The organism is Sphingobacterium sp. UBA7038, from assembly GCF_002494055.1.
Taxonomy (GTDB): Bacteria; Bacteroidota; Bacteroidia; order Sphingobacteriales; family Sphingobacteriaceae; genus Sphingobacterium; species Sphingobacterium multivorum.
This window is the reverse complement of sequence record NZ_DLAV01000014.1, coordinates 1-57,671: the sequence shown is the minus strand read 5'-3', so window position 1 is coordinate 57,671 and position 57,671 is coordinate 1. Positions and strand designations below refer to the sequence as shown.

Genomic DNA, 57,671 nt, shown 5'->3' with positions numbered 1-57,671 from the left:
CCTGTTACAGAAGTAATTTGTAAGTGAATACTCACTTTCTTTTGCGTTTTTATGTTGCTTTAAGTTTTAAAAACGAAAAGTTCTACTTACTTTTATTCTGATTTTCAATTATTCGTGCATAAAACTGCAATTTGTGCATGATCTAAGAGTCTATTTATGATGAAAAATGCCTTATTAAAGCTATCCTTTTTAATTTCTGTTGTTGCTTGGGTTTCCTGTGGGAATTCGTTGAAGTCTACGAAAGCGAGCAAAACCGCAGTAAACAGCATGACCGGCCGGGTAACGAGCCAAGTTGTTATTCCGGGTGCAGATCAACTTACGCTGTATTTACCACAACTAAAAGGTAAGAAAGTGGGAATAATGGGAAATCAAACTTCCATTGTAGGGGCTGATAAAAAACATCTTGTCGATGTCTTGATCGATAATAAGGTTGATTTGAAGTTTGCCTTTGCGCCTGAACATGGTTTCCGCGGGAACGTTGAACGTGGTGAGAAGTTTGGGAATGATGTTGATCAAAAGACTGGTTTGCCGCTGTTTACATTGTATGGAGGTAATAAGAAACAAGATTCTATCGTCAATTCCATTGATGTGATGATCTTCGACCTGCAGGACGTTGGGGCACGCTTTTATACATACATCACTTCTTTGCACCGTGTAATGGAATTATGTGCAAAGCATAATAAAAAATTAATTGTACTGGATCGTCCAAATCCAAATGGCGACCAGGTGGATGGACCTGTAAGGCATGATGATAAGTTTAAATCAGATGTTTCCTGGCATAAAATAGCCATGATCCATGGTTTAACAATCGGCGAGCTGGCGCAGATGATCAATGGAGAGCGGTGGCTTGAGAATGGCCGCCAGGCCGATGTAACGATTGTACAGGTCAAAAATTGGAATCATAACAGTAGGTATGAGCTGCCGGTCATCCCATCGCCAAGTCTGCCAAATTATCTTTCTGTTCGGTTGTACCTTTCATTATGTCTTTTTGAAGGTACGGATATTTCGGTAGGTCGGGGTACGGATTGGCCGTTCCAGGTATTAGGTTATACAAATCCGGTCTATGGCTCCTTTACTTTTACACCGGGCGAACGTCACGGTATGTCCAAACATGTGGAGGGCAAAGGAACAGTCAATTATGGTGTTGATTTGCGCGGTCTGGATGCTGATCATCAAAAATTTACCTTAAAATATCTGTTGGACTTTTATCAAAAGACACCTGATAAATCCACTTTCTTCGCGCGGCCTGAATTTTTTGATAAGCTTGCGGGGACAAATCAATTACGTAAGCAAATCCTTGCCGGACAATCTGAAGCTCAGATTCGTGCTTCTTGGTCCGATGACCTGAAAGCCTATAAGCAAATGCGTAAAAAGTACCTGCTTTATACTGATTTCGAATAGCAATAACTAACAATATTAACTAGAATCATTTATTTTAAAACTCTATAATCAATGCGAAAATTTGTACTATTTTCTGTTGCTCTTGGATTGAGTTTTCCTTCTGAATCCTATTCTTTTGCAAAAAAAGAAGGTGCTTTGAATCGCGACAATTTAACAAGCGCCTTTCTGAGTTCTTCTGCAAAAAATGCGTTTCAAAATACGGTGCAAGGTACTGTAAAGGATGGAAAAGGTCCAGTCTCTGGGGTAAGCGTGTCTGTGATTGGCGGTACTGCGTCAACTAAGACTGATGCTCAGGGGCATTTTAAAATTACAGCTGCCGTGGGGAGCAAGTTGCGTTTTTCGTCTGTAGGATACGTGACGAAGGAGGTTGCCATTACTTCAGCTACGCTTGATGTAACATTAGCGGACGATAATCAAGCGTTGGACGAAGTGGTCGTTGTCGGTTACGGTACCCAGAAAAAAGGTAACCTAACTGGTGCGGTTTCATCGATCAATGTGAAGGAGAATCTACAGAGTCGTCCGATCGCCGATGTCGGCCGGGCAATTCAAGGGACGACGCCAGGATTTAGTGTTACTGTACCGAGTGGTGAGGTTGGATCTGATCCTACCATGCGTATTCGTGGTGCAATATCTTCCATTCAAGGGAATAGTAGTCCATTGATCTTGGTGGATAATGTGGAAATCCCGAGTATCCAATATGTAAATCCGGATGATGTTGAGTCGATCACCGTATTAAAAGATGCTGCCTCTTCGTCCATCTATGGTGCGAAAGCTGCTTTTGGTGTCGTATTGATTAAGACGAAAACAGGTGGAAGTGCGGAAAAGGTTACCGTAAATTATTCTAATAACTTCTCATTCCAAAATCCATATAAAAAGTTGGAAATGGGACGTGTTAATGCCTTGAAATATACCATTGACGCATTAGAAAGAGTTGGCGGAACCGAAACTGGTGCTTTCTATAAAGTAAATAGAGAAAGTTATGAACGCGCAGTGGAGTGGGATAAAAAATATGGATCTTCAATCGGGAAAGATGATCCAACGGTATATGGCAGAGACTGGTATGTAGATCCGGGATCGCCGACGAAAAAGTACGGTGTTAGAACGTATGATCCATATGATTATATGGTGCGCGAGTGGGCTCCCACACAAACACATAACTTGTCTTTAAATGGTACCATTAAGAAGACACAATATACAGCTTCATTTGGTTCGTTAAACCAAAGCGGTATGTTAAAGGCCGGCGATTCGGATAAGTTTAAACGGTATAATGCTGCATTAAGACTAAATACCGAACTGAATAAATATGTGACTATTAGGGGTGGAGCGATGTTTGCACAACGGAACAAGATCTATCCTTATGCGACAAACTCAACAACGGCCGATCCATGGTTGTACATGTATCGCTGGAGTTCCCTTTATCCAATGGGCTATGACGAAAATAACAACCCAATAAGGAGTCCATGGAGTGAAAATGAGGCGGCAAACCAAGCTTCCATGCTTCGCAATTATATTAATTTAAGCGCTGGTGCTACAGTTAATATAATGAAGAATTGGAAAGTAGATGTAGACTATACATTTACCAATGAGGATTATAGCTGGCGTAAAAACGGGACGAGATATACAGCAGCCAATTCTTGGGTAGCAGCTAAACAACGGTTTGATGCACAAGGAAATCCAGTTTATGTCAATAAAGAAGGAGCTGTTGTCAATAAGGGAGATGCTGATGCAACTTTAGCTTATGATCTTTCCAATGATATGTATACAGCGAATGGTTCTGCGCAAGATCATATCTATATGCGTTCACAAAATGAACATAAGCATACTGTCAATGCATTTACAACGTATGAGCTCGACTTGAATGATGATCATAACTTTAAATTTATCCTTGGTTTAAATAGAGTAACAAACGATGGTTCTTACCATTGGACACAGCGTGCTGATTTATTGGATATCACAAATCCTCAGTTTGATTTGGCTGTGGGCCAAATTACGGGTAGCGGTGGTGAGTATTGGGAATCACAATTAGGGTATTTTGGCCGTGTGAACTATGCGTATAAGAATAAGTATCTATTTGAAGGTAATATCCGTTATGATGGTTCCTCCAAGTTTCCAACAGATTTGAAATGGCGATGGTTTCCATCCTTTTCAGCAGGCTGGGTAGTTTCAGAAGAAAAATTCATGGACTGGTCAAGGGCTACATTAAATCAGTTGAAGTTTAGAGGTTCATGGGGTGTTATCGGAAATCAAACGGTACCTTCTGATCTTTATGTTTCAAACATGGATGCGGGTCAGATTAATTACATCGTCAATGGCGCATTGTTGAATTCTGTGGGTACGCCAAAACTGAATTGGCCAAACGTTACGTGGGAAGATCTGGAAACCCTGGATTTCGGTGCGGATGCCAGATTCTTCAAGAATAAATTAGGTTTGACGTTTGACTGGTATCAGAAGAAGACCAAAAATATGTTTGCTCCTTTGGAAGGAACAACACTGACCTTGGGTTCTGCGGCGCCTTGGGGTAACTTCGGTACCTTGACGACCAAAGGCTTCGAATTGGCCATCGATTTTAATCACCGATTTGAGAATGGATTGGGTATTAATTTTAGGGCTAATTTGGATGACTCTAAATCTGTTTTTAGTGGCTATACGTCATTACGCACTACCGGTGTGAATTATAATGGTCGGGTATATGGTGATATTTGGGGGTATGAGACAGACCGTCTGTACCAATACAATGATTTTGTATTGGATGGAAATAACAATCCGCAGTTGGTAAAACCAAATGCAGATATGACCAAATATTATGGAAGTACAGATAACGTCTATCTCTTGAAAGAGGGGCCGAATGGTGAAAAGCCTGTCTATCAGCCACGATTCCAAAATTCAACTAATTTCTATTTTGGTCCTGGGGATGTTAAATTCAAAGATTTGAATGGTGACGGCGAGATCGATAATGGTGACGGTACGATCGATAATCCTGGCGATATGAAGATCATTGGTAATTCGACGCCTCGTTATCAGTATGGCTTTAGATTTGGTGCTGATTGGAAAGGCTTCGATGTTTCAGCATTTTTCCAAGGTGTGGGACAACGTAAAGTTTGGGGAGCAGGATTCTTGGCGATTCCAGGATTTAACACTTCAGATGGAGCGATGCCTGCAAGCTTTGTAAACGATTACTGGACGAAAGATAATCAAGGAGCATTCTATCCGGCTGCATTCAACAACGGCGGTAGTGTGAATGTCAATAATATGCAAGTTCAGTCCCGCTATCTGTTGGATATGTCGTATTTGAGAATTAAGAACCTAACTGTGGGGTATACAATTCCTCAGCATATCGTGCAACGAGCTAAGATAAATAACTTACGTGTTTATGTTTCGTTGGAGAATTTCTTCACTTGGGATAAGCTTCGTGGCTTACCGATTGATCCGGAAGAGGTGCAAGGCTTCTCGATTTTTAATGAAACGAATTACAACGGTGGACGTACAGGTGTTGGAACACCAACATTTAAGAGTGCCTCATTTGGTGTTCAGTTAAACTTTTAAACGAATTTGACAGATGAAATTAAATAGAATAAAAATTGGATCTATCATGCTTTCCGCCATGTTATTGGGGGTGGGCTGTAGTAAGGATGTGCTGGATAGGCCTGATCAAACTAAAGTAATCGATGAAAACTTTTGGAGAAATGAAGCTGATGTTCGTTTGTATGCAAATGATTTTTATTTAAATTATTTTGTTGGCTATAATACTTTTTATGGTACGGCCTATGCTCCCTTAGTGGGATATAACTATGCAGATGACTTTACTTCTGAAGGAACGCAAGGTGGCTTTGAGTCAGTTGTTCCGACGAGTAGAGGTGCGAGTACGGTGACACCTGATATGTTGACGACCTACTCAGGGCCGACCTGGAATTTTTACTGGGTTAGAAAGGCTAATGTGATGTTGACCAGGATTGAAACAAAGGCCAAGTCAAAATTGTCAGAGGCTGAGTATAAGCACTGGACTGCAGTAGCTCGTTTTTTTAGAGGCTACGAATATAGTAGGTTAGTTTCTGTGTTTGGTGATGTGCCTTATTTTGATGTTGAAGTTGATCCGATGGATCAGGCTACAATGTATAAGGAACGTACCAAGCGCGGGGAGGTTATGGATAAAGTCTATACAGATTTTGAGTATGTGCTTGATAATATGCGTGCTGATGACGGAAAAGGTTATGTAAATAAATATGCAGCAGCGGCACTTATTTCTAACCTCATGTTGTTTGAAGGTTCCTGGGAAAAATACCATGGCTTGGATCAAGATCGTGCGAAAAAGTATCTCGCGCTTGCGGTTAAAGCGTCCGAAGTTGTCATGAATAGTGGAAAGTGGTCTTTTGGAAGTGATTTTAAAAGCCTGTTCGCATCTGAAGATCTTTCAAGCAATCCAGAGGTAATTTTCTTCAGAACTTATAATGATGCCTTGAAAGTAACGCACGCCGTAGGTTCTTACAGTAATGGTACTGAAGGGCAGAAGGGCGTTAACTTGGATTTGTTGAAATCTTTTATCTGTAACGATGGAAAGGTTTGGCAAAACTCAGCGCTCACAAATGCTTCGGACTTTTCGATGAAATCTTTGGCGAGAACGAGAGACCCACGGTTTGAAGCTTCGTTGATGGATACCGTTAATACAGCTTCATCAACATTTGCTTACGGTCATAAATTTGCTGCTAGAGAAGCCTTGACGTATATTGGAAAAACTTATCCAGCAAAATGGAGTAGTAATACAAATACAAATGATGCTCCGATTGTGCGTCTTGGTGAGGTTGTGTTGAATTGGATTGAGGCAAGGCAGATTCTTGCGGAGTTTTTTGGTGGAGCAGCTGTTACCCAAGGTGATTTGGATAAATCAATCAATGCGGTACGGAATAGGCCGCTAGACGCAGATGCCATAGCTAAAGGGGTAAAGAAAACGGCACCTTTGACATTAAATTCCCTGCCGAACGATCCAAGCCGCGATGCGGATGTGTCGCCGTTGATGTGGGAAATCAGACGTGAACGAAGAATGGAATTTGTATATGAGTATGCGCGATTGAATGATATCCGTCGCTGGAAAAAATTGGATTATATGAACTTTTCACGCAATGTCGATTATTCATTGGGTCCCTGGGTAAATATCAAAAAGGATCTTCCAAATCGTTTGACAAAAGCTTACGAAGGTGTTTTGAAAGTCCGTGACGCAGCAGGAAATACAATCACGTACAATGGTAAAAACGCCGATGCTATGGTGGGATATTACGTTGTTCCGAAATTTGCAAACAGGGTAAGTTTTACCGATCGGTCGTACTTGGCTCCTGTTGGACTGAATCAGATTCAACAATATGCAAATTTGGGCTATATCTTAACACAGACGCCAGGCTGGCAATAGATAGCATTGTATTAAAAGGCCTTTCTGAATTTCAGAAAGGCTTTTTAATACATAATGAATTTTGATTTACATGAAGATGCATAAAAATGCAATATCATTTCTGTTTTATGCATAAAAACGCTATTTTTAAGAAAACATTACGCATGAAGTTTCCAATTATCACCTTTTTTATTGCATTATCCTGCGTTTTTAACGTTGCGATAGCACAGCAGTCCTTTAAGTTTGCCCACGTAACAGATACACATGTTGGCGGTGCAACAGGAGAGGAAGATCTGCGACGTACTGTAAAGGACCTGAATACATTGAAAGATATTGATTTCGTTATACTTTCTGGAGATATCACTGAGTTTGGTGCTGATCATGAATTAAAGCTTGCGAAGCGGATCTTAGATAGTCTGCAGTTGCCCTGGTATGTTATCCCGGGAAATCACGATGGCAATTGGTCTGAAAATGGAGCCAACACGTTTCGCACCGTTTTTGGTGGCGAAACCTTTTTCTTTAAGCATAAAGGCAACGCATTCATTGGAACCAATTCAGGGCCCAATATGCGCATGAGTCCTGGTCAAATTCCTCGGGAAAACCTGGTTTGGATGGATTCCATTTTTGCAGCGAATCCGGATAAACAGCTACCATTGATCTATATTAATCATTATCCACAGGATTCATCGTTAAATAACTGGTTTGACGCACTGAAAAGAGTTAAAACGCGGAATGTCCAGTTGGCGCTTTGTGGGCATGGTCATGCCAATAAATTATACGATTGGGAAGGAATTCCGGGGGTGATGGGACGGTCTAATCTGCGTGCGAATAAAGCGGTTGGGGGTTATAATATTGTGACCATCGCCGATGGCAAAGCCAGTTATCAAGAGCGTAATCCCGGTGTAGGAATGCAGGAGAAACCTTGGGTTGTTGTTCCAATGTTCGAGCATCATTATGAAAATGAAACGATAAGCTACCTGAGACCAAGTTATGCTGTGAACGCAAAATATGCGGACCAGGTTAAAGTTAATTGGACGTTTGAAGACGCCAGCGATATCGGGGCGGGACTAGCCGTTTACAAAAATAGCGTGATTACATCAAATACCGCGGGCGATATCTTTGCGCTTGACTTAAAAACTGGCAAAAAGCTATGGGCATACCGTACCGGCGGTAAAGTTTATTCTACGCCTGCTGTGTGGAAAGGGATTGTCGTGGCGGGATCATCGGATCATGCAATTTATGCGGTAGATGCCGGTAATGGCAAGTTGTTGTGGAAGGTGGAGACTGAGAAGGCGGTTTTGGGTTCACCCTTGCTACATGATGGCGTGGCTTTTATCGGTGGCTCGGATGGTAAGTTTAGAGCGCTGGACATCAAGACGGGAGCTGTAAAGTGGAGTTTTGACCAGGTCAAAGGATTTGTATCGACGCTGCCAACGTATTATTTGGGGAATGTAATTTTTGGTTCCTGGAGCAATGGATTCTATGCTTTGGATGCCAAAACGGGTAAGCTTTCGTGGGAGTGGAATAATGGACAGGCCAATCGGATGTTTTCTGCTGCGGCATGCAATCCGGTGGGGGTAAACAATCGTGTTTTTGTAGTTGCACCGGATCGTTTTATGACAGCACTGGATGCGAAGAACGGTGCGGTCATCTGGCGGGAAAAGAAAGATACCATTCGGGTGCGCGAGTCTATGGGGTTGGCTGCAGATCATAAATTGGTTTATGTGAAGACGATGGATGGGGATCTTTTAGGTATTTCGGTTGCTGGTGATCGTATGGATGTTGCCTGGAAGTCCAAACTTAAATTGCCCTACGAATTGACACCTTCTGCAATTACATCCAATGGCAAGTTGGTCTTTGTGCCGAGTCATTCGGGTTTGCTATCTGGAGTTGACGCAAAAACAGGCGCGGTAGTATGGCAATATAAAATATCCAATGGAATGGTTAATCCCGTTGCACTAAATGGGAGAAATACCGTGATAGCGAGTACGATGGATGGCAAAATAGTTTCATTACAGTTTTAAGCAATCGATTGAAATGATCTTTTTGAAAATAAATGCCTTGATATGATAAAAAAATGTCTAAACTTCTTAAATTTACGTCAAGCTTTTTTGCTTGTTTTTGCATGTTTTGTTTGTAACTTTGCGAAAGCACAGCAAAATGCTTGGATTAGAATAAACCAATTGGGCTATACTCCAGCGGGCAAGAAGGTCGCGGTATGGGGTGGGAAATCAATCAGGCAGCTTCGTTCTTTTGAAATTAAAAACGCACAAACGGGTAAAACAGTCTATGTACATCCTGTTGGAAAAGATTATGGGGCTTATGGTCCTTTTGTTCAGAGCTTTCGTTTTGATTTCTCTTCCATGCAGGATACAGGACGCTTTTTTGTTCAGGCCGGAGATGTGAAGTCTCCAACATTCCGAATCGCTCGGGACGTTTATAAAGGAGCGGCAGATTTTGTACTGCGTTATATGCGGCAACAACGGACATTGTTCAACCCTTTTCTGAACGATAGCTGCCATACACACGATGGCTTTGCGCTGTATGCAGGAAAGGTTGGTATTCCCGATAGCTCCCGTATCGATGCGGGGGGCGGTTGGCATGATGCTTCTGATTATTTGCAATATGCGACAACGTCAGCAAATGCGACATTTCATCTGTTAGCGGCTTACCGCGATTTTCCAAAGGTGTTTGGTGATCTAAAGCAAGCAAATGGTCTTGATGGAAAAAATGGCCGGGCCGATGTGCTCGATGAAGCAAAATGGGGCTTGGATTGGCTGTTGAAAATGCATCCCAAGGCCAACCAAATGTACAATCAGATTGGTGATGACCGGGATCATGCCAGCATGCGGATGCCAAAGGAAGATCCTTATTATGGTCGTGGATTTGAGAGACCGGTGTATTTTATCGATGGCGAGCCACAGCAGCGTGGCAAGTTTATGAACAATACAACCGGAACAAGCTCTACTGCTGGTAAATTTAGTAGTGCTTTTCGCCTGGGGGCGATGTTGTTTGACAAAGAGGATCGGAAATATGCAACGCTGCTTTCGAAGAAATCGGAAACAGCCTATGCTTATGCCAATATAAAACCAGGCGTGACACAGACAGTTTCTGTGAAATCGCCCTATATTTATGCCGAAGATAATTGGGTAGACGATATGCAGTTGGCCGCTGCAATGTGTTTTTCGATGACAAAAAAAGAAAAGTTTGCACGAGAAGCCTTACGCTACGCCCGGCAAGAAAAGATTACACCTTGGATGGATAGCGATACTGCTGCACATTATCAGTGGTATCCTTTTATCAATCTTGGGCATTATGAGTTGGCAAAAGGATTAAAAGGACAAGATCGCGAGGAGATTGTTTCCTATTATAAACAGGGGATTGAGCAAGTCAATCGGAGAGCTGAGAAAAACGCTTTTTTTCGGGGAGTTCCCTTTATTTGGTGTAGCAACAACTTAACCGTATCCTTTGCGATCCAATGTCTCTGGTATAAAGAATTGACAGGAGATACACATTTTGATGAGCTAGCCCAAGCTAATTTTGACTGGTTATTCGGGGCGAACCCTTGGGGCACGAGTATGGTATATGGTCTTCCGGCTGGAGGCGATACACCTGTCGATCCGCATTCGGCGTTTACCTTTCTTGGAAAGCATCCGATCGACGGCGGATTGGTTGATGGGCCCATTATGGCATCCACGTATCGCAATCTGATTGGTATCAAGTTGAATAATCCGGATAGCTATGCGGAGTTTCAAAGTGATCTGGCGGTCTATCATGACGACTACGGAGATTATAGTACGAATGAGCCGACAATGGATGGTACCGCTTCGTTGATTTATCTGTTGGCTTCAAAGGAGGGTAAGGCCATGGAGGAGCCTGCCGGAAAAAAGTAACACGGGATGTTTTTGGAGCTATTGTCCGGGGCGACTCGACAAAACGGCAGGTGGCCCTGGTGTTTACCGGTCATGATTTATCTGAGGGTACTGCTGAGGTATTAGCAAGTCTAAAGCATAATGGCATTAAAGGCTCTTTTTTCCTGACAGGCGATTATCTCAGAACTCCAGGTTTTAAGCCGTATGTCCGTCAGATGTTAAGCGATGGCCATTGGATTTCGGGGCATTCCGATAAACATATTCTGGTGAGTGACTGGGGGAGTAGGGAGGTGCTTTTGGTCAAACGTGACTCTTTTGTCGCTGATCTAAAAGCAAACCTGAAAGCACTGGAAGGCGCGGGTGTCAAAAGAGAGCAGCTGTCCTATTATATTCCTTCTTATGAATGGTATAATAGTGAAACAGTCGACTGGGCAAAGGCAGTTGGTCTAAATTCGGTTAATTATACACCAGGAATACGGACTGCGGCTGATTATACCTATCCTGAAATGGGGGGGCGTTATTTATCGTCGACAGCGATTCTCGACAATCTCTGGTCTTACGAAGCTCGATATGGGCTCAATGGATTTTTGATATTGATTCATATGGGAACTGATGATCGGCGGAAAGATAAGCTGTATCATCATTTGGATGATATCATTAGCATATTAAAGGGGAAAGGGTATCAACTTGTGGATGTACCCGATTTATTGAAATAAAGAAATACAATATATACTAATAATGGTAAATACAACGGAGAAAGATTCGAATTATCAGGATTTGGACAAGATGTCTGTGCATGAGTTATTGACAAATATCAATAATGAGGATAAATCTGTGCCACTTGCTGTAGAGCAGGCTATCCCTCAGATTGAAGCATTAGTCAAAGTCACTGTGGAGAAAATGAAGGCTGGTGGTCGAACTTTTTATATCGGCGCTGGTACAAGTGGCCGTTTGGGCGTGCTGGATGCGTCTGAATTACCTCCGACATACGGCGTTCCATTTGAATGGATCATTGGGTTGATTGCTGGTGGTGATACTGCAATTAGAAAAGCAGTTGAATTTGCAGAAGATGATCTGGAGCAAGCATGGAAAGATATGGAAGCGTATGATATTGATGAAAACGATGTTGTTATCGGCATTGCGGCTTCTGGAACCACACCTTATGTTATCGGCGGATTGAAAACGGCAAACGAGAAAGGGCTTGTGACGGGCTGTATTGTCTGTAACGGAGGGTCCCCGATTGCGGAAATAGCGCAGTATCCGGTTGAAGTTATTGTTGGGCCAGAATTTGTTACCGGGTCTACGCGAATGAAATCGGGTACAGCACAGAAACTTGTGTTAAATATGTTCAGTACCGCAGTGATGATCCAATTGGGTAGGGTAAAGGGGAACAAGATGGTCGATATGCAATTGTCAAACCATAAGCTGGTCGGTCGTGGTGTACGTATCATTATGGATCAGACCGGGGCGCTTGAAGAAGAAGCTGCGGCTTTACTTGAGCAATTTGGTAATGTAAGACAGGCAATCGAAGCTTATCAGGATACCCATTGAGCATAACCTATTAAAATCACCTATTTAAAAACAAACTATGTCACCAGTAATATTATTATCTTTTATAATAATCTATTTTGCAGTTCTGCTTGCTGTAGCTCACTTCACCTCGAAGGGAGCTTCCGATAACTCTACCTTTTTTGTCGCAAACCGGAACTCTAAATGGTATATGGTCGCCTTTGGGATGATCGGTACCGCGCTCTCCGGCGTAACTTTTATCTCGGTTCCCGGCGCAGTCGGTGCGTCTGAATTTAGCTATTTTCAATTTGTTCTTGGGAACGCCGTTGGTTTTGTCATTATTGCCTATCTATTGCTTCCGCTCTATTATAGAATGAACTTGACTTCCATTTATACGTATTTGGAAGAACGTTTTGGGCACACCACGTACAAGACCGGTGCTGCTATTTTTTTGGTTTCCCGTACGATCGGTTCGGCGTTTCGTCTTTATCTGGTCGCAATCGTATTGCAGCATTTTATTTTTGATGCCTGGAATGTGCCTTTCGCGATTACGGTCGTTATATGTTTGGTGTTAATCTGGATGTATACAAACAAGGGTGGCTTAAAGACGATTATTGTGACAGATACCCTACAGACTACCTTTTTAGTGACCGCAGTAATTCTCTCTATCTATTTTATGGCCAAAGGATTAGATTTTGGTATCGTCGATACTTTCGAGGCTGTAAAAGAAAGTAGTTATTCCAAGATCTTTTTCTGGGATGATTTTGTCGGCAGTAAAGCAAATTTTTGGAAACAATTCTTGGGAGGAATTTTTGTGACCATTGCGATGACTGGGCTTGATCAGGATCTAATGCAAAAGAACTTATCGATGGGGACCATTAAAGAAGCCCAAAAGAACATGATCACTTTTACAAGTGTTTTTGTGGTCATTAATATTTTCTTTTTAGCTGTCGGTGCTTTGCTGTATATCTATGCGGCTAAAAACGGAATTGATGTGACTCAATTAGCAACACGCGATTATTTGTACCCAGAAATTGCATTAAACCACTTGGCTATTGTTCCTGCAATCATCTTTATGATGGGGTTAACGGCTGCTACTTTTGCAACGACAGATAGTGCGCTAACGGCATTGACAACATCTTTCTGTGTGGACTTTCTAAATTTCAATAAAAAAGAAAATCCCAATGATCCAGCGCTGATCAAGCAGCGTAATTATGTGCATTTTGGTTTCTCCATTGTGATGCTGTTGGTTATTCTGGTCTTTAAGCTGATCAATGATGACTCGGTCGTCAATGCAATCTTTACTGCGGCGAGTTATACCTATGGACCTTTATTGGGTTTATTCGTTTTCGGAATATTCACAAAATATGCCGTGCGGGATAACGCTGTACCTTATATCTGTGTACTTTCGCCTACCGTCTTATTTTTGCTTAAAACCTATGTTATTGAAGTGTATACACCTTATGTTATCGGATTGGATTTGATCATTATTAATGGTTTTATCACGTTTGTGATGCTTTTGATCAGTTCTCCAGGTAAAGCAAGTGAAAAAGCATTGTCCCATAATTAATGCACTTCGGCTATAAAAAATTTCTCCATTGGTGAGAAGATGTAAATACAAGTATTGATTTTGATTTGTACGTACAGAAAAATTAAGTTAAGTTTGATATACTTAGTTTTCTGTACGTATGTATCATAGCATAAATGAGACTACGGAATTTATCCGTAGAAAAATTGGAGATTTTACTCCAGAATTCGGTATCATCCTAGGTACTGGTTTAGGTAAGTTGGTTGATGAAATTGAAGTCAAGTATCAGCTGATGTATTCCAATATACCAAATTTCCCCATTTCGACTGTTGAATTTCATTCTGGTAAGCTCATTTTTGGAAAATTGAGTGGCCGCAATGTGGTTGCTATGCAGGGGAGGTTGCATTATTATGAAGGTTACGATATGCAACAAATTACCTTTCCGATCCGTATCATGAAAGTTTTGGGGGTACAAAAATTGTTTGTTTCCAACGCTGCGGGCTCCCTGAATCCTGATGTGAAAAAAGGTGACCTTGGAATTATTGAAGATCATATCAATTTGTTGCCGGATAATCCGCTACGCGGACAGAATTTGGCCGAGTTTGGTCCACGATTTCCGGATATGAGCGAGCCTTATAACCGAAAGATGATTGGACAGGCTCTTGAAATTGCAGCCAAACATGCTATTGCTGCGCGAAAAGTTGTTTATGTTTCTTCCGCAGGTCCAAATTTGGAAACAAAAGCGGAATATCGTTATATGCGCCTGATCGGTGGGGATGTGGTCGGTATGAGTACCGTTCCAGAAGTGATTGTTGCTAATCATATGGCACTGCCGGTATTTGCGATTTCTGTTGTTACGGATGAAGGCTTTCACGAGGAGCTTAAACCCGTATCATTACAGGAAATTGTTAATGTTGCGGAGAAAGCGGAACCTAAAATGACATTAATTTTGAAAGAATTAATAGCTTTGCAATAAATTACCTCTTCATGTATCTCTGTTGAAGGAAAAGGTTGTTGGATTTGTGTGCGGTGAAGGGTAATTGGTTCATTGAGGTGAATTTAGCTTTTTTGGTTTTTATATAATTTTAGATGAAGTTGATCGTACGCATACTTGCCGCATGGTGTGTTTTATTTATTTATTCCGTGGATGTCATTGCGCAGAGCAAAGAGGATTGGAGTAGCGCATTGGATTCGGCCAGAGCCAAAGAGGACGGGAAGAAAGATTCTGTCATCCTTTCTGCGAAGTATATCCGATATGCCACACTGGATATGTTAAAAAAAGGAACTTATACACGGCAGATCGATACATCACATCATAATTATCAATATTATAATCCGCAGAATTTACCTTGGAATCCCAGTGTGAACCTTGGGGCTTATGGCCTTGCCACACGGGATCTATTGTTCCAGCCTAAAAAGACCATTGGCTTTCAGTCTGGTTTTACAGCGTTGGAACGTTATTTATTGAACCCCGATTCGGTCCAATATTTTAGGGCCCGGGCGAGGTACTCCGAATTGTCCACGGTAGGATTCTTTTTTAATGACCAGGTTTTTAGGGCTCGGGTGGCGCAGAATATCAATTCCCAATGGAATATGAATGTCGATTTCCATTCTACTAAAACGGATGGATTTTACCTTGGACAGAATTATTCGGATTTAAAGGCTTCAGTTGCTTCTTGGTATGAATCGAAAAATAACCGGTATAATTTGTTGATCAATGGCGTATTTAATCGTTTGGATGCCATGGAGAATGGCTCTATTACAGAAGATCTTCCATTTGCGCCTGGAAACAGGCAGTCTCCGGACCGGTTTATACCGAAATTCTATGATGCCGGTAACACAAGGGTACCTCGATCTAAGTGGTGGGATAATTCATTCTTCCTGAGACAGTCACTTTATTTGGGACGATTGGATACGATCGATAAAGGCAAGCCGACCATGCAGATCCATCCGACCAATAGTATGGCGCATAATACGCGTATCCGAAGGCAGACATACAGCTTCTTCAAGAACATGGATGACCAAAATGCAGCATTACCATACAATAATAGAGCATTGGCGCTAAACAATGATAAGACGTTGATCACGAATGTTTCCAATGAATTTGAATATAACTTTTTTCTTAGAGGGAAGTCGGTCTTTAAGAACGAGGCAAAGTTGAATTTGGCTTTTCAGCACGACATGAACTGGGTGGAGCAGAATCAGTTGGACTCCATGCGGTATTACAATAATACATCAGCCTATCCACAGCCGCTGAAGAAACTGCCGGATAGCACAACATTTGATCGTTTTTATCAGAACGGAATTGTGAAAGGTGAATTAGGGTATAAGTTTTCAGATCGTCTTGATTTTAGTTTAAAAGCGAATCAAATCGTATTTGGCCACAACTTTGGAGATTTCTTGTATGAAGCTAAAGCGGATATCTCGATGGGGGATAAAATCGGAAAGGTGACGTTGTCAGCTTATTCACAGAACAAATCTCCGGAGATGGTTTTCGAGAATTTAAATTATACCTACGGAAAATGGAATGATTTAGATCTTAAAAAGACGAAAATTCAGAATCTGGGTTTTCAATATGCCAATCCGATGCTTGGTTTCCATGGTAAGGTGGAGTATTTTTTGATGAACAATTATACCTATTTCGAAGAGTTGTCCAATCCACAGAACGATCCTAAGAAGGATAAATGGATTGTTCCGACACAATTGGATAAAGCTAATTTGCTGAAGGTAACCGTTGGACAAAAATTTAAACTAAACCATTTTACCTTCGATAATCTCGTGGTCTATCAAAAGACAGATCAACAGGATGCATTGGCAGTTCCCGAGTTGTATACCTGGCATAGTTTGTATTACAGTAACCTGTTTTACAAAGTTATTGATTATAGTATCGGTCTGGACGCAAACTTCAATACACCTTATGCCAATCCGAATTATTCAATTGGGACGGGACAGTTTTATAATGCTTACAAACAGATTGAGTTTTCGACATATCCAATCATGGATCTATGGATTACAGCGAATATACAACGGGTGAATATGTTTTTGAGTTATAATTTTTTAAATCAGAACTTCTATCCGCATGGTTACTATACGGTCAGACGTTATCCGATGAATAGTGCTAATTTTAGATTTGGTATTTCTTGGAAGTTCTATGATTAAAAATTATTTCGGTGTTTCTTAGCTTGTTGTGATATTAAAGGCATAAAATCTTATAAAATAATTTTGAGAATAGAATTTTTAAGCTATATTTGCACACGCAATTAGGGAACGGCGTTCTTTAAAAAAGTATGGAGGCTTAGCTCAGCTGGTTCAGAGCATCTGCCTTACAAGCAGAGGGTCACAGGTTCGAATCCTGTAGCCTCCACCATACAAAGTCGGAGAATTAGCTCAGCTGGTTCAGAGCATCTGCCTTACAAGCAGAGGGTCACTGGTTCGAATCCAGTATTCTCCACCAATCCAAAACGGAGGCTTAGCTCAGCTGGTTCAGAGCATCTGCCTTACAAGCAGAGGGTCACAGGTTCGAATCCTGTAGCCTCCACAAAAGCATCATCAATTGGTGCTTTTTTTTGGTTAGGGGGTTTAGCTCAGCTGGTTTAGAGCACTACCTCGACAAGGTAGGGGTCACTGGTTCGAACCCAGTAATCCCCACGATAAAAAAAGCGTTCTTCATGAACGCTTTTTTTATGGGCTGAATTCGCTGTAAATTTGAAAGTCCCCGATCCGGTATTCAATCTATCTCGGGAATCTTTCGCATTTATTTTCTAACTATTTCCGTTTCTTCCCTAGTTTAATTCCGTAACCTGTTGTCCATTCAATAAAATCAGCTTTACCGCCATGGGCTTTAATGGAAACACCGGCAAAGAAATCTTTGTAAACTTTATAACGTACTCCTGCTCTTAAATACACGGGCATGCTCTCGCCATTGAATTCGTTGCGATGAAGATAGACTCCTACATTTCCGTTGATATAAAGGCGTGAATTTAACACATGATCAATGTAGAATGCGGGGCCGTAAGAAAATAAGGCGGAGAATTTTCCGGCTTTGTCGCCGGCAACCTTCTCGTCGTTTCCACTGGCTGAATAAAATGCATCAAACCCAGCGCCAAGCCGCCATTTGTAGCCGAAATGCTTGCTGTAGTATGCACCTAGCATAGATTTAAAATATTGGCTATCGTGTTCGCGATCAATCTGTTTGAAGCCAAAGGCATAGTTGAAATGGAGTTCCTCTGTTTTCTCCATTTGTGGAATACTACTTTTTCTATAATCAAAAGGCTTGTTTGTTGGTGTATACGAAACCGATAGGCTCAAGGGGACGAGGTTTATCCCTGTGTTCGGTAATGCCAGGGCGCCATTGCTGAAGTGGTGGAAGGCTGCACCAGCCCCTACCTGAAAGTTTTTATTTAGGCGGTAGTTGACCTGAAGTCCAAGATCAATAAATACATTGTTTTTGCTGCCAATAAGTAGGTTGAACGGATTGTCCTCCTCATTGTAGGGGTTGAATCTCCCGGAAAGACCGAGCGCAATGCGGTAGTTGAAATTCCATCTTGAATTTACTTTTGGCCGAATAGGAATGGCGACAAAGCCATAGGCGGCTAAAGGTCGTCCGAGGTGCTCCTGACCAAAAGTACTGCTGTAGATGCCTATGCCGTATATTGGATAGTTGTATATTTCATTGTAAATACTCTTTAATGAGTCTTGAAACTGGGTCTGAAAACCGACTCTAAAATTTAACCCACTATAGTATGAGTCAGCAAGGGTTTCTTTGGAGCGCTCATTGAATTTGAGTTCGCCCCCGCTTTCATGTTCAAGTTGGAATATAAGTCTCGTCTTAGCTGGGGTACGGCTTTGTAAAGTGTCATTCGGATTTTCTATTCGGGGTGTGACCTGTGCTGTGGCACGAAAGGAGAGCAGTGTCAGGGCCACAAAAGCAAGTATTCTTGATCTCATGAAATAAAACGTTAGCGTTTTTTAAAATTTTTGCAAAAATAAGAATGATATATCATTGTAACAACAGTATTTAAACAGTAGCGAAATCAAGTTATAAAAAATGCCATTTTTCAGCCACACCATGTCGGTTAGTGGTGAGAGAAATTAGGCAGCTTAACTATCAGGCTGTCAAATGGGTAAATAATTATTGTTTATGTCTGTAATTATATTGCATATAAAAAGCAATTTATCTAAGTTTGAGGTGAAAAGAAAAAGGAAATATGATTAAAAACCTATTTAGAATTACTGCTGTTACGTTTGCACTAACAACAGCAGGGTGTGCTTTGTTTGCTCAAAACGCCAAATTTGATTGGAAAGAAGCATCTGAGGGGGGTTACACCTACAAGTACGTCACGAATGACCCTACACATTCACGGTTTTACAAGTTAAAAAATGGCTTAACGGTGATTTTGAGTCCGACCAAAAAAGAACCACGTATTCAAACTTACATTGCAACAAAGGCGGGGAGTAAAACAGATCCGAAAGATCACACCGGTTTGGCTCATTACCTCGAGCATATGTTGTTCAAAGGAACGGATAAATTTGGCTCTAAAGACTGGGCAAAGGAGAAACCTTTGTTAGATCAGATTGATGCGCTCTATGAGAAATACAATGGTACAACAGACGAAACCGAACGGAAAGCAATCTATAAGGAAATCGATAAAGTATCTGGAGAAGCTGCGAAATATGCTATTGCGAATGAGTATGATAAATTGATGGCATCAATGGGAGCGGAAGGTACCAATGCTTTCACTTCATTTGAGCAGACTGTTTATCAGGAGCAAATTCCTAGTAATGTAATGGATAAGTACCTTGCTGTACAGGCAGAACGGTTTAGATATCCGGTATTGCGTCTGTTCCATACTGAGCTGGAAGCTGTGTATGAAGAGAAAAATATCAGCTTGGATAAAGATAATCGTAAGGCTGTGGAGTCGATGTTTTCAGCAGCGTTTCCCAATAATAATTACGGAAAGCAGACGACAATTGGTACGGTAGAGCACCTTAAAAATCCGTCTTTGAAAGCGATTCATGAATATTTTCATACCTATTATGTCCCTAATAATATGGGGGTTATTATGTCGGGGGATTTTGACCCTACCGAGGTGGTGAAAAAGGTGGATAAGACTTTTGCTTTTATGCAGGCGAAAGAAGTTCCGGCCTATACTTTTGATGCGGAGAAACCAATTTTAACTCCTGTTGTCCGCGAGGTTAAAGGTCCGGATGCTGAATTTATGTTAATGGGATTCCGTTTTCCTGGGGCTGCGACAAAGGATGCCCGTATGCTTAATCTGATGAGTCAGATCTTGACAAATGGTTCTGCTGGTTTGATTGATCTGGATTTGGTGAAGAATCAAAAATTATTAGGTGCAGGTGCTTTTCCTTATGTGTTAAAAGACTACTCTTTGCTCCTGTTGCAGGGTAATCCTGGTCAGGGACAGAGCTTGGAAGAGGTGCAACAGCTGCTGTTGCAAGAATTGGCGAAATTGAGAAAAGGTGAATTCTCGGATGATTTGATTACAGCCATTGTCAACAACGCGAAGAAAGATGAAATCAAACAGAATGAAAGTTATGGTGACCGGGCTGAATCATTGATGGATGCCTTTACTTCGGGTCAGGATTGGGCGTCTGTTGTGGGCTATTCGGATGAATTAAATAAAATCACCAAGCAAGATGTAGTGGATTTTGCTAACAAATACTTGAATGACAATAATTATGTAGTTGTTTATAAGCGTAAGGGCGTTGATAATAATGTTGTTAAAGTTGTTAAACCTGAGATTACTCCTGTAACGGTGAATCGTGATGACCAGTCTGAGTTCTTGAAGCGGGTTGAAGCAATGCCAGAGGATAAAATCCAACCGGTATGGGTCGATTATAATAAAGATATTCAGAAAGCTACAGCGAACGGTTTATCTGTACTTGCTGTAAAGAACTCAGATAATGAGCTGTTTTCGCTGTCTTATCGTTTTGATGGTGGAAAATGGAGCAATAAGTTACTTTCATTGGCTGCGGGCTATCTTGAGTTTTTGGGTACAAAAGACAAATCCAGTGAGCAATTCAGCAAGGATTTCTATCAATTGGCTTCTGATTTTTCGGTGTCTGCAGGAAATGAGGAAACCATGGTGTCGATTTCAGGTTTGAATTCCAACTTTACGGCTACATTGAACTTGATTCTGGATTTGTTGCGTAATTGTGTTGCTGATCAGGAGGCTTTCAAAATGTATATTGCCCGTCTTAAAAAAGCGAGAGCAAATGCGAAAGAAAACAAGGGAGCGATCATGGAGGGCCTAAAATCTTATGCTAAATACGGCGCTAAAAATCCATTTAATAATGTGTTTACAGACGCGGAATTGGATGCTTTAAAAGCGGAGGATTTGGTGAAGGCATTGCACGATTTGGCTAATATGAAACATACGATGCTTTATTTTGGCCCGTTAACTGCCGCGGAATTTGTAGCGAAAGCGAAGCCTTTGAAACAAGGGGCTGGAGAGTATATTCCGGCGAAAAAGGCGGTCGTGTTCGCAGAATTGCCAACAAGCAAGAACCAGGTCCTTTTTGCTAATTTCGAAATGAAGCAGGCTGAAGTATTTTGGTATAGAAGCTCAGGAGTATACAGTAGTGCCTTGACACCGACTGTTTCTCTGTTTAATAATTACTTTGGTGGCGGCATGGGAAGTATTGTCTTCCAGACTATCCGTGAATCGAAAGCATTGGCTTATTCAACTTATGCCTATTATGGACAGCCTTATAAAAAAGAAAACCATTACACCGTTGGGGCCTATGTTGGGACGCAGGCTGATAAGTTTAACGATGCGATTAAAGGCATGAATGAGCTGCTGGATGTGTTGCCTGAAAGCGCTAAAGGGTTGGATATTGCGAAAGTAAGTCTGGAAAAATCAATTGCCAGTGAACGTGTATTGAATGCTTCTATCTTAGGTAGTTATCTGGCTGCACAACGTTTGGGAAATGCAACTGATATTCGTAAAGTTGTCTATGAGCAAGCGCCAAAATTAACTTATGGCGATCTAAATACTTTCCACAAGAAAGAAATGAGTCAAAAGCCGTACGTTTACTGTATTGTAGCGAAGGAAGAAAGTCTTAAGCCAGAAGATCTTGCGAAACTGGGCGAGGTTAAAAAGCTGGATCTTAAAGAGATCTTCGGCTATTAGATCCCGGATGGCTTGTCTTCAGAATTAGATTAGCGTATGAAATTAAAAAAGCCTCCGGTGTTTGCCGGAGGCTTTTTTTGTATCAGGTTTTGTGATGCCCTTTGTTTTTTTATGCTTGTTTCACGCTACAGAATCCTTGTTTCACTGTTCGTGAGTAGGATTAGTTTTAGGGTGAATTCGCTATCGTGGCTACTAAAACTAGCGTATTAAAACCGGATAATCTCCTCAATCTGTTCGTTGATAAATTGCAGCGTATCTTCTTTGAATAACTGCCCTTCATCATTCAGTTCGTTCTGAACATTGGGTAGAAAGATCTTGAGGGGAAGCACGTGCATTCTTAAGTAGTGGCATATGCCGGTCAGATGATCGATGCCGCGGAGGTTGCCATAGCGTCCCGAAGATAGTCCGACCAATGCAACTTTCTTGTGATAAAAGCTGATCGGAAAAGTGCAGCAATCGATAAAAAGCTTGAGCGCTCCTGGTATACTTCCGTTGTATTCTGGTGCGATAAAAATAAACAGATCCGCTTTACTGATCTTTTCTTGGATAGGTTCAAATGCTGTACTTCTTTTGCCATAAAGATCTGTTTCTAAAATGTTTGCTGGTAGATCTTCCAACGAAAAGATGTCACTTTCAATTGACTTACGGTCAAGTAATTGCTGGTAGCACTTTGCTATTTTTAACGTCTTACTATTGGGACGGTTTGTTCCGGATATTATTAAAATCATTGTGTTGTTGATACTTATAAAAAGCGCAGTTTCAAAGTGGATACATATCTTGATTTTTTGTATCTTAGCATCCTGAGGATATGTGCTTTCGATCAATCAAAAGTACGAAATATGCTGAATTTGTTTTGTTAATTTGAATTACGGATAAAAAATTTGGCAAATTGATCTTCAAAAAAGTGAAATGTAGTATAAAAAGACATTTTAATTAAGAAAGGTTTTCATTCAAGATGGGAAAAGTAATTGCAATCGCAAATCAAAAGGGTGGGGTCGGAAAAACCACAACGTCAATTAATTTGGCGGCTAGTTTGGCGGTTTTAGAATATAAAACATTGTTGGTCGATGCAGATCCCCAAGCAAACTCTACTTCTGGGATTGGCTTTGACCCTCGTACAATCAGCGCAAGTGTATACGAATGTTTGGTAAATGATTTGGATCCTCGTGAGGCGATTCAATCAACAGAAACACCAAATTTGGATCTTTTACCCGCTCATATTGATTTGGTTGGGGCAGAAATTGAGATGATCAATATGCACGAAAGGGAGTACAAGATGAAAAAGATCTTGGATCAGGTGAAACAGGATTATGATTTTATTATCATCGATTGTTCGCCTTCCTTAGGCTTAATTACAATCAATGCACTATCTGCTTCAGACTCAGTCATCATTCCGGTACAGTGCGAATACTTTGCCCTAGAAGGACTTGGTAAGTTGTTGAACACAATTAAAATCGTTCAAAACCGTTTAAATACAAGTTTGGAGATCGAAGGAATTTTGTTGACCATGTATGATGTTCGTTTAAGATTGTCAAATCAGGTGGTCGAGGAAGTAAAAACACATTTCACAGATTTAGTTTTTGATACGATTATTCAGCGAAATACCCGTTTGAGCGAAGCTCCAAGCTTTGGAATTTCTGTTATCATGCATGATGCGTCCTGCAAAGGGGCAATTAATTATTTGAATTTGGCACGCGAGATTTTACAGAAAAACGGGCATCTTAATGAAATGAATAAAACAGTAACCGCATAATATGGCAGCACATCAGCGTAAAACAGGACTGGGAAGAGGTTTAGGTGCGCTATTAAACGATAGTGTAGAAGTTCCTGCTAAAAGTAATCAGCAAGTGGAAGAGGCTCCTCTAGTTACATCAACTGCTGTAAAAACAACAAAAGAGAATGGCAGTATCAGCCATGTTCGTGTAGAAGAAATATCTGTCAACCCTTTTCAGCCGCGTACGGAATTTGATCCGGTTGCTTTACAGGAGTTATCGGAATCAATTATTTTACAAGGATTAATTCAGCCGATTACCGTACGTAAAATTTCGGACGGTAATTATCAGTTGATCTCCGGGGAGCGACGTCTCCGCGCTTCTCGCTTGGCCGGTATTACCGAAATCCCAGCGTATATCCGTACCGCCAACGACCAGCAGATGCTGGAAATGGCCCTGATTGAGAATATTCAGCGGGAGAACCTAAATGCGATTGAAGTAGCCTTGAGCTTTCAGCGCATGATTGAGGAATGTAATCTAAAACAGGAAGAATTGGGGGAGCGAGTCAGTAAAAACCGTTCTACTGTTACAAATTATCTCCGTTTATTAAAACTCCCACCTGTCATTCAAGCGGCAATACGTGATGGAGCATTGACCATGGGACATGCTCGTGCCTTGATTAATATTCCTGAGGTTGATAAACAGCTTTATATCTTTAAGTTGATTATTGATCAAGGTTTATCCGTTCGTAAGGCGGAGGAGTTGGTTCGTGAGTTACAAAAAGGCGGTAAGAAAAAAGCCGGGAAAGATAAAGCTCCGATGTCTTTTCAATTGCAGAAGATTGAAGATGATCTGGCTTCGAAATTTTCTTCTCGTGTCAAATTGAATCTGAAGAGTACAAAAGGAAAAGGAGCAATTGAGATTCCTTTTGAATCGGAAGATGATTTAAGTCGCATTCTTGAATTGTTAGATTGGTAATATGGCCAAGTTAATAAGCTTGATATTTGCGGTGTTTGCACTGTCGGTGGTACATGGACAGACTGTGGATACAATTCCTAAGAAACAAATAACACCCGTCAAAATAGATAGCATAAAGCAAAAATCGGTACAGGATACCGTAAAGAAGGAATCTCGGAAGGAACGTAAAAAACGGGAGAAGGAGGAGGCTAAGGCGAAAGAGAAGGTTGTATTCAAGGATTCGACACGCTTGGCTATTGAAGCAAAAAATAAACAGGCTTGGAAACGTTCTTTGGTCCTTCCAGGCTGGGGACAATATACCAACGGTGGCGTTTGGTGGATAAAAGTGCCTGCAATCTATGGTGGCTTAATAACAACCGTACTTGTTTTTGATTTTAATAACCGTTATTATAAGGAATTACTGGGGGTGTTACAGGACAAAGCTCTTGGTAAGCCTATTGATCCTTATTACATCGGAATCTCAGACCAATCTATCATCCGAGCAAAAGATAATGCGCGGCGAAATCGAGACCTCATGGTGCTACTTACGTTAGGTGTTTATGGCCTGAATGTCGCAGAGGCTTATATTGACTCGATGCTTAAATATCGCTGGAGCATTGGCGACGATAAACCCAAAAAGACTGCTTTCTTAATTGGACCTACTTTAATGGATGCGAGTCTCGCGTCGGGAACTTATTCATTTAAACCTACTGTAGGACTTAAATTAACCATGAAATTCAATTAACTTCCGTATTCCTAAGGTGGATATTTCGATTGGAAATGATTGTTGATCAGGGTTTATCTAATTTGTCTTTTAGTGAATATTGCATATACACTGCTCGTTCAGATTGATGTTTGTGGTTTTTAAACATGGGTATTTCATTGGAATTTTTTAATTTTAAAAATAAACTATACTTTTTTTTCTAAATATATGAACATCATTCTCTTGGGATATGGCAAAATGGGGCAGATTATCGAAAGATACGCACTGAAAAGAGGCCATCAAATTTTTTTAGTTGTCGATGAACATAATCGTCCTAACCTGACTGCTGATGATATCAAAGGGGCTGATGTCGCAATAGACTTTAGTGTACCTTTCGCGGCACTGGATAATATGAATCTTTGCCTTGAGGCAGGTGTACCTATTGTCGTCGGAACAACCGGTTGGTATGATCAACTGGAGGAAGTTAAGGCGAAGTGTTTGGAGGCTGATGGTTCCATTTTGTATGGATCTAACTTTTCCATCGGAGTGAATGTATTCTTCCATATCAATAGAATGTTGGCGAAGGCCTTACAGCCGTACAAACAATATGATGTCCAGGTAGAGGAGATACATCACATTCACAAACTGGATGCACCTAGTGGTACAGCAATTACGATTGCTGAGGGGATATTGGATAATAGCGATGTGAAAACCAACTGGGTGAATACGGTTATTGGTGATCAGGATGAAATTATTCCAAAACCACAGGAGCTTTTAATTGAAAGTCATCGTATCGAAGAGGTTCCGGGAACACATACGGTACTTTATAGTTCTGAGGTTGACCAAATAGAGTTTAAGCATACCGCACATAGCCGCGATGGATTTGCCTTAGGAGCTGTAGTTGCTGCTGAATGGTTGAATGGCAAAAAAGGTTTCTATCAGGTTACTGAAATTTTTGATTTTAATAAATAGTATTAATAAGTAGATTATGGGCTTAATTATATTTGCGGTTTTAACAGCAATATCGGGATATGGACTGTGGCAATTGTTTGTTAAAGCTGGCAGAAATGGCTGGGAAGCAATCGTACCTTTTTATAGCCAGTATATTCAGGCGAAATTGACAGGAAGACCTACATGGTGGGTAGTTTTATTGCTCGTACCGATTGTCAATGTCTTTGTTTTCTATAATCTTTACCTTGATTTTATCCATTGCTTTGGAAAACGCCGTTTTTGGGAGAATGCTGCTGCAGTTTTAGTACCTTTTATTGTTCTGCCAATGTGGGCAAAGGACAATAACGTACGTTTTTTGAATGGCTTATATGCTAAGAATTTAAAGGCTGCAAGCCAAGAAGGTCTTGAATTGACTGAAGAGAAGCGTGCCGAAATTGCACTCGAATCTTATAAAGAATATAAAATTAAATATCCGTACAAGAAATCGATGGTACGCGAATGGGCAGATGCCATTGTATTTGCAACCGTAGCGGCATCGCTTATTCGTGGCTTCCTGATTGAAGCTTATATGATTCCAACAGGATCTATGGAGCGTACCTTGTTGATCGGGGATTTCTTATTTGTGAGCAAGTTAAATTATGGCCCCCGTGTTCCTAATACGCCGATTGCCTTTCCTTTTGCGCATCATACGATGCCCATCACTGGCGGAAAAGCATATTCTGAATTGATTGAGCTTCCTTATAAACGTTTGCCAGGATTTCAAAAAATTGAACGTAATGATGTCGTTGTTTTCAATTTTCCTGCGGGTGACACTGTCGCGCTTGAAAACCAAAATTCAAGTTATTATGATCTTGTTCGAGTTTATGGTTGGCAGACTATCAATTCTCAGTTTACAATTCAGGCAAGACCTATCGATAAGAGGGAGAACTATATTAAACGCTGTGTTGGATTGCCTGGCGATAAGATTTTCATGAAAGATGCTAAACTCTTTGTGAACGATCAACCAGGATTTGATCCTCCAGAAAGCCAATTGGACTATCTTGTATTAACGGATGGTACCCCATTAAATATGGATAGATTACGGGAGTTGAGAATAGAAGCGGTCGGTGGCGATCAGCAGCCTGGCGTTTATCAGTTGTTCATGACAAAAGATGAACTAGCCATTGTAAAATCTTGGTCGAATGTCAAAGAAATCAGAAGGAATCCTGTTGGAGAAGGAGCTTATCCGTATGATCCACAATACAAATGGAATTTTGACAATTTTGGACCGATTTTAATCCCGAAGAAAGGATGGACAGTGGCATTAAATGCACAGACTCTGCCCATTTATGAAAGAGCTATCCGTGTTTACGAGAATAACAAGTTAGAAAAACGTTCGGATGGGATCTATATCAATGATGTGAAAGCAGACCATTATACGTTTAAAATGGATTACTTTTGGATGATGGGTGATAATCGCCATAATTCCCTGGATTCAAGGGGCTGGGGATTTGTTCCCGAAGATCATGTTGTCGGAAAGGCTTTATTTACTTGGATGAGCTGGGATGACATTGGTACAGGACTTTCGAAAATTCGCTGGAACCGTATCTTTAAAGGAATTCATTAATAATTGCAAGTTCAGCAATAGTTTTGCTATTTTGAGGGTAATAAAAAGGGCTTTCGTTTAAGAAAGCCCTTTTCTATTTATGCATTTTTGTGCAATTCGGTAGATCACAAGAAGCTCATTTATAAAGTTAGCGCTCTTCGCCGAACATGCTATTACTTCAAACAAGCCAGATAACGTTTGATTGTTTCTTCTAATCCTAGGTATAGTGCATCAGAGATGAGGGCATGGCCAATACTTACTTCCAGGAGTTCAGGGATATGTTGGTTGAAATATTGCAAATTGTTGAGATCTAAGTCATGGCCCGCATTTAGACCTAAACCGACTTCACGTGCTTTTAATGCAGCTTTGAAATACGGTTTTATAGCGAGTTCCTTGTCAAAGCCATATTCCGTGGCAAAACCTTCTGTGTAAAGTTCAATGCGATCTGTTCCTGTTTCTGCCGCAGCCTCTACCATTTCTTCAACCGGATCAACAAAAATAGAAACACGTATACCTGCATCTTTGAACAATTTGCACATATCTTGTAGGTAGGCTTTGTTCTTAATGGTATCCCAGCCATGATTCGAGGTCAATTGTCCTTCGGTATCTGGCACTAAGGTTACTTGTGCTGGTTTATTGGCCAATACAAGGTCAATAAATTTCTGTTCCTGGCAATTTCCTTCAATATTGAGTTCGGTCTGGATTGCTGCTTTTAAGTCAAAGACATCCTGATAGCGAATATGTCTTTCATCAGGTCTCGGGTGGACAGTGATACCCTGTGCTCCAAAACGTTCACAGGCTAATGCTGCAGATACTAGATTAGGATTATTGCCACCTCTGGAATTTCTGAGCGTTGCGATTTTATTGATATTTACTGAAAGTCTAGTCATTTTCCTGTATGTTATGTTGTAAAAATACAAATAATATCTATTTTTTTTTAACTTGCATATATGGATGGAATCGACTATAGCCTGTTTAGCGGCTTTCGCCTATTGGACGTTATTGATATCATATTGGTAGCGATTATTATCTACTATATCTATAGTTTGATTAGAGGGACCATTGCTGTTAATATCCTGATTGGTGTAGCACTGTTTTATGGTGTTTATATAGTCGTTAAGCAGATGCACATGCGTTTACTGACCGAGATATTCGGCGGTTTTATATCTGTAGGGTCCATTGCATTGATTGTCGTGTTCCAACAGGAAATCAGGCGGTTCTTACTGCACGTTGGGAAGAACATATCCATGAAACGGAAAAAAGTTTTTTGGTCATTTATCGGGAATAAGAAAGCTATACAAAAGGATTTGACGGAAGACTTAAAACCGGTTATTGAAGCCTGTAGAAGCATGTCGCGTACACGGACAGGTGCTTTATTGGTTTTTTCAAAATATTTTGATGAGGAGTATTATCAGAGTAGTGGTGAGTATATCGATGCCCATATTTCGAAGCGCCTGATTGAAAGTATCTTTCATAAAAATAGTCCTTTGCATGATGGAGCAGTCGTTATTGTTGATTTTAAGATTATGACAGCATCTTGTGTGCTACCATTGTCGGATAGTGAGGATTTGCCGCTGCAATTCGGACTACGCCATCGCGCTGCTATTGGGGTGACGGAAATCTCGGATGCGATTGCTGTTATTGTCTCTGAAGAGACCGGTGAGATCTCTTTTGCGAAAGACGGAAATGTCAATATGAACGTTTCACCAGAAGAACTTGAGCAATTGCTAAAAGACGAGCTATAAAACTAAAAGCCGATTTATAAAAAAGGCTTTAAATGCAATGCCCCCAAAAAGTGAGATACTTTCTGGGGGCATTTTTTAGCTATAAATACCTATTTCTTTGCAGCGTTGATAACTTGTGTGTTCAATTTGATGTATTCACTATTTTTATCTGCTGTGGCAACTTCAAGACCTTTCGTTGCAGTTTCTATTGCACCTTTTTTATCTCCAGCTTTTAATTGAGCTTTTGCTTTCCAATAAAGGACGTGGGCAGCTTTAGGTTGAGCTTTGGCGGCTTCGTCATACCAGTTTAGCGCTTTATTTAGATCTAAGTTATTACTGAAGTAATATTGGGCTGCGGCAAAATAAGGTTTTTTCTCGCCCTTCATAGCTTCGTCGATGGAAGCTAATATTTTAGCCTGTTGATTGACTTTGAGATCAACCTTTACTGACGTTTTTTCCCAAGCCAAACTCAATACAGCACCTGTAGGCGTAACATTGTCGAAAGAAATGCTGAAAGTTTCTACTGGATTTGCTAGCGTATGAGGTTTCACATTGAAGCGCAAAGCATCTTCACTTTGTTTATAGGTATAGGCGCCCCATTGTTTTGTGTTTTTACTGATGATGATCGTCCATTCCGATTTGTTGGGGATTGTGAAAAGAGCATAGGTTCCGGCGGAAAGCTTGTGTCCATTCAGCTCAACATCCCCTTCAAAAGTTAATGTGGTATTTGTATTTGCACCTGTGCGCCATACTTCGTTGTAAGGAACAAGATCACCAAAAATCTTACGACCGTTCACGCTAGGTCTGCTGTAATTAAGGGTTACGTTTTCAATACCTAAACCTTGTGTAACTGTCTGTGAGCTACTTGCTGCAGGTAGCTTTAGCTGAGCAAAAGATTCGTTGACCGTAAACATCATTGTTGCGGCAATGGCAATTGCAAAAAGATTCTTTTTCATCTGTATCATTGTTTGTTTGTTGTATGCTTAATCCTGTGGTTCAATATGCTCTTGATATGCATTTGATCATAACTTCTATTTCTCCTGTTGAAAAACAGAAAATCTGATTATAGCATGGCTGTAATATTTAATGGCTCTTACAGCATCTATCTCCTAAAAATAGGAAGAATTTTAAGAAAAAAGGGCATCTATTTTTTAGATGCCCTTTTTTCCTAAAATATAAGATGGATTTACATTAATTCGTTTTGCCAACTTTATGGCCTACTATAGAGAAAAACATAATGTATAGATAGCCCGGAATCATTGCATATAGGAATGCATGTTGAAAATCAATATGTAAATGATCTTTTAACAATCCGTAGATCAAAGGCCATATAGCACCACCTGCAATACCCATAATCATGATGGCTGACCCTGTTTTCGTGAACTTTCCGAGGCCTTTAATTCCTAGCGGGAAGATCGCTGGCCACATGAGGGAGTTAGCGATTCCTAACAAGGCAACGAATATAAATGAAGTTGTACCAGTCGTAAAAACAGAAATAATGGTGAATGTGATGCCAATGATTGTGCAAATGCGTAAGGCCATTTGTTGTGATACAAATCTTGGAATAGAAATAATACCAATAATATAACCGATCAACATACAAGCGAGTGTAAATGCTGTTGCATAGGTTGTAAAGAAAGGATCAACTTTCAGTTCGCGTGCATAGACGCCAATGATATCTCCCGCCATAACTTCGACGGCCACACAGAAGAAGATTGCCAAAGCTCCCAAGAACAAATGTGGATATTGAAATATCGATGTTTTCTTTGCTGCCACAGTTCCGCTTTCTGCGCTGGTTTCTTCTTCTGCATCCACATCGACCTCAGGCAGGTGTGTGAACTTTAAGAATATTGCGAAGGCAACGAATATAATTGCTAGCGAGATGTATGGAGTATGTACGCGTTGAAGAAGATCATCTAAGATCGCATTCTTTTGGACAAGATCCGTTGTTGCTTCCAATTTTGCTGTTACCTTTTGAGCATCTTTTAAAAAGAGTGTTCCGAAAAGGATAGGTACAATGATACCAGCCGATTTATTGAAAAATCCAGCTATTGAAATACGTTGTGCAGCGCTATCAATGGGACCAATAATACTTAAGTAAGGGTTAACGGCTGTTTGTAATAATGCCATTCCTGAACCTTGGATGAAAATTCCTGTTAAAAATAGGCCGTAGCTTCTATTATCTGCCGCAGGAATAAAGATCAAAGATCCTAAACCTAATATAATAAGACTGACAACTAAACCATTTTGGAAACCAATTTTTTTAATGATGACTGAGCTTGGAAGTGCTAGGAAAAAATAAGCAATATAGGAAGCAAAGGTTACGAAGAAAGCTTGCAAATCTGTTTCGAGGTTACAAGCAATTTTTAAGAATGGAATTAAGGTTCCGTTTGCCCAGGTAATAAAACCGAGGATAAAAAATAAACCACAGCAGATGGCCATAGGGCGGAAAGCTGTTTTACCAACGTTAGGATTAGTGGTCATGTTTTGTTTTATTATATTTAGTTAAGTTATCGTTCGAGGATTGGTAAATCAGCAGGAATAAGGAATGAACAAACGATTGCGCTTCATAATTACTGATTTTTAAAGTATCCATCCTACAAGACTACTTAAATTTCTTGAATATTGGAAATAAATAAAGGCATATTTTTGGGGGATTTTGATAATTAATTGACAAAAAAAAGAAGGATAAATTGTGAAATTTATCCTTCTTTGCTTATAAATATTGTCGAATTGTAATTGGAACGTGGTGATAAATCGAGTTAGCAAGAGCCGTATAGTTATCGTTATTTTGGAACGATAGCTACTGTAAGTCTTGAGATACAATTTAATTTGTTGAAGCGATCGTACATTTTTATTTCCCAAATATGTGTGGATCGACCAATGTGTATTGGGCTACATTTTGCTGTTATTACGCCGCTACTTACCGGGCGTATATGATTGGCATTTACTTCAAGTCCAACTCCGCGGTATTTTTCTGGATCAACCACGAGGTTAGATGCGATACTTCCCAAAGACTCCGCCAGAACGACAGAAGCGCCGCCATGTAAAATACCATGTGGTTGCTTGACTTTATCTGTTACCGGCATGGTCGCCGTGATGGAGTTGTCATCAATTTCTGTCGCTTGAATCTCGAGCAGACCCGATAGGTATTTGTTGAAAAATACGTTTATTTCCTCAATGCTGTAATGCTGAAACCAAATTTTTGACATCGTCTGAGTTTAAATAACGTTCTTGAATAATGATGCGATGATGATTAAGGTGACCAGCAATGACATACAAGAGTGCTTTTACACTTGTTAGCCGTTCAGATGCCATCCCTTTACGTTCCAATTCAACCTCATTAAAACTGTTGAAAAGCATCATGTTCGCTTTGCGAAGAAAAGTAAATTCCTTACTCAGACTTTCTAAAGTGCGATCGTTGTAACGGGAATACTGAATGAAGTAGTCTTGGTCGTATCCAGCGAGCTCTTTAAGGTCATTACGTGAAAAACGCAATGCCCGATAAGCCATGATACGCTCATTATCGATGACGTGGCCAACAACTTCCTTGATTGTCCACTTATCTTCGGCGTATTTAAAATTACCTCTTTCCTCTGGTATCGTGTCCAGAAATGCTGGAAAGGAGAGCGTTTGTTCTTCTAGTGCATCGAACACATTATCGACGACAGTCTCAATATAAGGCGCGTAGACCGCTGGATATTCGTCAGATTTGAGTGGCTTCATATTTTAAGTTGCTTTTTAAGATTATTCGAAATGTTGTTCCTTTACCTACTTCAGATTCTTTTACAAAAATTTGCCCCTGGTGGTACCGCACCATTCTTTTTGTCAGACTAAGGCCAAGCCCCCAACCTCTTTTCCGTGTTGTGAACCCCGGCTGGAAAACAGATTCAAAATTAGATCTCGGAATTCCTTTGCCCGTATCACTAATGTCTATAAAAATTTCTTCTTTCGCAATATTTTCTGAAATATTAACAGTTATCTTTCCTTCTGTGCCAATGGCATTTACTCCGTTTTTCAATAAATTTTCGATAATCCAATCAAAGAGTGGAATATTAAGCTGTGCTTCAAGATGTGTGTCTCCTTTTAATTCGAAAGCAATTTTATTACTGGTTCGTATGCGAAAATAATCCATGTAATTTTTGATGACATCATACAGGTTATGGTTAGTCAGTACGGGAGTAGATCCTATTTTTGAAAAGCGGTCGGCGACGATTTCAAGTCGCTTAATGTCATTTTCCATTTCATTTAGGGTGTCATCTTCTTCGGCATCAAATTTTATGCGAATCAATTCTAACCAACCCATCAACGATGAAATAGGGGTACCCAATTGATGTGCGGCTTCTTTTGTTAGCCCTACCCAAACGAGATTTTGTTCAGATTTCCGGATAGAATTGAAAACGGTATAAGCAATAATGAGAAAGAGGGCAATCAGCGATAGTTGTACATAAGGAAACACCCTTAACTGTTGCAAAAACCATGAATCTTTATAATACACATGCCATTTTTGTCCATTTTCCAATTCCAACGTAATAGGCGGATGGCTTTTCTTCATAAACGCAAGCTGTTTTTGAAAATAAACGGGATCATAATCGAGATGTTTTGTAACACTGTCGTTGTGTCCGGGTTTAATATTTGTCTTTGTGGAATCGAGGTTACGCCAGAAAATGATGTCTTCCTTGTCGTCAGTAATAATTGCGGGTAAATTTAGACTGTCTCTTACGGCGTAAATAAATGTAATGAATTCATCATCAACATCGGGCATGGTCATTATATTTTTGGTACTCATAGCCCATACCTCAGCCTTCGAACGTTCGGCATGTGCAAGATTTCGAACGAGGTAATTGGTATAAACCAGGGAGGCGACAGCAATGACTGCTGCAAAGATAAGCAAGATAAATTTCCAGCGTTGCTGGCTAATCTGATAGGGTTTCATGATTCCGTATTCGTGTCCTTCATTTGCAAATTACTGAATAAATGTCTGTTTTCTGCACTTTTATTTCATTGATGAGGTTATCGTGCCGCCCAAATCAAAAATTTTGTGGTAATTTTGCGGCATGAGTTCAGAAAGAAAAGTAAGAGTGCGTTTTGCACCGAGCCCGACAGGTGGTCTTCACCTTGGTGGGGTACGTACAGCTTTGTTTAATTTTCTCTATGCGCGTCAGCATCAGGGAGATTTTATTTTACGTGTCGAGGATACGGACCAAACTCGTTTTGTCCCAGGTGCTGAGGAGTATATCAACGAATGTTTAGCATGGTGTGGTCTGTCTCCAGATGAAAGCCCGTTAAAAGGGGGCGAGTACGGACCTTACCGTCAAAGTGAGCGAAAACCATCTTACCGGAAATATGCTGAGCAGTTGATCGAGAATGGTTATGCTTATTATGCATTTGATACTGCAGAGGAATTGGATGAGCAACGTAAGTTGCAGCCTAATTTTCGCTATAGCCACGAAAATAGACTTCAATTGCGTAATTCATTGAGTCTGTCTGAGACTGAAACTCAACAATTATTGGATGCGGGGACTCCGCATACCATTCGTATAAAGATTCCTACCGATGAAACGGTAACATTCACGGATATGATCCGTGGAAAGGTTGCTTTTGATACAAATCTTGTCGATGACAAGGTGTTGCTTAAAGCAGATGGCATGCCGACTTATCATCTGGCAGTTGTTGTCGATGATAAAGCTATGGAAATATCGCATGTTTTCCGTGGTGAAGAGTGGTTGCCTTCGGCGCCTATCCATATTTTATTGTGGGAATACCTCGGCTGGGGTGATAGCATGCCAGGTTGGGCACACCTTCCATTAATTCTGAAACCAGATGGAAATGGTAAATTAAGTAAGCGTGATGGCGATCGCTTGGGCTTCCCTGTTTATGCAATGAACTGGACTGATGCGAAATCTGGTGATACAACAAAAGGATTCCGTGAGATGGGCTTCTTGCCAGAAGCTTTTGTCAATATGCTTGGGGTGTTGGGCTGGAATGATGGAACTGAACAGGAGATTTTCTCCTTAGATGAATTGATCCAGAAATTTGGTGTTGACCGTATCAGTAAAGCTGGGGCAAAATTTGATTTTGAAAAAGCAAAATGGTTCAACCATGAATGGATTAAACGCACATCGACAGAATCTCTGTTGCCACAGATCAATACAGTTTTGGAGCATCATCAAGTAGAAGCCGATGCCGCTTATGTGAGCCGAGTATTGGATGCCGTGAAAGAACGTTTAACCTTTGTTGAAGACTTTTGGACTCAGGCGTCCTTCTTCTTTTCGCAGCCTGCGGAATATGATTTGAGCGCGGTAAAACCTAAATGGTCTGCTGAGAAAACAGCATTTTTTGAGCATATTAACCAATCATTTGAAGGATTTAATACCTGGAAGGCTGCTGAATTGGAACCCTTCTTCAAAGATGCGATTCAGGCATCAGGGATGAAGATGGGTGAGCTTATGATGCCATTCCGGATTATGCTGGTAGGGGGTAAGTTTGGACCAGATGTATTTCAGATTGTTGAATTACTTGGTCAACAAGAGGTCATAGCGCGTGTGAAAAAAGCACTTAAAGAATTCGATGCTTAAATAGCTTTAAGTACGAGATACTGAAAAGGGGTTGTCTGCATTGCTATGCAAACAGCCCCTTTTTTCTGAAAGAGGTTGTTTATTGATTGCTGTTGTTTTTATCAAGTCATCAATGCGCGATTAAGTCATCAATGCGCGCGCGATACGCGGTTGATTAGCCAAAAAGAATCTTCCGTTCGGGTTCTTAACTGTTGTTGCTCGCGAAATCATGGAGCTTGTCTATAGGGGGGGCGGCCTCATTTACAAGTATGGTATCCTTAGGCGCATGAAAAGTGTTTTGGCTGGGCCGAATAAAAATATTAGCCCCGTTATTAGTATTCCTAGTATCCCTAGATAAGTAAATATCTCCATGTTACTGATTAACGTTGCTTGCTGACTTAGGGTTCCCGAAATACTTTTGCTGGCAATTCGGCCAGCTATCTGATCGCCATATATTCCGGCATATTTCTCCATTAATGTATCCCAATAGTTTATTGTTAGGGGACTGCTTGTATTCAATGTTTGTTCGAGTTGAATATAATGTTTTTGATTTAATACATAACTGACGTTTTGGATAAGAGCAAATCCGACATTCGTACTCCAGAACCGAGCTGTTGTGCCCATAAGACCTGCATTGCCAACGTGATGGGATTCGACACCAGTCAAGATATAGATAACAAGCGGTGTAAAGAGCCATCCCTGACCTATTCCTTGAATAAACAAAGGAAGACCGATTGCCCAAATTGTGGTGTCAGGGTAAAATGTGGGTACAAATAGAAAACATGAGGTCGCCAAAATCAAAAAGCCGAAACCAAAGATATATTTAGGAGATACATCGCGCAGGAGTAAAAAACCTGAACTACCGACACCCAGTATTGTGCCAAACACGTTGATGTACTGTACATCAATAATATAATGCCAGGGCCACTTCCAAACTGTAGCCATTACAGTATAAACATTATTGAGGCAGCTACGAATAATATAAAACAGAAAAAACAGGGTAACACCAAAGATCACATTTTTGTATCTCAAGATCTCAAAATGAAAAAGGGGTCTTTTGACCGTCTTTTGTTTAATCATAAAGAGTGCGCCGAAAATAAGGGAAAGGGCGAAGTTTATGGTGATATTGGCGTGTTCAAACCAATAGTATTTGCGACCATAAATTAAGACATAAGCTCCACAGCTCAATGATATCAATAAAAACAAGCAACTTGCCAGATCTAATTGATAGAGGGGGAATTTTTTACCCAAGCGATTATTGTTAAGTAACAGCAAAGCTATTGCAATCACAATCAAATGCCAATAGAGGACGACGTGGATCATATCTTGCCATCCGTAATCCATAATACTTTCTTTGAGTAAGGAGGTCGTTAAAGTTGATCCCGTAAGCATAAAGGTGTACAGGAAAAAATAAGCAATCGTACGGCTTTTGGCATGCCTAATTTGCATCATAAGCAAGGGAAGAAAGCAAGCTCCTTCCAATACACAGAAAATACCTTCTACCACGCGCAGAATGCCAATAAGAAATGGATCTCTTGTCAGCGAAATGCCTAGTAGGATCAAAATGGAAAGACTGCAGGTCAAAAGAATATATGTTCTTACTCTGAAGAAGGAAAATAGCCGCTGAAATAGAAGTAAAGCAACGACAATGGCGCCATACATCAGGGATAGAAAATACTGAATATCCTCGGCTTCAATGTCCAGTACCGAAGCGGTAAATGCCGTATTGGAATGGAAGAGAGACATTAACATGAGATGTGGGAACATCGCTAATATCATTAACGGAAGTTTTATCCATTCGGGCACCCAACTATAGTATAAAGATTTATTCATACGCATGATGATTAGGATTGATGGGTAGCATGGATAACCACATTCATACCGGCACGCAATTTCTTAAGATCCTGTTTTGGATCAAATACAATTTTAATAGGAATCCGTTGTTCAATCTTTACGAAATTTCCGGTTGCATTGTCTTGAGGTATCACGGAAAATTTGGAACCTGATGCTGGGGAAAAAGAGTGAATTTTTCCTTTAAAACTAAGTTTGGGAAAGGCATCAACCTGTATCGTGACTACAGTACCTTCTGAAAGGTTTTCGAGTTGAGTCTCTCTAAAATTAGCGTTGATCCATTTTTCCTCGCTAATGACGTTGGCTAGTGTCTGGCCTTCCTTTACAAATTGTCCTGGTTGGATCGTTCGTTTGCCAACAAAGCCATCGTAGGGAGCGGTTACTACGGTATAGGAGAGAAAAAGCTGTGCATTTGTTTTCGCAGCCTTTTTGATATTGATATTAGCTCTTGCCGGCAATTCGTTTGCTTTTTCTTTGCTGCTGTTCAGTTGAGCTGAATTATATTCTTCCGTAATGGCGTGCAATTGCGCCAATGCGATATCGTATGCTGCTTTGGCATTATCGTACTGCTGTCTGGTGGCAGCCTCAGCTTCAAATAAATTCTTGAACCGATTGTAATCCTGTTGGGTCTGCCATACACTTACTTTTGCAGCCTCTAATCTTGCCTTTTGAACCGAAATACTATTAGCTGCCGCATCGGCTGTTTTGCTGAGAACCTCGGCATTTCTCTCACTACTTTGGAGTTCGGCATTCGCCATATCCACCTTGGTTTGATACTCGCTCGCGTCTATAATAAGCAGCGTGTCGCCTCGATGAACATATTGATTTTCCTCAAATCGTACCTCTTTAATAAAACCAGCGATTCTACTGGCAATGGGTGTAACATATTGATCAATTTGAGCGTCATTTGTCGTGACATACTGATTAGTAAAAATGAGGTGTCTGACTAAGACGCCAATACCGGTCAATAATAATAGGCTGGCAAATATGACGAGCACTTTATTAAATCCCTTTGTTTTGTCTTTTTTATCTTCTTTATTCATTGTTGTTTAATTGCGCGTTTTTCAATTGTTTGCTTTGCCTGTGCTTATTCCTTTGTATGTGCTTGACGTATCCTTTACCTTAAAATCATCAAAGCTTCCAGCTCAAAAAGTCTCGGAGCCATTCATCCAGTTCAGCTATGCTGTACTCGAAGTAGCAATTTTTCTGGTTTTGTATTTGACTTAAACAGGAGTACTCGGAATACGAGCAAATTTCCTCTGAGCACATGAGCATATGGCTGTACAAAGATACTGTGAGATAGAAACGTTTTGTTTTGTATAGTCGGACGAATATATGTTCATTTGCGCCATGTTGTAGGAAAAGTGTAATTTTAAGTTATGGAAGAGGAAAAACTGGCAGCTATTGATGCTGATCAATATGATTTTTATGTAGACCACATGTATGTCGATCGTATCGATTCTCGGGAGTATAAACATAAAAAGGCACGGTTGCTCTATGCCGAAGGTGGAATTGTTCATGTGTTTACAGCAACAAAGCACTGGTACTTACCGGCAAGATTTTACATGTGGATTCCGGCAAATACAACCTATCATCTGGAAAGCACAAGCTCCCGTATCCCGCTATATAGTTTTTATTTCAAAGAGCGGCAGCAGATGCCGTCCGTACTTTCAGTACCGAATATATTTCTTAGCAATGATCTGGTGCGTGAAATGTTTTTATTTGCTCAGGATTGGAGCGGAGGGGTCAGTAAAACGACCGATTATTCAAAATACTGTCTCTTGCGCGCGATGATGGCTATCATTCCGGATACAAGTTCACCAATAGATGCTTTCCCGATGCAGCATCCCTATCCTAAAAGTGAGAAACTCAGGAGTGTGGCTAGATATCTGAACAGCAACATTGATCAGGCCTTTACCATAGAACAGATTGCGGCTCGCTTTGGAATGAGTAGCCGCTCGTTGTCCAGACTTTTTAAAGACGATATGGGCATCAGTTATATTCGGTTTTTAAGAGCCATACGAATTGCAAAAGCTTTGGAGCTGATGTCAGAGAATAGCTATTCCATTCTAGAAATAGCCATGCGCGTGGGATACAACGAGCTGTCTTCTTTTAGTAATATTTTTACGCGTGTAACGGGTATCCGTCCATCGATATATATGGCGAAGATTAATGAATATAAACAGTAATATTTTATTTAGGCCAAAAGTTCCTGCAGATCTTCCTGAGATAGTGACTTGATAAAGCTTTCTTCTGTCGTGATCAGGCTTTGTGCAATCGATTTCTTTTTATTCTGTAAAGCCAGTATCTTTTCTTCGACGGTATCTTTACTGATAAATTTATAGATAAATACATTGCGCGTTTGACCGATGCGGTGTGAACGGTCTACGGCCTGTTGTTCCACAGCTGGATTCCACCACGGATCCAGAATAAAAACATAGTCCGCTTCAATCAGATTGAGTCCCACCCCACCTGCTTTTATCGATATAAGAAATAACTTAGTATCGTTGTTTTTACGAAATTGGCTAACGGCTTCATCCCGGTTCTTTGTGCCGCCATCTAGGTAGGCATAATTTATTCCTTTATTATCGAAATACTGACGGAAGATATTGAGCTGTTTTACGAACTGGGAGAAAATCAGTACTTTGTTGCCCCTTTGCATTACCATCTCAAGCGTTTCAATGACAGCGTCGAACTTGCCGGAAGCACCCGAGAACTTCTCATCCACCATTCGGGGATGATTGGCTAATTGTCGGAGCTTTGTCAAGCCCTGCAACAGCGCAATTTGGGTAGATTTTGGCTTGCTGTCCAATTGTCCGTCAAGAATGGCATTGCGATATTCAGATTTGACTTTTTCGTACAACTCGGATTGTTTTTCAGTCATTTCACAATAAAGTACCTGTTCAGTTTTTGGCGGTAATTCTGTTGCCACCTGATCTTTTGTACGTCTTAATATAAAAGGTTTGACAATCGCTTGAAGACGCTGCGCCTTTTCTTCATCTTTTTTCTTTTCTATGGGCTGTACAAATTCCTTCTGAAAATAGGTATAGCTTCCTAGTAATCCTGGATTGGTGAAGTGCATCTGTGCCCAAAGATCCGAAACGGAATTTTCTACAGGAGTTCCACTCAAGGCCAATTTGTTTTTGCTTTTTAGGCTTTTGATGGCTTTAAACGATTTGGAAGTTGGGTTTTTGATATTCTGGCTCTCATCGAGGATAATGTAATTAAAATAAAAGCCACTCAAGGTTTCTTCATCAATGCGGGCAATCCCGTAGGTAGTAATGACCAAATCATATTTAGCGAAAAGCGAGGCATCTTTAATGCGGTTGTTTCCGGTATGAAGGTGAATATTAAGCTGTGGCGCAAATTGCTGTGCTTCTTTTTGCCAGTTGTATACCAATGATGTTGGCAAGACCAAAAGTGAGGTACGGACATCCTGTTCGTCTTGGAGTTGTTCTTTTTGCTGTTGCAATAACGCTAAAGTCTGTATGGTTTTACCTAAACCCATATCATCTGCAAGACAGCCGCCAAATTTATACTGCTTCAAAAAATTAAACCAATTGTATCCTGCTTTTTGGTATGGGCGAAGATTTCCCTTGAAATGTTTTGGTTCGGGAATATCAGCAATCTCTTCAAAGTTGGCTAGATTCTGTAGTTTTCGTGTAAATACCAGTTTTGTATGCTCACTAATTTCAAAGAGTAGACCAATATGTACCTTATTTAGTTTGAGCTCATGTCGGTCTGCAGAAAATTGGAAGAGATGGTTGTATTTTGCAAACCATTCTTCCGGAATCATGGCAATTTCTCCATTTGGTAAGGTGAATTCCTTAATATTATTAAGGATATGGTTGCGCAGCTGAATAAATGGAATCTCATAGGGCCCAAATTTTGCGATAGCACTTATATCAAACCAATCATTGTCTTCATCAATGGAGATATCTAAGGAGGTGTGCCCTATGAAGAAGCGTTTTTCTTCACTATTTTGTATAATGTGGAATCCAAGAGCCTCCAGTTGTTCTTGATGGTTGTTCATCCAGTCAAATACTGAAAGCCGTTTTCCAGTTTGGTTTGCTGGCGTTAATAAGCCGAGTTGGAGATCAACATCCTGTAGTCCCAATTTTTTTAAGCTTTCATGTTGTTGTTCTTCCCATTGCAACGATCGTTTGACACGGTGGAATATATATTGATCATCTTGCGCATTATATTCCATGCGAACAGTAACCTTATTCTCGGCTCCCGCGGTAAAGGTATGCGGTCCGTACTTGAATTGCAGTTGTAATTGCGAGGCTCCATCCTCGACATAAATCAAATGGAGGAGTGGAATTGCTTGGTGCTGGTGGGTCTGAATTTCAAATCCTTCGGCATAGACATGATAACGTTCAATCAGTCCACATACAAAGGTTTCGAAATATTTTTTTTCAGTGCTTCTACCGACAGAAATGTAACGTTTATTCAGGAAAGGGCTGAGCTTCTTGCCCTCAAGGGCCTGATCGAAATAATATAGGGTATTGTTTAAAAGTAACCATGCTTGTACATTGGTCAAGACAATGGCATTTTTGAACATAAACTCCAGACGCTGATTTTCGTATTTGATTGTCGGGAAATAACGTGTTTCTTCTTCGTTTCGTCGAAAATGAAATAGAATCGATGCCGCAGAGGTTGCCAATTTAATTTCTTGATCTGCTGGATAACCATCTTTGCTCATCATGAAAAGTGGTTTGTCTCCAATAGCTTCAAAAAATTGGATCATTTTTTCATCTATTTTAGGCCGAAGAAGTTCATACAACTTTTTATCGAAAACTTTGGAAAAGAAATCGACAGGTCTAATTGCTTTTTTATAGTATTTTTTGATGAGATGCGTTTGTTCGATTTCATCGAGCAATCGAATCAGTTTGTAATCTACTTCATCCAATTCCGCGGCGTAAGCATCGACAGTATTGCTAAATATACGCTGATAACGTAGTGAGTAAGTCCCGTTGGGATTGAGTTTGACCATGTGTGGCTCAATAAGATAGCCAAGATAGGGATGCTCACATATAGAATAAACGATTTTATATACTGGAAATGACTTTGACTGTTGCATTAAAAATAGCGGACCTTATAAATAAAGGTTTCTAATATACAATAAAATATACCATTAATTGCAATTTGCACGTTGAAATTTTAAAAATCGATTCCAAGGGATAGCCTCGTTAAGATCCTGTACTAACCTTCATTATGAAGTTGTTCACAGGTATCGTTAAATGCCAAAGATAACAGGTCGTCCTTCACGGCTTGATTTACCTGAGTTGAAAATTTGAGTTGTAATTAGCTTGACTCGCTATAGGAGTAAAAATCTAATAGTTTCCTTCAAAGACAAATTGTGCTGGACCTTTTAAGAATACCTCTGAGAAATGGGAGCCCTTCTTATGGAATGAAATATAAAGCTGCCCTCCTAATACGCGAATAGGAATAGTGATATCACCTTCTAAATTTTGCTGCAGAGCAACAGCCATCGCTGCTGCAGTTGCTCCAGTGCCGCAGGCATAGGTTTCATCTTCAACACCGCGCTCAAAAGTACGGAGGAAATAACCATCTCCTTCCGCTTCAATGAAATTTACATTGATGCCTTCTTTTTCATAAGTAGCATTGTTGCGAATTGCGTAGCCATCTTGGAAGACATTTTTATCCTGCAGATTTTTTACAAACTCAACATAATGTGGAGACCCCGTTTGTAATACATAAGCTTCACCATCACGTGTATAATCTTGTACATCGATCATTTGCAGGTTGACAAGGTCTGCTGCTAGCGAGGCATGGTGTATGCCGTCTACTGCCAAAAAGACAGTTTTGTCAGTAATGATGCCTAAGTCGCGTGCAAAAGCGACGATACAACGGCCCCCGTTACCACACATGCTGCCTTCTCTGCCGTTGGCATTATAATAAATCATCTCAAAATCGTAATTTTCCTTGTTTTGAAGCAGCATTAAGCCATCGGCACCAATGCCAAACCGACGGTTACAGAGTTTTTCTACCAATGCTTCATCTGCGCGGTCAAATGCACTGTCGCGGTTGTCTACTAAAATGAAGTCATTTCCTGCGCCCTGATATTTTGAAAATCTTACTTTTGATGCCATTACGTTGATTTGTAGTAACAAAAATACGTTTTTTTGTTACAAAAAACCGGGTAAAAGTTAAGATTTGTTAAAATGATTGCATTTGTCTAGCAATTAACATTTTTTAACGTGTCGGATTTTCCGAAGGCCTTGAAATGGTATTACATTTGAACATATCCGAATAAAATCGGTAATTTTAGGAGCAAAAGTTATCAGCATATATTAGGACATTTTAAAATAGAAATAAGTTTATGAATAAGGTCGGTTTAACGCTATTAACGGCTGTTTTCGGTGGAGCGGTAGCATTAGGTGGTTACAAGCTTATTGAGAATAAGAAGTTGGATGGTATGTCTTTCGAAGACAAACAAAAAGTTTATTTTGCAAACAATCCTACAGGAGTTATGTCTTCAACAGGCAATCCTGATTTCACCCAGGCTGCCGCAATAGTGTCGCCAGGTGTAGTGCATATTAAGACAACCTATAGCCGTAAAGGATCACAGCAATCGCAAGGTTCTCCGTTCGATATGTTTGAAGAGTTTTTTGGCATGCCACAAGGTGGTGGACGTCGTCAAATGCAGGCGCAACCTGTGCAGGCATCCGGATCAGGTGTAATTATCTCGGATGATGGTTATATTGTAACGAATAACCACGTCGTAGAAGATGCAGATAAAATTGAAGTCGTATTAACAGACAAACGTACGTTTGAAGCCAAATTGATCGGACGTGATCCGAATACAGATTTAGCCTTGTTGAAAGTGTCAGGCAAGGGGCTTCCTGTGGTCAAGTTAGGTAACTCAGATAATGTCAATGTCGGTGAATGGGTGTTGGCTTTTGGATACCCGCTAGGGCTTCAATCTACAGTTACCGCAGGTATCATTAGTGCAAAGGGTCGTCAGATCGGTATTCTGAGTGAAGGTCAGCAACAACGTGGTAATCCATTTGGTGGTGGACAGGATCAAATCCCGGTGAGTTCAGCGATAGAATCCTTTATTCAAACAGATGCTGTTATCAATAAAGGAAATAGTGGTGGTGCGTTGACGAATGCTTCGGGAGAATTGATTGGTATTAACTCTGCTATCGCTTCTCCGACAGGAACATATGCGGGTTATGGTTTTGCGATTCCGGTCAATTTGGTGAAAAAGATTGTCGATGACTTTGTCGAATACGGTAATGTAAAACGCGGTTATATCGGTGTTACCTATACCGAAATAACACCTGAACTTGCTAAAGAGAAAGGTTTCACAGATGTTGATGGCTTGTATGTTCAAGACGTTGTAGCTGGTGGTGCCGCAGAGGCTGCAGGTGTTAAAAAAGGAGATATCCTGACCAAGATTAATGGAAAAGTGATCACAGGTTCACCTGTCTTAAGTGAAACTATAGGTCGTGCGCGTCCTGGAGATAAGGTCAATGTCACCTACAAACGTGATGGTAAGGAAAAACAAGTAACCATGACATTGAAAGGGGAAGAATCCTTGAAGACCGCAAATACCGGCGGTAAAGCTTCTAAAAGTGCAACGGAGATTTACAATAAATTGGGTGCAAGCTTTATTCCTGCTTCAGCTCAGAAGAAAAAAGAGCTGGGTGTCAACTCTGGAGTTGTTGTGACCCAAGTGAATCGTGGTGGCATCTTTGATTACTTCGGTGTAGAGCGTGGATTGGTCATTACTGAGGTTAATGGAAAAGCTGTAAATACAGTAGACGATGTTGAAACTGCGCTTGGCGCAACACAACGTAATATTGTGCGATTGAAAGGGGTATCTCCTCAAGGTGGTGCTGTTCAATTGAGCTTCCCAGTAGAATATTAAGCGTTGAATTAAGAATTGGTTGATTAATATAGTTTAGGTGGTTCTAGCCGTAAGGTTAGGCCACCTTTTTTTTCTGAAAGTGTCTGATCTTATTGGCCAGAAAGAACCTTCAGTTTGCTTTCATTGCTATTGGTGGCTGCGAAGTCATGAAGGTTTTATCCTTTGTATTATGATCACGTTTTTTCATTAAGGGAGTAATGAACTCGCTATGCTTGGTTTACTAAGCATTGTTTAATTTCATTGGCTTTAATGAACTCAGTTATTGGTCAGAATGATTTTTAGGCGGGTTTTTCCGCTGTTTTTGTATGCGAAATCAGGAAAATTTGGTGGAAATGCTATGTCACTTGGTAACATGTAGGTCAATTTTAAGCTGGTTGTTTCCTTAATAATTTTAGTTTAGCTATTTTGCGGAATGAAGTGCCGAACAGCGCCAGTACTTGTTAAGCTGCGTCTTTCTGGCCTGATGATTTATTATATATTTTGCTATCGACAAGAATGAGAGCCTGATTATATGGGCTAAAGGCGTTCTTTGCGTCCTTTAGTTGGATCAGTCAACGGTATCGCGATTGCTTGATAGTTTTTTAAAATTATAGAGATGAAGATTTTAATGGTTTGTTTGGGCAATATCTGTCGTTCGCCCCTTGCACATGGTATATTAAAACAAAAAGTTGCGGATAATCAATTAAATTGGGTCGTTGAATCGGCGGGTACAGGTGACTGGCACATTGGTGAAGCACCCGACCGTAGGGCGATAGCCATTGCAAAGAAGTATGGTGTCGATATTTCCGGTCAGCGGGCCCGACATTTCAAGCCGCATTTTTTTGCCGAATATGATCTTATATTTGTGATGGATAGACAAAATTATGAAGATGTATGCGCTCAGGTGATTGATAAGGAAGACCTGAACAAAGTGAAATTGTTTTTAGGAGATGATGTTGTTCCCGATCCGTATTTTGACGATAATTTGTTCGATCCAGTTTTTCAGATGATTGATCAGCGCTGTGCAGAGGTTATTGCAAAAGGAGGGAATCTAACGGCATAAGTGTATTTATTTATCTTAGTTTGTTTAAAACAAAAAAATGAAAGCAGCAGAAGTAAATAAGAAGTGGAGTATTCTACAGGATGAAATTGCTTCACTATTCGATATGGAAAAGCCGGACATCAAAGTCTGTTTATTCCTCATTGGTGTTCAGGAATTGGGTAAAGGTGCTCAAAAGTTCTCAAAACGGGAAAAAGAAGAATTGATGCACATTGCGACCTGTCGTCTTTTCAGTGCAATGGGATTTTATAATCTGAAAGGTCTGGATGAAGAGGGGTGGCCACATTGGGAATTGGTAAAACCTATTCCTAACTATACGCTTTTGGAACAAGAACTGATTATGAAGTCCTTGATCATAAATTATTTTGAGGAATTAAACGTTATCTAGAAAATAGCACAATTGAAAAAATTGGAAGTTCTAATTGGGAGCATATAATTATTAACAGATGAAATTTTTAAAGGCTAGTTTAATAGCAGTATTCTGCTTTCTGCAGGTTTTGGCATTTGCGGCTAAACCCGAGTTTAAATATGTACAGATCGTTACTGACAAGGGGACCTGTGTGCTGCGGTTGTATAATGAGACACCTAAACATCGGGATAACTTTGTCAAATTGGCAAAAAGTAAATATTACGACGGGACTTTGTTCCATCGTGTCATCCAGAATTTTATGATTCAGGGTGGTGATCCTGATTCAAGAAATGCCGTTGGCGGCGCTCAATTGGGTAATGGAGGACCAGGGTATACAATTCCTGCAGAGATTCAGGATGGTTTATTCCATAAAAAAGGTACTATCGGAGCGGCTCGAGATAATAATCCCGCAAAGGCTTCTTCAGGTTCTCAATTTTATCTCGTTCAGGGAAAGGTATTCACCCCTGAAGACCTCGATCGTTTGGAGCAAACACGAATGAATGGTAAGAAATTTTCGGAAGTGCAACGTCAGGCGTATACGACTATTGGTGGAGCTCCGCATTTGGATTGGAATTATACCGTATTTGGTGAGCTGGTCAAAGGCGTGGATGTCATCGATCAGATTGCAGCTGTGAAAACCGATAAGCACGATAGGCCAGAAGTCGACCAGAAAATGAGCATGCACGTGCTCACAAGACGAGAAGCGTTAAACCTGGAGCGAGAACTAAAAGGTCTAAAACCTCAGACGGGTATCTTTTCTAAAATTGGTGATCTGTTCTCTTCCAAGGATTATTAATGTCGTTATGATTCGCAAATCAGGGGTTGAAGAGCTTTTTCCTTTATTATTTAGCATCTCAATATTCAAAAAATGAAAATAGTAACCTATAATGTGAATGGTTTACGTGCAGCCTTGAAGAAAGATTGGTTAGGCTGGTTGAAAACTGTAAATGCAGATGTCATCTGTCTTCAGGAGATTAAAGCTACACCGGATCAAATTCCTGAAATTGCTTTGTTGGAACAGATGGGCTATGAGCATTACTGGTATCCCGCTCAAAAAAAAGGCTATAGCGGAGTCGCCTTGTTTACGCGTATCACACCTAAGCATATTGAGTATGGTTGCGGCCATGAAGATTATGATTTTGAAGGACGTATTATCCGTGCTGATTTTGATCAGGTTTCCGTGATGAGTACTTATTTTCCATCAGGTACGACAGGAGACGTGCGACAGGATTTTAAATACCGTTTTCTGGCGGATTTTCAGTTATATAGCGATAAGCTTTTGGTCGAAAAACCGAATTTGGTCGTTTGTGGTGATTATAATATTTGTCACCGTGCTATTGATATTCACAATCCAAAATCAAATGCAAATTCTTCGGGATTTCTTCCAGAGGAGCGCGAATGGATGGAGAATTTTATTAATTCGGGCTATATCGACTCTTTTCGCCATTTAAATCCGGATCCGCACCATTACAGTTGGTGGAGTTACCGTGCTGGAGCACGTGCGAAAAATCTAGGTTGGCGTATTGATTATAATATGGTTTCAAAACCTCTGGCAGAGAAAATCAAATCGTCCAGCATAATGCCAGATGCTGTCCATTCCGATCATTGCCCGGTATTGTTGGAGCTTGCCGTCTAATTAGATGGCATCTCACAAAAAAAGGCTTTCATATGTATGAAAGCCTTTTTTTTGTGAAGCACGAGGGACATTATTAACTAATTATTTCCCCTGGCTATGGATAATGGAAAGTTGCTGGGCAACTTTCTCTGCAATCGTTAAAAATGATTTCGTTACAGGGTCTTCGGTATCTATGGCAACTGGGAAACCATTATCTCCAGCATCAGAAATGCCTTTTAATAAAGGGATTTCACCAAGGAAAGGAACTTTATATTCTTCTGCTAAACGTTTTCCACCGTCTTTACCAAAAATATAGTATTTATTTTCTGGCAGCTCAGCCGGGGTAAAATAGGCCATATTTTCTACGACGCCCAATAATGGAATATTGATGCTATCCATTAAGAACATTCCAATTCCTTTGACGGCGTCGGCCAGGGCAACGTGCTGCGGCGTAGTGACAATCACAGCTCCGGCAATAGGGAATGTCTGCGATACGGTGATATGGATGTCACCAGTGCCTGGAGGCATATCAACGACCAAGTAATCCAGTTCGCCCCAGTGCGCATCGTTAAAAAGCTGCTTGATTGCGGAGGTGGTCATTGGACCACGCCATGGAATAGGTTGGTTTGGATCGGTGAAAAATCCTATTGAAAGTAATTTCAGCCCAAATTTTTCAAGCGGTTCAATTTTAACCTGTCCGTCTGGCATTTCTACCGAACCTGGCTTAGCGCCTTCCAATCCAAACATAATCGGAAGCGATGGTCCATAGATATCGGCATCTAAAAGTCCTGTTTTAGCACCTTTGGCATGGAGAGCAAGAGCTAGATTGGCGGCAACCGTAGATTTACCAACTCCACCTTTGCCTGAAGATACCAAAATGATATTTTTAATACCCGACACTTGTGCACCTTGCTTCCCAATCACATTGGAAGTCATATTGATCTGAACTTCGAGATTTTTGTCGATGAAATGGGCTATAGCGTTTCGACAAGCATGCTCAATATGGTCTTTAAGCGGGCAAGCTGGCGTAGTTAAAATGACATCGAAAGAAATTTTTTGGCCTTCGATTTCGATATTTTGAATCATATTCAATGTTACAAGATCCTTTTTCAAATCAGGCTCTTCAACATAGGATAATGCATTTAATACTTGTTCTTTGGTAACCATCTGTTATTCATTTGTAATCACGGATTACAAAACTACTCATTGCAGATCAATTTCATGTCATTTCTTTGTTTTTAATGGGATTTAGAAAGCTGTATTATACTAAAAGGGATGGGACATTAATCTTCCATAGTTCAGGTTCAAAACATGAAGTGAATATTCCTATTCTTTAAACGGACCTAATAGGGACCTGATAGGGACCTCATTCGGACTTCATTCGGATGAACCCCTATAAAACCCGTTTTAAATCCCTATAAAATAAGTTGTAAATTCCTGCTAGAAAATAAGCTTATTGGAAAGTTGTCATGCCATTGGTCGGAATGGCTTTTATCATTTTTATCCGTCTATGTGTGCTTAGAAAAACTTCATGTATATTTCCTCAATAAATAAATTCCTCAATAGGCAGAGGAGAGATCGATAAATTACGTATATATGCCACGCAATTAAATTGCATATAAAAGCTAATTTATCTAAGTTTGACTGTTGATATGCACGAATTTGCATTAAGTAATAATTATGTCCAATCGATTTATAACATCTTTTAAGTCCCGCAAGTGGCGATGGCTTTATATTGCGCTAGCTTCTATGCTGGTTTTGGCTATTGCAGTTGGTACCTATGCTTATCAGAAAAGAGATGCCATGCTCATGGGAGCAATCAACAAAGCGAAAGCAAAGTTGCTTGAAAAGTATGATATGGAATTGAAGATCCAATATTATGCCTTCCAGGGAATTAGTACAGTACAGTTTAAGAATATACAATTGTTGCCCAGACATCGCGATCAATTGGCACAAATCAATGATCTTACGGTATCTGTAAAATTGTGGCCTTTGCTATTCGGAGATGTAAAATTGGGGCAGGTTATTTTGGATAATGGGACCGTTTCTCTTGTTAAAAAAGACTCGGTCAGTAACTACGATTTCTTATTCAAGAAACAGAAAAAAGATACCGTAGAAAATGATAATCCAAAACAGAATCTGGCAGCTTTAGCAGATCGATTGTTGAAAAATGTGTTTTTTAAGGTTCCAAATGATCTTGATCTCAAGAATCTTGAGCTTTCCTATCGCGATGACAGCACTTCACAGCGCATTGTCATTCCCTCTGCGGTGATCGACGGTGGAGATATGGAAACGAAGTTCCTGCTAAACGACCATGAAGCGGCCTGGAATCTGACTGGAACAATAGATTCGGATAATCAAGAATGTGACCTTCGCCTTTTTTCTGATAAAAAGGAGGTCAATCTTCCCTTGTTGCAACGCAAATTTGGTCTTGCAGTAAGTTTTGATGAAATATCCTTCCGACTGGACAAGGCGCACAGGAGGAATAAGGAATTGCTGGAATTGCATGGGCAATGGGGCTTTAAAAATTTGAAAGTAAATCACTGGCGTATTTCTAGTAAAGATGTCATCTTTCCTGAAGCCATCATGCAGGGGGCATTGAATATTGGAGCATCATCGATTGAAGTGAGTAAAGAAAGTACCGTACAGGTCAAAGATTTTGTGTTTTCACCTTATGTCAAATATGTGCACAAGCCGGAGAAAGAGCTCTTCTTCGCTATTCACACAGATAAGATCGAGGCTCAGCACTTTTTTGATGCCATGCCAGTTGGACTATTTCCAGGTTTAGACGGTATTCAGGTGGAGGGGCACATTCAATACGATCTAAACTTTGCGCTCGAAATAAAAAAGCCCGAAAAGCTTCTTTTCTCTTCCAAAATGGATGATAGGGATTTAAAAGTCGTTAAATGGGGAGAGGCTGATATTGCGATGCTAAATACGCCTTTCACGTATACAGCTTACGAAGATGGTAAGCCGATGCGGGAGATTGTGGTGGGGCCTCAAAACCCTAATTTTACACCGCTAGATCAAATATCCCGTTATATGCAGATTAGTTTGATCAATACAGAAGACCCCTTTTTCTTTAAACACAAGGGCTTTGAGGAGAAGGCTTTTAAGCTCTCCATTGCTACAAATATCAAGGAAAAAGGGTTTAAGCGTGGGGCGAGTACGATATCTATGCAACTGGTAAAAAATGTTTTTCTAAATCGGAATAAGACCGTTGTGCGGAAGCTGGAAGAAATTTTGCTGGTATGGCTGATGGAGCGTTCACAGCAAGTCAGCAAGCAACGCATGTACGAGGTTTACCTGAATGTCATCGAATGGGGGAATAATGTATATGGTATCACCGAAGCTGCGCGTTATTATTTTGGAAAAACACCGGCACAGTTGGAGCTTGGAGAGAGTATATTTTTGTCCAGTATCGTTCCACGACCTAAAAAAGGACTCAACTTTTTTGATTGGACAGGGCACCTGAAAGAGAATATGTTGCGCTATTTTAATACCTATGGTCATATTATGACCAAAACAGGGCAGATTAGTGTGGATTCAACAACTTCAAATTATGGTTTTTATGAAGTTGTTCTGCAACCGCATCTGCGGGCAGCTCGACCAGCTGTGGTAGATTCGGTTGATGTATTTGATATGGGAGATGATCCATTGTTGTTCGATCGTCTCGAAAGTAGCTCTCCTGCCGATAATCTTGAAAGTGTATCTGTTCCAAAGAAGCTAAAACAAATGGATCTAACGGAAAAGAAAGATGAGGAGGCGACTGAACCAGAGAAACCAAAACGATCGCTATTTGACAAGATATTGGGACGTAAAAAAGAAGAAAAACAAAACGACGCACACAAATAGTGTTTGTGGCGAAAGAAGGATATTAACATGAAAAAGATAGAAATTGACGGATTGCTTTTCGAACCTTTATTTGAAGAAGAACAAATTCAGAAGCGAGTGCGCCTAATGGGGATTGATATAAGCCGGCGTTATGAACACAAACTGCCTGTTTTTATAGGTGTCTTGAATGGATGTTTTATGTTTATGGCAGATTTGCTTAAGCAAATTGATGTTCCTTGTGAGATGTCATTTATTAAGTTGGCATCTTATATTGGAACGGGACAATCTGAATTAAACGAGCTTTTAGGACTTGGTATCGACCTTGAAGGCCGGGATGTGATTATTGTAGAAGATATTGTCGACTCCGGGCATTCACTCAAATACACCTTGGATGCTGTAAAAAAATTAAATCCAGCCAGTGTGATTGCTTGCGCACTTTTGGTTAAACCTGAGGCACTGCAGTATCATTTTGAGGAACTAACTTATGTTGGCTTTGAAATAAGTAAGGAATTTGTAGTTGGGTATGGTATGGACTTTAATGGTCTTTGTCGGAATCTCCCCGATATTTATAAAAACGTAGCAATCTAATGTGCTATCAAGTGATCGTTAGATTTTAATGGTAGAATTTCGCTCTATTCAAGCGTTTGATCGCTGTATAATGCTTTCAGATTGATGAGCAAAATTTCCAGATCAGACAAGGGGAATTTAGAGACAGTTTCAAACATTTCCTTTTCATCAAATTTAATGACCAAGACACCTTTATGATCTTCTTCATAGCCCGCTTTTTGTATTGTAAAGTCTATCTTTTCAAAATCAAATTCTTTTAGACTTCCTTTAAACCATTGGTAGTTAGCTGCGTAATTAAATTTGTTTTTTTGAAAATGAATAATTTCAGTGCCATAGGTATTCCATAGTGAAACCCGGATCATATACCATGCTATTAATCCGAATATACCATAGAAGACAACACTCATAAGTGTTACCCCGTCATTGAGAACATTGGCAATGAAGCCGCCTAATGGGAGAATTATCGTCATTATGGTCAGTAAATAGATGAATATTCTGGCAACTAGCGGTCCCTTTTTTTCTTTTAATACCAATTGGTTTTGTGTTAGGTCGATTTGATTCATAGCTGGCATTTCTGTTCTTAAAGGTTCGTTTTTTATGGGGTAGAGCACTTGTTTTGATTCTTTCAAATTGATTTGAGAAATCGATGCGCATTTTACTGGCTAGCCTATTTAAACGAACAGGTTTCGATATGGTCGTTCACCATTCCAACGGCCTGCATATACGCATAACAAATGGTAGAGCCGAAAAATTTGAACCCTCTTTTCTTCATATCTTTTGCTATCTTATCAGAAATAACTGTCGTTGCAGGTACCTGTTGCAAACTGCTCCAGTGGTTTACAATCGGTTGTTTTTCAGGTAAAAAGCTGTATAAGTAGTCATAGAAGCTACCATATTCTGCTTGGATTTTCTTGAAATGTTGCGCATTGGTAATGGTGGATTCAATTTTATTCCTGTGTTTGATGATTCCCGAATCGCTCAAAAGCCTCGCAACATGTTCATTGGTATAGGCCGCGACTTGATCAACATCAAAGTTGGCAAAAGCTTCTTGGTATGCTGCTCTTCGACGAAGAATTGTGATCCAGCTTAAGCCAGCTTGTGCAGACTCCAGGATCAAAAATTCAAATAAAGTTTTGTCATCGCGGACTTGTCGCCCCCATTCTTTATCGTGATAGTCTACATATTGCGGATCAGAACCGCACCATTGACAACGTATGATTTCTTTGTACATGTTCTCTGAAGATTTTTTGAATGCAATATAACTTTTTATCCTAACTTTACGACCAAAATTAAAGAGTTTCGAATAGAGACGGTTCATGAGTATTTCATTGCCGTTAAGAGACAATTCATTTTAATGAGCGTAACTATCTTCAAATATCATCTTCTATTTGTAGTGCTTCTGCTATTTTCCTTTACGGGATTGAATGCGCAGCGGCGAACTTTTCGGGCGGTTGTACAAAACAGCAGCACAGTTAAGGCTGATAGTCTAAATGTAGTAAAAGATTCTGTTGAATCGCCAAACCAGAAAGTCTTGGCATCTTTGAACCCTGCGTTACAGAATCAATATCGGATCGTAACCGTAAACGGGGAAGGGCTGAAGGTTCATAACATTTATAATTTTGATGTACAGCAGTATTTTCAGGGTGAATTAAGAAGTAGTAATTTGGATCGGCAATATGGCACGCTCAAGGCTCATCGTGAAAATTGGATTTTATTTACAGTTCTCGCATTAATTTTTGGTGTTGGGATGATTCGGGTATTCTTCCCGTCAGATATCAAATTGGTTTTTCAGGGCTATTGGGACGATCGGGTCTTACTATCAGTAAGTAAGGAGGATACGATCCTGACATCTTGGCCATTTATTTTTCTGTTTATATTATTCTCTGGGGCAATGGGCTTATTTGTAAGTCTATTTTATGCGTATGAATTAAATAGATTTGATTTTATTACTTTTCCCAATTATATGAAGACTGTGGGAATGGTTGGCGCTTTGTTTGCACTAAAAATAGGGTTTATTCGGTTCTTATCCTTTGTGTTTCAAATCAGAAAGTTGGTAAAAGAATATGTGACCGTGCTGTATCTGATTTATTTCAATACACTTTTTTTAATGCTTCCTGTATTATTAATTTTGAGTCTTGTGCCGTTGACATCGGTGGGTGTGGTGCTTCATTTGGCCATCGTTGGAGCGGCCTTACTCTTTTTCTATCGATTTCTTAAGACAGCGACTCATATTATGTCCATGTATAAATTTTCAATTTCCTATTTAATTTTGTACCTTTGTTGCCTAGAAATAGCACCAATATTAATACTGTTAAGATTATTGAGCTAAAACTGGTTAATATGCAAACTTCAGACGTAGAAAGAGCAAAGAAGGTAAAAAGTGTACTGGTGACTTTACCAAAACCTGAAAACGATAAGTCCCCTTATTATGATTTAGCAAAGAAATACGGGTTAAAATTAGATTTTCGAGGTTTTATACACGTAGAAGGAGTTCCTGCCAAAGATGTGCGTAGGGATAAGGTTAATTTAGCAGATTATTCTGCCGTAATATTTACGAGTAGAAATGCTGTAGATCATTATTTTAGAATTTGCGAAGAGATGCGGTTTGAAGTGTCTGCAGAAATGAAATATTTCTGTATTTCAGAGACGATTGCCCTTTATCTTCAGAAGTATATTCAATATAGAAAACGGAAGATTTTCTTTGGTAAACAGACCGCGAAAGACCTTGAAGAGGTATTGAAAAAACACAAAGGGGAGAATTTTTTGTTCCCTTGTTCGGATGTTGCTAATGAGGAAACAAGTAATTGGTTACTACAAAACGGCTATAAATTTACACCAGCTGTGCTTTTTAGAACTGTGGTAAGCGATTTGACGGATTTGAAAGATGTTTTCTACGATGTTATCGTGTTCTTTAGTCCTTCAAGTGTACAGTCCTTATATGATAACTTCCCTGATTTTAAGCAGAATAATACAAGGATTGCAGCATTTGGCGCTTCTACGCAACAGGCTCTTTTAGATCACGGATTAATTTTAGATATCCCTGCTCCAACACCAAAAGCGCCAAGTATGACGATGGCTGTCGAAGAATATATCAAAAAGGTAAATAAGTAGTAGCCTAACATAAGGTAAATAACAAAAAAAGGGTTCTTAAGACCCTTTTTTTGTTATTTATGCAATTTTAAGGACCACAAAATCGCTAAAGACTTCTATGGGGAAGGGCGTTTTATCATTCCGAATCGATGTCGGTACGACGACAATTTTACGTATCGGCAGATGATCAATAGCTGTGGTATGTTCCTCTTGTAAAAGATAGATGAATAATATGTTTATCTTAAGGGGGTAGAAATGGTTGCGAGTCGAATCGATGATGTTAAAATGTAATAAAAGTGACGAAGGTCATGGAGATTTTAAATATATTTCTATTAAATTGCTAGGAGTAATTTGTTCCAATTAAAAATAAAGCATAGGCAATATTTTTAAAATTTGATAGAAATATTTTTTTTATGTTTGTAATTAAGCAAAATTAGTCAGTCGTGAAGTTAAAGCAAGTTGATAAAATTTCGGGCATTCAATCAGAGGACTTCTTAAAGAATTATCTGAAACCAGGTTTTCCTGTAATTATATCAGATTTTATCAGTGCAGAAAGTCCAGCATGGAAGAAATGGAGTTATGATTACTTTAAGGAAATCGCAGGAGATATAAAAATAGATGTCTATGGAAAAGAGGAGGAATCAATGGACCGTGCTGCCAGTGCTCCTGTTGGCCATATGACATTTGCAGAGTATTTGGATCTGATCACAAAAGAACCTACTGAGTTACGGTTGTTTTTGTTCAATCTGCTCAAAATACGTCCTGAACTGAAAAACGATGTTATTTATAATGATGTCACGGGAGGTAAGGTCTTGCAATGGTTGCCATTTATGTTCTTTGGTGGAGAGGGGTCAAGTACCCGTAATCATTTCGATATCGATATGTCACACGTATTTATCTCTCAATTTCAAGGATTAAAACGTATTTGGCTTTTTCCGAATGATCAATCTGATTTGATGTACAAATTGCCCTACAATTTTCATAGTATTGCCAACCCAAAATATAGTAGTGAAGAGGAATATCCCGGAATTAAGTACCTAGAAGGTTATGAAGCAGTCATTCATCCTGGCGAAACCTTATATATGCCAGCAGGCTGGTGGCATTACATTCAATATGAGACAGAGGGCTATTCGATTTCTGTTAGGGCATTAGCAAATTCGATCAGTGAAAAGTTGAAGGGGGCGCGTAATCTGTTTATCACGAGACATTTTGACAATACCATGCGAAAGATCTTCAAAGACCATTGGTTCCACTACAAAATCAAAACGGCGAAACGCCGAGCCAATAATGCAATCAAAAGAAACAAACGTTAATATAGAAGAAGCTGTCTCAAATTT

44 protein-coding genes and 4 tRNA genes are annotated in these 57,671 nt (G+C 40.2%); 33 read left to right on the top strand and 15 right to left on the bottom strand.

Annotated elements, in window-relative coordinates; genetic code table 11:
• Positions 1-156 precede the first annotated feature (156 nt).
• The 14 genes from B3H30_RS08725 (at position 157) to B3H30_RS08660 (ending at position 17,335) form a co-directional block, all read left to right on the top strand.
• On the top strand, positions 157-1,401 hold the full coding sequence (locus B3H30_RS08725; protein ID WP_286833924.1) for an exo-beta-N-acetylmuramidase NamZ family protein: 1,245 nt from the start codon (positions 157-159) through the stop codon (positions 1,399-1,401).
• A 51-nt stretch (positions 1,402-1,452) separates the two neighbouring features.
• Positions 1,453-4,944: a SusC/RagA family TonB-linked outer membrane protein gene (locus B3H30_RS08720; protein WP_286833923.1), complete on the top strand. Its 3,492-nt coding sequence runs from the start codon at positions 1,453-1,455 to the stop codon at positions 4,942-4,944.
• 13 nt (positions 4,945-4,957) lie between these two features.
• On the top strand, positions 4,958-6,799 hold the full coding sequence (locus B3H30_RS08715) for a RagB/SusD family nutrient uptake outer membrane protein (protein WP_070561302.1): 1,842 nt from the start codon (positions 4,958-4,960) through the stop codon (positions 6,797-6,799).
• Positions 6,800-6,942: 143 nt separating this feature from the next.
• Entirely contained in the window at positions 6,943-8,802 is a 1,860-nt protein-coding gene (locus B3H30_RS08710; protein ID WP_286833921.1) for a PQQ-binding-like beta-propeller repeat protein, read from the top strand.
• Positions 8,803-8,844: 42 nt separating this feature from the next.
• Positions 8,845-10,671, top strand: a complete 1,827-nt coding sequence (locus B3H30_RS08705) for a glycoside hydrolase family 9 protein (protein WP_286833919.1) — start codon at positions 8,845-8,847, stop codon at positions 10,669-10,671.
• Between the two features lie 50 nt (positions 10,672-10,721).
• Entirely contained in the window at positions 10,722-11,366 is a 645-nt protein-coding gene (locus tag B3H30_RS08700; protein ID WP_070561300.1) for a polysaccharide deacetylase family protein, read from the top strand.
• Positions 11,367-11,388: 22 nt separating this feature from the next.
• A complete protein-coding gene (gene murQ, locus B3H30_RS08695; protein WP_046672659.1) occupies positions 11,389-12,201 on the top strand; it encodes an N-acetylmuramic acid 6-phosphate etherase in 813 nt (270 codons plus the stop codon).
• Positions 12,202-12,238: 37 nt separating this feature from the next.
• On the top strand, positions 12,239-13,729 hold the full coding sequence (locus B3H30_RS08690; protein ID WP_070561299.1) for a sodium:solute symporter: 1,491 nt from the start codon (positions 12,239-12,241) through the stop codon (positions 13,727-13,729).
• A 118-nt stretch (positions 13,730-13,847) separates the two neighbouring features.
• The gene (locus B3H30_RS08685; protein WP_070561298.1) at positions 13,848-14,663 is read left to right on the top strand and encodes a purine-nucleoside phosphorylase; all 816 of its coding nucleotides are present in this window, start codon (positions 13,848-13,850) and stop codon (positions 14,661-14,663) included.
• A gap of 113 nt (positions 14,664-14,776) precedes the next feature.
• Positions 14,777-16,846, top strand: coding sequence for a putative porin (locus B3H30_RS08680; protein ID WP_286833914.1), 2,070 nt, complete (start codon positions 14,777-14,779; stop codon positions 16,844-16,846).
• Between the two features lie 130 nt (positions 16,847-16,976).
• A tRNA-Val gene (locus tag B3H30_RS08675) sits at positions 16,977-17,054 on the top strand.
• 9 nt (positions 17,055-17,063) lie between these two features.
• Positions 17,064-17,141 (top strand) — tRNA-Val (locus B3H30_RS08670).
• A gap of 9 nt (positions 17,142-17,150) precedes the next feature.
• Positions 17,151-17,225: transfer RNA gene (locus B3H30_RS08665), tRNA-Val, on the top strand.
• Between the two features lie 35 nt (positions 17,226-17,260).
• A tRNA-Val gene (locus B3H30_RS08660) sits at positions 17,261-17,335 on the top strand.
• 117 nt (positions 17,336-17,452) lie between these two features.
• Here B3H30_RS08660 and B3H30_RS08655 read toward each other — a convergent pair.
• Positions 17,453-18,634 carry an acyloxyacyl hydrolase gene (locus B3H30_RS08655; RefSeq protein ID WP_145329010.1) on the bottom strand — a complete coding sequence of 394 codons (1,182 nt, stop codon included), beginning with the start codon at positions 18,632-18,634 and terminating at the stop codon, positions 17,453-17,455.
• A 260-nt stretch (positions 18,635-18,894) separates the two neighbouring features.
• Here B3H30_RS08655 and B3H30_RS08650 point away from each other — a divergent pair, with 260 nt between their 5' ends.
• Entirely contained in the window at positions 18,895-21,840 is a 2,946-nt protein-coding gene (locus tag B3H30_RS08650) for a M16 family metallopeptidase (protein ID WP_286833910.1), read from the top strand.
• 206 nt (positions 21,841-22,046) lie between these two features.
• On the opposite strand, the gene B3H30_RS08645 is transcribed toward B3H30_RS08650, so the two are convergent.
• On the bottom strand, positions 22,047-22,568 hold the full coding sequence (locus B3H30_RS08645) for an NADPH-dependent FMN reductase (RefSeq protein WP_088163207.1): 522 nt from the start codon (positions 22,566-22,568) through the stop codon (positions 22,047-22,049).
• A gap of 227 nt (positions 22,569-22,795) precedes the next feature.
• Between B3H30_RS08645 and B3H30_RS08640 the strand changes: the two genes are divergently transcribed.
• The 5 genes from B3H30_RS08640 to lepB all read left to right on the top strand — a co-directional run bounded on the left by B3H30_RS08640 (position 22,796) and on the right by lepB (position 27,769).
• On the top strand, positions 22,796-23,593 hold the full coding sequence (locus B3H30_RS08640) for a ParA family protein (RefSeq protein WP_070561294.1): 798 nt from the start codon (positions 22,796-22,798) through the stop codon (positions 23,591-23,593).
• 1 nt (position 23,594) lies between these two features.
• Complete coding sequence (locus tag B3H30_RS08635) at positions 23,595-24,530, top strand: ParB/RepB/Spo0J family partition protein (RefSeq protein ID WP_075994480.1); 936 nt, start codon at positions 23,595-23,597, stop codon at positions 24,528-24,530.
• A gap of 1 nt (position 24,531) precedes the next feature.
• Positions 24,532-25,254, top strand: a complete 723-nt coding sequence (locus B3H30_RS08630; RefSeq protein ID WP_088163206.1) for a DUF5683 domain-containing protein — start codon at positions 24,532-24,534, stop codon at positions 25,252-25,254.
• Positions 25,255-25,440: 186 nt separating this feature from the next.
• Entirely contained in the window at positions 25,441-26,184 is a 744-nt protein-coding gene (gene dapB, locus B3H30_RS08625; protein WP_075994478.1) for a 4-hydroxy-tetrahydrodipicolinate reductase, read from the top strand.
• Positions 26,185-26,200: 16 nt separating this feature from the next.
• Positions 26,201-27,769, top strand: coding sequence for a signal peptidase I (gene lepB, locus B3H30_RS08620; RefSeq protein ID WP_088163205.1), 1,569 nt, complete (start codon positions 26,201-26,203; stop codon positions 27,767-27,769).
• A gap of 152 nt (positions 27,770-27,921) precedes the next feature.
• Here lepB and B3H30_RS08615 read toward each other — a convergent pair whose 3' ends face one another.
• The gene (locus tag B3H30_RS08615; RefSeq protein ID WP_075994476.1) at positions 27,922-28,638 is read right to left on the bottom strand and encodes a pyridoxine 5'-phosphate synthase; all 717 of its coding nucleotides are present in this window, start codon (positions 28,636-28,638) and stop codon (positions 27,922-27,924) included.
• Between the two features lie 60 nt (positions 28,639-28,698).
• Here B3H30_RS08615 and cdaA point away from each other — a divergent pair, with 60 nt between their 5' ends.
• Entirely contained in the window at positions 28,699-29,493 is a 795-nt protein-coding gene (gene cdaA, locus B3H30_RS08610) for a diadenylate cyclase CdaA (protein WP_046672648.1), read from the top strand.
• An 89-nt stretch (positions 29,494-29,582) separates the two neighbouring features.
• Here cdaA and B3H30_RS08605 read toward each other — a convergent pair whose 3' ends face one another.
• From B3H30_RS08605 to B3H30_RS08585, 5 genes are all read right to left on the bottom strand, one after another.
• Positions 29,583-30,428: a DUF2911 domain-containing protein gene (locus B3H30_RS08605; RefSeq protein ID WP_088163797.1), complete on the bottom strand. Its 846-nt coding sequence runs from the start codon at positions 30,426-30,428 to the stop codon at positions 29,583-29,585.
• Positions 30,429-30,663: 235 nt separating this feature from the next.
• Positions 30,664-31,956, bottom strand: coding sequence for a glucose/galactose MFS transporter (gene gluP, locus B3H30_RS08600; RefSeq protein WP_075994474.1), 1,293 nt, complete (start codon positions 31,954-31,956; stop codon positions 30,664-30,666).
• 302 nt (positions 31,957-32,258) lie between these two features.
• Complete coding sequence (locus B3H30_RS08595) at positions 32,259-32,684, bottom strand: hotdog fold thioesterase (protein ID WP_046673622.1); 426 nt, start codon at positions 32,682-32,684, stop codon at positions 32,259-32,261.
• Positions 32,650-33,198 (bottom strand): DinB family protein, encoded by a 549-nt coding sequence (locus B3H30_RS08590; RefSeq protein ID WP_088163202.1) that lies wholly within the window; start codon positions 33,196-33,198, stop codon positions 32,650-32,652. The genes B3H30_RS08595 and B3H30_RS08590 overlap by 35 nt, the downstream gene beginning before the upstream one ends.
• Positions 33,179-34,408 (bottom strand): sensor histidine kinase, encoded by a 1,230-nt coding sequence (locus tag B3H30_RS08585; RefSeq protein ID WP_075994471.1) that lies wholly within the window; start codon positions 34,406-34,408, stop codon positions 33,179-33,181. The genes B3H30_RS08590 and B3H30_RS08585 overlap by 20 nt, the downstream gene beginning before the upstream one ends.
• Before the next feature lie 121 nt (positions 34,409-34,529).
• Here B3H30_RS08585 and gltX point away from each other — a divergent pair, with 121 nt between their 5' ends.
• On the top strand, positions 34,530-36,050 hold the full coding sequence (gene gltX / locus B3H30_RS08580; RefSeq protein WP_201640038.1) for a glutamate--tRNA ligase: 1,521 nt from the start codon (positions 34,530-34,532) through the stop codon (positions 36,048-36,050).
• 240 nt (positions 36,051-36,290) lie between these two features.
• Here gltX and B3H30_RS08575 read toward each other — a convergent pair whose 3' ends face one another.
• Together B3H30_RS08575 and B3H30_RS08570 are read right to left on the bottom strand one after the other, a co-directional pair.
• Complete coding sequence (locus B3H30_RS08575) at positions 36,291-37,862, bottom strand: MFS transporter (protein ID WP_167450444.1); 1,572 nt, start codon at positions 37,860-37,862, stop codon at positions 36,291-36,293.
• 11 nt (positions 37,863-37,873) lie between these two features.
• Entirely contained in the window at positions 37,874-38,923 is a 1,050-nt protein-coding gene (locus B3H30_RS08570) for an HlyD family secretion protein (RefSeq protein WP_070561283.1), read from the bottom strand.
• A 336-nt stretch (positions 38,924-39,259) separates the two neighbouring features.
• Here B3H30_RS08570 and B3H30_RS08565 point away from each other — a divergent pair, with 336 nt between their 5' ends.
• Positions 39,260-40,069, top strand: coding sequence for a helix-turn-helix domain-containing protein (locus B3H30_RS08565; protein ID WP_070561282.1), 810 nt, complete (start codon positions 39,260-39,262; stop codon positions 40,067-40,069).
• A gap of 8 nt (positions 40,070-40,077) precedes the next feature.
• On the opposite strand, the gene B3H30_RS08560 is transcribed toward B3H30_RS08565, so the two are convergent.
• Both B3H30_RS08560 and dapF read right to left on the bottom strand, forming a co-directional pair.
• The gene (locus tag B3H30_RS08560) at positions 40,078-42,963 is read right to left on the bottom strand and encodes a DEAD/DEAH box helicase (RefSeq protein ID WP_112375035.1); all 2,886 of its coding nucleotides are present in this window, start codon (positions 42,961-42,963) and stop codon (positions 40,078-40,080) included.
• A 253-nt stretch (positions 42,964-43,216) separates the two neighbouring features.
• Positions 43,217-43,996 carry a diaminopimelate epimerase gene (gene dapF, locus B3H30_RS08555; protein WP_112375034.1) on the bottom strand — a complete coding sequence of 260 codons (780 nt, stop codon included), beginning with the start codon at positions 43,994-43,996 and terminating at the stop codon, positions 43,217-43,219.
• A 230-nt stretch (positions 43,997-44,226) separates the two neighbouring features.
• Here dapF and B3H30_RS08550 point away from each other — a divergent pair, with 230 nt between their 5' ends.
• The 5 genes from B3H30_RS08550 (at position 44,227) to B3H30_RS08530 (ending at position 48,864) form a co-directional block, all read left to right on the top strand.
• The gene (locus B3H30_RS08550) at positions 44,227-45,780 is read left to right on the top strand and encodes a Do family serine endopeptidase (RefSeq protein WP_046673632.1); all 1,554 of its coding nucleotides are present in this window, start codon (positions 44,227-44,229) and stop codon (positions 45,778-45,780) included.
• Positions 45,781-46,375: 595 nt separating this feature from the next.
• Positions 46,376-46,822: a low molecular weight protein-tyrosine-phosphatase gene (locus tag B3H30_RS08545; RefSeq protein ID WP_070561279.1), complete on the top strand. Its 447-nt coding sequence runs from the start codon at positions 46,376-46,378 to the stop codon at positions 46,820-46,822.
• 37 nt (positions 46,823-46,859) lie between these two features.
• A complete protein-coding gene (locus B3H30_RS08540) occupies positions 46,860-47,207 on the top strand; it encodes a hypothetical protein (RefSeq protein ID WP_046673634.1) in 348 nt (115 codons plus the stop codon).
• Positions 47,208-47,265: 58 nt separating this feature from the next.
• Positions 47,266-48,024 (top strand): peptidylprolyl isomerase, encoded by a 759-nt coding sequence (locus B3H30_RS08535; protein WP_046673635.1) that lies wholly within the window; start codon positions 47,266-47,268, stop codon positions 48,022-48,024.
• Positions 48,025-48,096: 72 nt separating this feature from the next.
• Positions 48,097-48,864 carry an exodeoxyribonuclease III gene (locus B3H30_RS08530; RefSeq protein WP_070561278.1) on the top strand — a complete coding sequence of 256 codons (768 nt, stop codon included), beginning with the start codon at positions 48,097-48,099 and terminating at the stop codon, positions 48,862-48,864.
• A gap of 81 nt (positions 48,865-48,945) precedes the next feature.
• Here the strand turns inward: B3H30_RS08530 and B3H30_RS08525 are convergent, their stop codons facing one another.
• Positions 48,946-50,010, bottom strand: a complete 1,065-nt coding sequence (locus tag B3H30_RS08525) for an Mrp/NBP35 family ATP-binding protein (protein ID WP_046673637.1) — start codon at positions 50,008-50,010, stop codon at positions 48,946-48,948.
• Positions 50,011-50,523: 513 nt separating this feature from the next.
• Here B3H30_RS08525 and B3H30_RS08520 point away from each other — a divergent pair.
• Positions 50,524-52,698 (top strand): transglycosylase domain-containing protein, encoded by a 2,175-nt coding sequence (locus tag B3H30_RS08520; RefSeq protein ID WP_286776921.1) that lies wholly within the window; start codon positions 50,524-50,526, stop codon positions 52,696-52,698.
• Between the two features lie 27 nt (positions 52,699-52,725).
• Positions 52,726-53,265 carry a hypoxanthine phosphoribosyltransferase gene (hpt, locus tag B3H30_RS08515; RefSeq protein ID WP_046673639.1) on the top strand — a complete coding sequence of 180 codons (540 nt, stop codon included), beginning with the start codon at positions 52,726-52,728 and terminating at the stop codon, positions 53,263-53,265.
• A 44-nt stretch (positions 53,266-53,309) separates the two neighbouring features.
• On the opposite strand, the gene B3H30_RS08510 is transcribed toward hpt, so the two are convergent.
• Together B3H30_RS08510 and B3H30_RS08505 are read right to left on the bottom strand one after the other, a co-directional pair.
• The gene (locus tag B3H30_RS08510) at positions 53,310-53,807 is read right to left on the bottom strand and encodes a hypothetical protein (protein WP_070570331.1); all 498 of its coding nucleotides are present in this window, start codon (positions 53,805-53,807) and stop codon (positions 53,310-53,312) included.
• Between the two features lie 104 nt (positions 53,808-53,911).
• On the bottom strand, positions 53,912-54,475 hold the full coding sequence (locus tag B3H30_RS08505) for a DNA-3-methyladenine glycosylase I (protein WP_046673739.1): 564 nt from the start codon (positions 54,473-54,475) through the stop codon (positions 53,912-53,914).
• Positions 54,476-54,598: 123 nt separating this feature from the next.
• Here B3H30_RS08505 and B3H30_RS08500 point away from each other — a divergent pair, with 123 nt between their 5' ends.
• The 3 genes from B3H30_RS08500 to B3H30_RS08490 all read left to right on the top strand — a co-directional run bounded on the left by B3H30_RS08500 (position 54,599) and on the right by B3H30_RS08490 (position 57,647).
• The gene (locus tag B3H30_RS08500; protein WP_115046453.1) at positions 54,599-55,573 is read left to right on the top strand and encodes a DUF4271 domain-containing protein; all 975 of its coding nucleotides are present in this window, start codon (positions 54,599-54,601) and stop codon (positions 55,571-55,573) included.
• 11 nt (positions 55,574-55,584) lie between these two features.
• Entirely contained in the window at positions 55,585-56,355 is a 771-nt protein-coding gene (locus B3H30_RS08495) for a uroporphyrinogen-III synthase (RefSeq protein ID WP_046673642.1), read from the top strand.
• Between the two features lie 422 nt (positions 56,356-56,777).
• Positions 56,778-57,647: a cupin-like domain-containing protein gene (locus B3H30_RS08490; protein ID WP_046673643.1), complete on the top strand. Its 870-nt coding sequence runs from the start codon at positions 56,778-56,780 to the stop codon at positions 57,645-57,647.
• Positions 57,648-57,671 lie beyond the last annotated feature (24 nt).

Excerpts from the sequence above, each read along its gene's own strand:
- B3H30_RS08725 (WP_286833924.1), top strand. The coding sequence starts at position 157 with ATGATGAAAAATGCCTTATTAAAGCTATCCTTTTTAATTTCTGTTGTT.
- B3H30_RS08720 (WP_286833923.1), top strand. The coding sequence starts at position 1,453 with ATGCGAAAATTTGTACTATTTTCTGTTGCTCTTGGATTGAGTTTTCCT.
- B3H30_RS08715 (WP_070561302.1), top strand. The coding sequence starts at position 4,958 with ATGAAATTAAATAGAATAAAAATTGGATCTATCATGCTTTCCGCCATG.
- B3H30_RS08710 (WP_286833921.1), top strand. The coding sequence starts at position 6,943 with ATGAAGTTTCCAATTATCACCTTTTTTATTGCATTATCCTGCGTTTTT.
- B3H30_RS08705 (WP_286833919.1), top strand. The coding sequence starts at position 8,845 with ATGATAAAAAAATGTCTAAACTTCTTAAATTTACGTCAAGCTTTTTTG.
- murQ (WP_046672659.1), top strand. The coding sequence starts at position 11,389 with ATGGTAAATACAACGGAGAAAGATTCGAATTATCAGGATTTGGACAAG.
- B3H30_RS08690 (WP_070561299.1), top strand. The coding sequence starts at position 12,239 with ATGTCACCAGTAATATTATTATCTTTTATAATAATCTATTTTGCAGTT.
- B3H30_RS08685 (WP_070561298.1), top strand. The coding sequence starts at position 13,848 with ATGTATCATAGCATAAATGAGACTACGGAATTTATCCGTAGAAAAATT.
- B3H30_RS08680 (WP_286833914.1), top strand. The coding sequence starts at position 14,777 with ATGAAGTTGATCGTACGCATACTTGCCGCATGGTGTGTTTTATTTATT.
- B3H30_RS08655 (WP_145329010.1), bottom strand. The coding sequence starts at position 18,634 with ATGAGATCAAGAATACTTGCTTTTGTGGCCCTGACACTGCTCTCCTTT.
- B3H30_RS08650 (WP_286833910.1), top strand. The coding sequence starts at position 18,895 with ATGATTAAAAACCTATTTAGAATTACTGCTGTTACGTTTGCACTAACA.
- B3H30_RS08645 (WP_088163207.1), bottom strand. The coding sequence starts at position 22,568 with ATGATTTTAATAATATCCGGAACAAACCGTCCCAATAGTAAGACGTTA.
- B3H30_RS08640 (WP_070561294.1), top strand. The coding sequence starts at position 22,796 with ATGGGAAAAGTAATTGCAATCGCAAATCAAAAGGGTGGGGTCGGAAAA.
- B3H30_RS08635 (WP_075994480.1), top strand. The coding sequence starts at position 23,595 with ATGGCAGCACATCAGCGTAAAACAGGACTGGGAAGAGGTTTAGGTGCG.
- B3H30_RS08630 (WP_088163206.1), top strand. The coding sequence starts at position 24,532 with ATGGCCAAGTTAATAAGCTTGATATTTGCGGTGTTTGCACTGTCGGTG.
- dapB (WP_075994478.1), top strand. The coding sequence starts at position 25,441 with ATGAACATCATTCTCTTGGGATATGGCAAAATGGGGCAGATTATCGAA.
- lepB (WP_088163205.1), top strand. The coding sequence starts at position 26,201 with ATGGGCTTAATTATATTTGCGGTTTTAACAGCAATATCGGGATATGGA.
- B3H30_RS08615 (WP_075994476.1), bottom strand. The coding sequence starts at position 28,638 with ATGACTAGACTTTCAGTAAATATCAATAAAATCGCAACGCTCAGAAAT.
- cdaA (WP_046672648.1), top strand. The coding sequence starts at position 28,699 with ATGGATGGAATCGACTATAGCCTGTTTAGCGGCTTTCGCCTATTGGAC.
- B3H30_RS08605 (WP_088163797.1), bottom strand. The coding sequence starts at position 30,428 with ATGAAAAAGAATCTTTTTGCAATTGCCATTGCCGCAACAATGATGTTT.
- gluP (WP_075994474.1), bottom strand. The coding sequence starts at position 31,956 with ATGACCACTAATCCTAACGTTGGTAAAACAGCTTTCCGCCCTATGGCC.
- B3H30_RS08595 (WP_046673622.1), bottom strand. The coding sequence starts at position 32,684 with ATGTCAAAAATTTGGTTTCAGCATTACAGCATTGAGGAAATAAACGTA.
- B3H30_RS08590 (WP_088163202.1), bottom strand. The coding sequence starts at position 33,198 with ATGAAGCCACTCAAATCTGACGAATATCCAGCGGTCTACGCGCCTTAT.
- B3H30_RS08585 (WP_075994471.1), bottom strand. The coding sequence starts at position 34,408 with ATGAAACCCTATCAGATTAGCCAGCAACGCTGGAAATTTATCTTGCTT.
- gltX (WP_201640038.1), top strand. The coding sequence starts at position 34,530 with ATGAGTTCAGAAAGAAAAGTAAGAGTGCGTTTTGCACCGAGCCCGACA.
- B3H30_RS08575 (WP_167450444.1), bottom strand. The coding sequence starts at position 37,862 with ATGAATAAATCTTTATACTATAGTTGGGTGCCCGAATGGATAAAACTT.
- B3H30_RS08570 (WP_070561283.1), bottom strand. The coding sequence starts at position 38,923 with ATGAATAAAGAAGATAAAAAAGACAAAACAAAGGGATTTAATAAAGTG.
- B3H30_RS08565 (WP_070561282.1), top strand. The coding sequence starts at position 39,260 with ATGGAAGAGGAAAAACTGGCAGCTATTGATGCTGATCAATATGATTTT.
- B3H30_RS08560 (WP_112375035.1), bottom strand. The coding sequence starts at position 42,963 with ATGCAACAGTCAAAGTCATTTCCAGTATATAAAATCGTTTATTCTATA.
- dapF (WP_112375034.1), bottom strand. The coding sequence starts at position 43,996 with ATGGCATCAAAAGTAAGATTTTCAAAATATCAGGGCGCAGGAAATGAC.
- B3H30_RS08550 (WP_046673632.1), top strand. The coding sequence starts at position 44,227 with ATGAATAAGGTCGGTTTAACGCTATTAACGGCTGTTTTCGGTGGAGCG.
- B3H30_RS08545 (WP_070561279.1), top strand. The coding sequence starts at position 46,376 with ATGAAGATTTTAATGGTTTGTTTGGGCAATATCTGTCGTTCGCCCCTT.
- B3H30_RS08540 (WP_046673634.1), top strand. The coding sequence starts at position 46,860 with ATGAAAGCAGCAGAAGTAAATAAGAAGTGGAGTATTCTACAGGATGAA.
- B3H30_RS08535 (WP_046673635.1), top strand. The coding sequence starts at position 47,266 with ATGAAATTTTTAAAGGCTAGTTTAATAGCAGTATTCTGCTTTCTGCAG.
- B3H30_RS08530 (WP_070561278.1), top strand. The coding sequence starts at position 48,097 with ATGAAAATAGTAACCTATAATGTGAATGGTTTACGTGCAGCCTTGAAG.
- B3H30_RS08525 (WP_046673637.1), bottom strand. The coding sequence starts at position 50,010 with ATGGTTACCAAAGAACAAGTATTAAATGCATTATCCTATGTTGAAGAG.
- B3H30_RS08520 (WP_286776921.1), top strand. The coding sequence starts at position 50,524 with ATGTCCAATCGATTTATAACATCTTTTAAGTCCCGCAAGTGGCGATGG.
- hpt (WP_046673639.1), top strand. The coding sequence starts at position 52,726 with ATGAAAAAGATAGAAATTGACGGATTGCTTTTCGAACCTTTATTTGAA.
- B3H30_RS08510 (WP_070570331.1), bottom strand. The coding sequence starts at position 53,807 with ATGAATCAAATCGACCTAACACAAAACCAATTGGTATTAAAAGAAAAA.
- B3H30_RS08505 (WP_046673739.1), bottom strand. The coding sequence starts at position 54,475 with ATGTACAAAGAAATCATACGTTGTCAATGGTGCGGTTCTGATCCGCAA.
- B3H30_RS08500 (WP_115046453.1), top strand. The coding sequence starts at position 54,599 with ATGAGCGTAACTATCTTCAAATATCATCTTCTATTTGTAGTGCTTCTG.
- B3H30_RS08495 (WP_046673642.1), top strand. The coding sequence starts at position 55,585 with ATGCAAACTTCAGACGTAGAAAGAGCAAAGAAGGTAAAAAGTGTACTG.